General features: G+C 64.7%; 54 protein-coding genes and 1 pseudogene (2 of these 55 cut by a window edge). 18 read left to right on the top strand and 37 right to left on the bottom strand.

Annotation, left to right across the window (positions count from 1 at the left end; genetic code table 11):
• From ACNFCI_RS10805 to ACNFCI_RS10790, 4 genes are all read right to left on the bottom strand, one after another.
• On the bottom strand, window positions 1-2000 hold the 5' portion of the coding sequence (locus tag ACNFCI_RS10805) for a CHASE2 domain-containing protein (RefSeq protein WP_368828885.1). Its footprint begins 301 nt before the window's first position; 2000 of the gene's 2301 nt are visible here — the first part of the coding sequence; the start codon lies at window positions 1998-2000; its stop codon lies off the left edge, out of view.
• A gap of 18 nt (window positions 2001-2018) precedes the next feature.
• Window positions 2019-3035, bottom strand: a complete 1017-nt coding sequence (locus ACNFCI_RS10800; RefSeq protein WP_324814377.1) for a FecR family protein — start codon at window positions 3033-3035, stop codon at window positions 2019-2021.
• A gap of 162 nt (window positions 3036-3197) precedes the next feature.
• Window positions 3198-3887, bottom strand: coding sequence for an aquaporin Z (gene aqpZ, locus ACNFCI_RS10795; RefSeq protein ID WP_368828886.1), 690 nt, complete (start codon window positions 3885-3887; stop codon window positions 3198-3200).
• A gap of 338 nt (window positions 3888-4225) precedes the next feature.
• Window positions 4226-4489 carry a hypothetical protein gene (locus ACNFCI_RS10790; RefSeq protein ID WP_324814382.1) on the bottom strand — a complete coding sequence of 88 codons (264 nt, stop codon included), beginning with the start codon at window positions 4487-4489 and terminating at the stop codon, window positions 4226-4228.
• A 178-nt stretch (window positions 4490-4667) separates the two neighbouring features.
• On the opposite strand from ACNFCI_RS10790, the gene ACNFCI_RS10785 reads away from it, so the two are divergent.
• Window positions 4668-5384, top strand: a complete 717-nt coding sequence (locus ACNFCI_RS10785; RefSeq protein WP_084858052.1) for a response regulator transcription factor — start codon at window positions 4668-4670, stop codon at window positions 5382-5384.
• Window positions 5385-5387: 3 nt separating this feature from the next.
• Here the strand turns inward: ACNFCI_RS10785 and ACNFCI_RS10780 are convergent, their stop codons facing one another.
• From ACNFCI_RS10780 to ACNFCI_RS10770, 3 genes are all read right to left on the bottom strand, one after another.
• The gene (locus ACNFCI_RS10780; RefSeq protein WP_084858051.1) at window positions 5388-5618 is read right to left on the bottom strand and encodes a hypothetical protein; all 231 of its coding nucleotides are present in this window, start codon (window positions 5616-5618) and stop codon (window positions 5388-5390) included.
• Between the two features lie 323 nt (window positions 5619-5941).
• Window positions 5942-6301 carry a hypothetical protein gene (locus ACNFCI_RS10775; RefSeq protein ID WP_368828887.1) on the bottom strand — a complete coding sequence of 120 codons (360 nt, stop codon included), beginning with the start codon at window positions 6299-6301 and terminating at the stop codon, window positions 5942-5944.
• A 90-nt stretch (window positions 6302-6391) separates the two neighbouring features.
• Entirely contained in the window at window positions 6392-7306 is a 915-nt protein-coding gene (locus ACNFCI_RS10770; protein WP_368828888.1) for a LysR family transcriptional regulator, read from the bottom strand.
• Between the two features lie 206 nt (window positions 7307-7512).
• Here ACNFCI_RS10770 and ACNFCI_RS10765 point away from each other — a divergent pair, with 206 nt between their 5' ends.
• The 6 genes from ACNFCI_RS10765 (at window position 7513) to pgm (ending at window position 17539) form a co-directional block, all read left to right on the top strand.
• Window positions 7513-8529: a zinc-dependent alcohol dehydrogenase family protein gene (locus tag ACNFCI_RS10765; protein ID WP_368828889.1), complete on the top strand. Its 1017-nt coding sequence runs from the start codon at window positions 7513-7515 to the stop codon at window positions 8527-8529.
• 562 nt (window positions 8530-9091) lie between these two features.
• Window positions 9092-10468 (top strand): hypothetical protein, encoded by a 1377-nt coding sequence (locus tag ACNFCI_RS10760; protein WP_368828890.1) that lies wholly within the window; start codon window positions 9092-9094, stop codon window positions 10466-10468.
• On the top strand, window positions 10468-11829 hold the full coding sequence (locus ACNFCI_RS10755) for an aminotransferase class I/II-fold pyridoxal phosphate-dependent enzyme (protein ID WP_368828891.1): 1362 nt from the start codon (window positions 10468-10470) through the stop codon (window positions 11827-11829). Before ACNFCI_RS10760 ends, ACNFCI_RS10755 begins: the two co-directional genes overlap by 1 nt.
• A 78-nt stretch (window positions 11830-11907) precedes the next feature.
• Entirely contained in the window at window positions 11908-13557 is a 1650-nt protein-coding gene (locus ACNFCI_RS10750; protein ID WP_368828892.1) for a VRR-NUC domain-containing protein, read from the top strand.
• Entirely contained in the window at window positions 13554-15815 is a 2262-nt protein-coding gene (locus ACNFCI_RS10745) for an ATP-dependent DNA helicase (RefSeq protein ID WP_084858033.1), read from the top strand. Before ACNFCI_RS10750 ends, ACNFCI_RS10745 begins: the two co-directional genes overlap by 4 nt.
• An 86-nt stretch (window positions 15816-15901) precedes the next feature.
• Complete coding sequence (gene pgm, locus ACNFCI_RS10740) at window positions 15902-17539, top strand: phosphoglucomutase (alpha-D-glucose-1,6-bisphosphate-dependent) (RefSeq protein WP_324811937.1); 1638 nt, start codon at window positions 15902-15904, stop codon at window positions 17537-17539.
• Between the two features lie 130 nt (window positions 17540-17669).
• Here the strand turns inward: pgm and ACNFCI_RS10735 are convergent, their stop codons facing one another.
• The 10 genes from ACNFCI_RS10735 to ACNFCI_RS10690 form a co-directional block, all read right to left on the bottom strand.
• Window positions 17670-19826 carry an LTA synthase family protein gene (locus ACNFCI_RS10735; protein ID WP_368828893.1) on the bottom strand — a complete coding sequence of 719 codons (2157 nt, stop codon included), beginning with the start codon at window positions 19824-19826 and terminating at the stop codon, window positions 17670-17672.
• Between the two features lie 215 nt (window positions 19827-20041).
• The gene (locus ACNFCI_RS10730; protein ID WP_084858030.1) at window positions 20042-21334 is read right to left on the bottom strand and encodes a transporter; all 1293 of its coding nucleotides are present in this window, start codon (window positions 21332-21334) and stop codon (window positions 20042-20044) included.
• 47 nt (window positions 21335-21381) lie between these two features.
• Window positions 21382-22122: a hypothetical protein gene (locus ACNFCI_RS10725; RefSeq protein ID WP_084858029.1), complete on the bottom strand. Its 741-nt coding sequence runs from the start codon at window positions 22120-22122 to the stop codon at window positions 21382-21384.
• 36 nt (window positions 22123-22158) lie between these two features.
• Window positions 22159-22839, bottom strand: a complete 681-nt coding sequence (locus tag ACNFCI_RS10720; protein ID WP_084858028.1) for a C39 family peptidase — start codon at window positions 22837-22839, stop codon at window positions 22159-22161.
• A gap of 58 nt (window positions 22840-22897) precedes the next feature.
• Window positions 22898-23869, bottom strand: coding sequence for a heme utilization protein (locus ACNFCI_RS10715; RefSeq protein ID WP_084858027.1), 972 nt, complete (start codon window positions 23867-23869; stop codon window positions 22898-22900).
• A 54-nt stretch (window positions 23870-23923) separates the two neighbouring features.
• Window positions 23924-24502 (bottom strand): adhesin, encoded by a 579-nt coding sequence (locus ACNFCI_RS10710; RefSeq protein WP_416767981.1) that lies wholly within the window; start codon window positions 24500-24502, stop codon window positions 23924-23926.
• Window position 24503: 1 nt separating this feature from the next.
• Entirely contained in the window at window positions 24504-24953 is a 450-nt protein-coding gene (locus ACNFCI_RS10705) for a hypothetical protein (protein WP_084858025.1), read from the bottom strand.
• A 294-nt stretch (window positions 24954-25247) separates the two neighbouring features.
• Complete coding sequence (locus tag ACNFCI_RS10700) at window positions 25248-25799, bottom strand: AAA family ATPase (RefSeq protein WP_368828895.1); 552 nt, start codon at window positions 25797-25799, stop codon at window positions 25248-25250.
• Complete coding sequence (gene pnuC, locus ACNFCI_RS10695) at window positions 25796-26362, bottom strand: nicotinamide riboside transporter PnuC (RefSeq protein WP_368828896.1); 567 nt, start codon at window positions 26360-26362, stop codon at window positions 25796-25798. Before pnuC ends, ACNFCI_RS10700 begins: the two co-directional genes overlap by 4 nt.
• Window positions 26363-26531: 169 nt before the next feature.
• Complete coding sequence (locus ACNFCI_RS10690) at window positions 26532-28166, bottom strand: methyl-accepting chemotaxis protein (RefSeq protein WP_368828897.1); 1635 nt, start codon at window positions 28164-28166, stop codon at window positions 26532-26534.
• Between the two features lie 288 nt (window positions 28167-28454).
• Here ACNFCI_RS10690 and ACNFCI_RS10685 point away from each other — a divergent pair, with 288 nt between their 5' ends.
• Window positions 28455-29285, top strand: a complete 831-nt coding sequence (locus tag ACNFCI_RS10685; protein WP_084858021.1) for an undecaprenyl-diphosphate phosphatase — start codon at window positions 28455-28457, stop codon at window positions 29283-29285.
• Window position 29286: 1 nt separating this feature from the next.
• On the top strand, window positions 29287-29730 hold the full coding sequence (locus ACNFCI_RS10680; RefSeq protein WP_084858020.1) for a DUF1294 domain-containing protein: 444 nt from the start codon (window positions 29287-29289) through the stop codon (window positions 29728-29730).
• A 129-nt stretch (window positions 29731-29859) separates the two neighbouring features.
• Here ACNFCI_RS10680 and ACNFCI_RS10675 read toward each other — a convergent pair whose 3' ends face one another.
• On the bottom strand, window positions 29860-30762 hold the full coding sequence (locus ACNFCI_RS10675; RefSeq protein ID WP_084858019.1) for a LysR substrate-binding domain-containing protein: 903 nt from the start codon (window positions 30760-30762) through the stop codon (window positions 29860-29862).
• 133 nt (window positions 30763-30895) lie between these two features.
• On the opposite strand from ACNFCI_RS10675, the gene ACNFCI_RS10670 reads away from it, so the two are divergent.
• Window positions 30896-31507, top strand: coding sequence for an FMN-dependent NADH-azoreductase (locus ACNFCI_RS10670; RefSeq protein ID WP_084858018.1), 612 nt, complete (start codon window positions 30896-30898; stop codon window positions 31505-31507).
• A 55-nt stretch (window positions 31508-31562) separates the two neighbouring features.
• Here ACNFCI_RS10670 and ACNFCI_RS10665 read toward each other — a convergent pair whose 3' ends face one another.
• The 4 genes and pseudogenes from ACNFCI_RS10665 to ACNFCI_RS10650 all read right to left on the bottom strand — a co-directional run bounded on the left by ACNFCI_RS10665 (window position 31563) and on the right by ACNFCI_RS10650 (window position 35000).
• Complete coding sequence (locus tag ACNFCI_RS10665) at window positions 31563-32741, bottom strand: MFS transporter (protein WP_084858017.1); 1179 nt, start codon at window positions 32739-32741, stop codon at window positions 31563-31565.
• Window positions 32742-32854: 113 nt separating this feature from the next.
• Window positions 32855-34441: an ABC-F family ATPase gene (locus tag ACNFCI_RS10660; protein WP_324811917.1), complete on the bottom strand. Its 1587-nt coding sequence runs from the start codon at window positions 34439-34441 to the stop codon at window positions 32855-32857.
• A 20-nt stretch (window positions 34442-34461) separates the two neighbouring features.
• A pseudogene (locus ACNFCI_RS10655) lies at window positions 34462-34651 on the bottom strand (site-specific integrase); the annotation flags it as partial.
• A 91-nt stretch (window positions 34652-34742) separates the two neighbouring features.
• A complete protein-coding gene (locus tag ACNFCI_RS10650; protein WP_084857913.1) occupies window positions 34743-35000 on the bottom strand; it encodes a hypothetical protein in 258 nt (85 codons plus the stop codon).
• Between the two features lie 231 nt (window positions 35001-35231).
• On the opposite strand from ACNFCI_RS10650, the gene ACNFCI_RS10645 reads away from it, so the two are divergent.
• The 6 genes from ACNFCI_RS10645 (at window position 35232) to ACNFCI_RS10620 (ending at window position 38181) form a co-directional block, all read left to right on the top strand.
• Entirely contained in the window at window positions 35232-35726 is a 495-nt protein-coding gene (locus tag ACNFCI_RS10645; protein ID WP_368828899.1) for a hypothetical protein, read from the top strand.
• A gap of 115 nt (window positions 35727-35841) precedes the next feature.
• The gene (locus ACNFCI_RS10640; protein WP_084857914.1) at window positions 35842-36138 is read left to right on the top strand and encodes a hypothetical protein; all 297 of its coding nucleotides are present in this window, start codon (window positions 35842-35844) and stop codon (window positions 36136-36138) included.
• 137 nt (window positions 36139-36275) lie between these two features.
• Complete coding sequence (locus ACNFCI_RS10635) at window positions 36276-36791, top strand: anti-virulence regulator CigR family protein (protein ID WP_368828900.1); 516 nt, start codon at window positions 36276-36278, stop codon at window positions 36789-36791.
• 128 nt (window positions 36792-36919) lie between these two features.
• Complete coding sequence (locus ACNFCI_RS10630) at window positions 36920-37132, top strand: hypothetical protein (RefSeq protein ID WP_368828901.1); 213 nt, start codon at window positions 36920-36922, stop codon at window positions 37130-37132.
• A gap of 129 nt (window positions 37133-37261) precedes the next feature.
• On the top strand, window positions 37262-37588 hold the full coding sequence (locus ACNFCI_RS10625; protein WP_084857721.1) for a hypothetical protein: 327 nt from the start codon (window positions 37262-37264) through the stop codon (window positions 37586-37588).
• A gap of 92 nt (window positions 37589-37680) precedes the next feature.
• Window positions 37681-38181 carry a methylated-DNA--[protein]-cysteine S-methyltransferase gene (locus ACNFCI_RS10620; protein WP_324811910.1) on the top strand — a complete coding sequence of 167 codons (501 nt, stop codon included), beginning with the start codon at window positions 37681-37683 and terminating at the stop codon, window positions 38179-38181.
• 11 nt (window positions 38182-38192) lie between these two features.
• Here the strand turns inward: ACNFCI_RS10620 and ACNFCI_RS10615 are convergent, their stop codons facing one another.
• Window positions 38193-38435, bottom strand: coding sequence for a hypothetical protein (locus ACNFCI_RS10615; protein WP_084857725.1), 243 nt, complete (start codon window positions 38433-38435; stop codon window positions 38193-38195).
• A gap of 251 nt (window positions 38436-38686) precedes the next feature.
• On the opposite strand from ACNFCI_RS10615, the gene ACNFCI_RS10610 reads away from it, so the two are divergent.
• The gene (locus tag ACNFCI_RS10610) at window positions 38687-39382 is read left to right on the top strand and encodes a metallophosphoesterase (protein ID WP_084857726.1); all 696 of its coding nucleotides are present in this window, start codon (window positions 38687-38689) and stop codon (window positions 39380-39382) included.
• Here ACNFCI_RS10610 and ACNFCI_RS10605 read toward each other — a convergent pair.
• Both ACNFCI_RS10605 and ACNFCI_RS10600 read right to left on the bottom strand, forming a co-directional pair.
• Complete coding sequence (locus ACNFCI_RS10605) at window positions 39360-39980, bottom strand: LysE family translocator (protein WP_324811908.1); 621 nt, start codon at window positions 39978-39980, stop codon at window positions 39360-39362. The two genes, ACNFCI_RS10610 and ACNFCI_RS10605, sit on opposite strands and share 23 nt — an antisense overlap.
• 212 nt (window positions 39981-40192) lie before the next feature.
• Complete coding sequence (locus tag ACNFCI_RS10600; RefSeq protein WP_368828902.1) at window positions 40193-41014, bottom strand: helix-turn-helix domain-containing protein; 822 nt, start codon at window positions 41012-41014, stop codon at window positions 40193-40195.
• Between the two features lie 134 nt (window positions 41015-41148).
• Between ACNFCI_RS10600 and ACNFCI_RS10595 the strand changes: the two genes are divergently transcribed.
• On the top strand, window positions 41149-41772 hold the full coding sequence (locus ACNFCI_RS10595) for a LysE family translocator (RefSeq protein WP_084857733.1): 624 nt from the start codon (window positions 41149-41151) through the stop codon (window positions 41770-41772).
• A 3-nt stretch (window positions 41773-41775) separates the two neighbouring features.
• Here the strand turns inward: ACNFCI_RS10595 and ACNFCI_RS10590 are convergent, their stop codons facing one another.
• From ACNFCI_RS10590 to ACNFCI_RS10535, 12 genes are all read right to left on the bottom strand, one after another.
• Window positions 41776-42051 carry a peptidylprolyl isomerase gene (locus ACNFCI_RS10590; protein WP_084857735.1) on the bottom strand — a complete coding sequence of 92 codons (276 nt, stop codon included), beginning with the start codon at window positions 42049-42051 and terminating at the stop codon, window positions 41776-41778.
• A 35-nt stretch (window positions 42052-42086) separates the two neighbouring features.
• Complete coding sequence (locus ACNFCI_RS10585; protein ID WP_368828903.1) at window positions 42087-44045, bottom strand: acetoacetate--CoA ligase; 1959 nt, start codon at window positions 44043-44045, stop codon at window positions 42087-42089.
• Window positions 44046-44190: 145 nt separating this feature from the next.
• Window positions 44191-44670: a serine protease inhibitor ecotin gene (eco, locus tag ACNFCI_RS10580; RefSeq protein ID WP_324811896.1), complete on the bottom strand. Its 480-nt coding sequence runs from the start codon at window positions 44668-44670 to the stop codon at window positions 44191-44193.
• A gap of 57 nt (window positions 44671-44727) precedes the next feature.
• On the bottom strand, window positions 44728-45498 hold the full coding sequence (gene hbdH / locus ACNFCI_RS10575; protein ID WP_368828904.1) for a 3-hydroxybutyrate dehydrogenase: 771 nt from the start codon (window positions 45496-45498) through the stop codon (window positions 44728-44730).
• Window positions 45499-45508: 10 nt separating this feature from the next.
• Complete coding sequence (locus ACNFCI_RS10570) at window positions 45509-46900, bottom strand: GntP family permease (protein ID WP_368828905.1); 1392 nt, start codon at window positions 46898-46900, stop codon at window positions 45509-45511.
• Between the two features lie 211 nt (window positions 46901-47111).
• Entirely contained in the window at window positions 47112-48506 is a 1395-nt protein-coding gene (locus tag ACNFCI_RS10565; protein ID WP_368828906.1) for a sigma-54 interaction domain-containing protein, read from the bottom strand.
• Window positions 48507-48569: 63 nt separating this feature from the next.
• Window positions 48570-49586, bottom strand: coding sequence for an ABC transporter permease (locus ACNFCI_RS10560; RefSeq protein ID WP_324811887.1), 1017 nt, complete (start codon window positions 49584-49586; stop codon window positions 48570-48572).
• Window positions 49586-50644 (bottom strand): microcin C ABC transporter permease YejB, encoded by a 1059-nt coding sequence (locus ACNFCI_RS10555; RefSeq protein WP_084857748.1) that lies wholly within the window; start codon window positions 50642-50644, stop codon window positions 49586-49588. The genes ACNFCI_RS10560 and ACNFCI_RS10555 overlap by 1 nt, the downstream gene beginning before the upstream one ends.
• The gene (locus tag ACNFCI_RS10550) at window positions 50641-52482 is read right to left on the bottom strand and encodes an extracellular solute-binding protein (RefSeq protein WP_368828907.1); all 1842 of its coding nucleotides are present in this window, start codon (window positions 52480-52482) and stop codon (window positions 50641-50643) included. Before ACNFCI_RS10550 ends, ACNFCI_RS10555 begins: the two co-directional genes overlap by 4 nt.
• Before the next feature lie 127 nt (window positions 52483-52609).
• Entirely contained in the window at window positions 52610-52891 is a 282-nt protein-coding gene (locus ACNFCI_RS10545; protein WP_084857752.1) for a peptidylprolyl isomerase, read from the bottom strand.
• Window positions 52892-52968: 77 nt separating this feature from the next.
• Window positions 52969-54030, bottom strand: coding sequence for a 3-deoxy-7-phosphoheptulonate synthase (locus ACNFCI_RS10540; protein WP_084857754.1), 1062 nt, complete (start codon window positions 54028-54030; stop codon window positions 52969-52971).
• A gap of 593 nt (window positions 54031-54623) precedes the next feature.
• A protein-coding gene (locus tag ACNFCI_RS10535) for an acyl-CoA dehydrogenase family protein (RefSeq protein ID WP_084857757.1) crosses the window boundary here: on the bottom strand, window positions 54624-55733 show its 3' portion. 42 nt of this gene lie beyond the right edge of the window; only the last 1110 of its 1152 coding nucleotides appear in the window; its start codon lies beyond the right edge, outside the window — the gene reads right to left on this strand; the stop codon is at window positions 54624-54626.

Genomic DNA, 55733 nt, shown 5'->3' with positions numbered 1-55733 from the left:
TCCAGCAGGTTGAACAGTGCCCGGGTGAGCAGGCCGGGGTCGGCCCAGACCATCGGCTCCTGTGTATCGTCCCAGTCGCGCTGCAGGTCGATGTGTTTGTGCTGCGCCAGCGGCCAGAGCTGGTCGGTGGCATCCATCGCCAGCATGGTGAACATGCACGGTTCGAAGTGGTAGGCGTCGGACTCGGCCTTGGACAGTTGCACGAAGGCGTCGGTCAAGCCCAAGGCACGCTGGACCTGCTGCGCGATCTGCCGGTAGACCTGCAGCTCGTTCTGGTCCCTGGCGGGATGGACATCGAGCAGGGCGAGGATCGCCGAGTGGGGTGCGCGCAGGTCATGGGAGAGAAAACGCAGCAGGGCGGCGCGCTGGCGTTCGGCGTCACGTTCAGCGCTCAGGTCGATCAGGCTGACCAACCAACCAATGGCGGTTTCGCTGTGCACCGGCAGCAGGCGTGCCAGGTGGACCTGCAGGTCGCGCTCGCGGTGGTCATGGAATTCGACCGCTTCCAGGGTTTCCAGGGCCGGGCGCGCACCGCCCGCGAGGCTCGGGTGGCCGAGATCGGCCAGGCGTTCGCGCAGTTCATCGCCGCGCAGTGGCTGCCCGAACAGCTCGCGCGCCTTGCGGTTGGCCAGCAGGATCTGGCCTTCTGGGTCGCAGATCAGCGTCGCCACCGGCAGGCCTTCCAGGCCGTCGGCCATGAACCGGCGGGCGTCGCGGGTGCGGCTGATCGCCTGTTCCAAGGCGGCGATGCGGTTTTGCAGCGGGTCGTTGCCCGGCATCGGCGGGGCGGCCCGCTCGGGAAGTACCTTGGGCTCTTGGTCCAGGCGCGCCAGCTCCCAGCCGAAATAGGCGACCACTGCGTTCAGCCGGCGCCAGCTCCAGACCAGGTAGGCCAGCAGCAGGCCGACCAAGGTGGCCAGCGGCGACCACCACCACCCATTGAGCAGCAAGGCCCAAGAGCCCCCCAGGGCGAGCGCCGCGCAGGCCAAGGCCAGGGCCAGCGCATGGCGCGAGCGGAACAGCATCAGGCCCAGGAGCAGGGCGACGCCAGCGGCGCTGAGCAGGGCGCCCAGCCAGGGTGGCAGGTCGATGCTGGTGCGCTGTTGCAGGAGGCCGTTGAGGATGTTCGCCTGGATCTCCACGCCTGGCGTGGTGCCCAGGCTGGCTGAGAGCGGGGTGACGTAGCGGTCGCCGAGCCCCGGCGCGGAGGCACCGATCAGCACCAGGCGGTCGCGCAGCAGTTCGTTGGGCACCTCGCCGCGCAACACACTGACGTACGACACGCTGGGGAAGCCCGCGCCGGCGTCGATGAAGGGAATACGGATGGCGTGGTCGCGCTGCCAGCCGGGCAGGTTGCGCATGGTGTCCAGCCCCGGCATGCCGGCTTCGTGGTTGCCGGCGAAGGCCTGCCAGGCGAGCAGGGGGCGCGGCGCCCCAAGCGGCCCTTCGCGCAGGTAGACGCTGCGCAGGGTGCCATCGCTGTCGGCTTCGACATTGATATGACCGATACCCGCCGCGCACTGCGTCAGTGTCTGGGTGGGCGGTATTTCCCGCGGCGGCTCGCCATGACGCGGGATGCTTTCGCGCAGCAGCGGCAGCAGCACGTTGCCTGCCCGGCACAGCGATTGCGCCAGTTGACGGTCCTCGTCCGGGTTGCTGGAAGGTTCGCTGAAGATCACATCGAACAGCACGCTGCGCGCACCAGCGGTGGTCAGGCGGTCCAGCAGTTCGGCGTGCACGCTGCGTGGCCAGGGCCAGCGGCCGAGGCTCTGCAGGCTGCGGTCGTCGATGTTGACGATGAGGATGCGGGGGTCGACCGCCAACGGTGTGAGGCTGCGCAGGCGATCATAGAGCAGGTTGTTCAGCGACAGGTGGGTGGCGAGCGAGAGCAGTGCGGTGAGCGGCACCAGCAACAGGCTGACCAGCAACCATTCGCGCACCAGGCTGTGGAACAGGCGCTGCGCCTGGCTGGGCTCGTCCTGGCGGGCGAACGGTTTCATCGGCGCAGCTCCGATCCTTTATTGCGCATCGCTGCGCCGGGGGTAGTAGAGAATATCGTAGACGCTGGTTTGGCCTTCCAGGCCCTCGCTGTCGAAGGCCGAAAGGCGCACATGGTAGAACGCAGCCTCGAGGTCGCTGAAGCTGACCTGCGGCGTGCTCGAGAAGCGCTCCTGCTGGATATGCAGGAAGTCCGGGTCGCTGGCCACCTGGGCGCGGTAGCGCTTGGCGCCCTGGACCGGTGCCAGGTACAGCGTCCACTGGCGCGACTGGCCGTGTTCGCCGCCTTGGCCGCGCAACTGCGGGGCGGGCAGCAGGTCGACCGGGGTCAGCTTGCCTTGTGCCTTGATCTTCAAGCCACGGCGGGCGTCGAGCAGCACGTCGTCGGGCTCTGCGCGGGCCTGTGGCAGCTTGCGGGGCGGGCGCTTGCCGGCGACCGGCAGGTCGTCGTTGGTCAAGTCGCGGTTGACCGCGACGCGCCCGTCGAGGACTTCGGCCAAGGCCTGTCGGTCTTCGATGCGTGCGCGGAAATGGGTACCGCGCACGCCCAGCACGCCGACCGGCGTCAGCACTTGGAAGCGGTCGTGGTCGCTGATTCTTTTCAGGACATAGGATTCGACCTGACCCGCGCGCAGGGCGACTTGCGCGATTCCTTTCTGTTCATCGAGGTGCAGGGTGACGTGCGAGCTCGATGGCAGGACGATGCGGCTGCCATCGCCGAGCAGCAGGCTGACGAAGGCGGTAGGGGAGGTTTTCACGCCCTCCTGCTCGTCGATGGCCATGCCTTCTTCGAGCGGGGTCTGGTTACCTTTGGCGTCGACCTTCCAGGCATCGCCTGCAAGGTACAGCACGCTCGCGGGCAGCGGCTGGGGCAGGCACGCCTGGCCCAGTTCGATGTACGGCGGCCGTTCGGTCTTGGCCGGGGTGGCCGGTGCAGGGCCGGCGAGCAGCGCCAGCAGGCCGCCGAACGCCAGGGCGAGGCAGGCAGGGCGCAGCGGCAGGGAAACAAGGTTCGAAGCAAAGAGGAGGGCAGTCATGGGCTTCACTGGGCAGCGGGTCAGGTATCGCTGGCGATCCGGTCAGGTTGCAATCTGCCTGATCGAGCGCCGGTTTCGCAATCCTTGCAGCACCATCGGGCGCACGAAGCGCCCTCAGCCTTCTCTGGCAATTGCGCCTGGCGCAGTGCCAGGCGCATCGGCTCAATCGTTCTTGTCGCCGACCAGGCGGTAGGCCAGGGCACCGAGCACGGCCCCCAGGATCGGCGCGACCCAGAACAGCCACAGCTGGGCGATGGCCCAGTCACCGACGTACAGCGCCACCGCGGTGCTGCGTGCCGGGTTCACCGAGGTGTTGGTGACCGGGATGCTGATCAGGTGGATCAGGGTCAGGGTCAGGCCGATGGCGATCGGTGCAAAGCCCTGGGGCGCACGCTTGGAGGTGGCGCCAAGGATGATCAGCAGGAACAGTGCAGTCAGTACTACCTCGCTGATCAGCGCCGCCTGCAGCGCATAACCACCTGGGGAGTGCTCGCCGTAGCCGTTGGAGGCGAAGCCGGCAGCCAGGTCGAAGCCGGCCTTGCCGCTGGCGATCAGGTACAGCACGCCCCCGGCGGCGAGGCCGCCGAGCACCTGGGCGACGATGTAGGGCAGCAGTTGGCTGGCGGGGAAGCGTCCGCCGACCCACAGGCCAATGGACACGGCCGGGTTCAGGTGCGCGCCGGAGATCGAGCCGATGGCATAGGCCATGGTCAGTACGCTGAGGCCGAAGGCCAGGGCGACGCCGAGGTAGCCGATACCCAGTTCCGGTACACCGGCGGCGAGGACGGCGCTGCCGCAACCGCCCAGTACCAGCCAGAAAGTGCCGAAGAACTCGGCTCCGTATGCTTTCATGATGAGGTCCTTGTCAGATCCAGAGGTGAAACGCGCAACGCGTCATCAGTGGTTGGAATGGCTCGGGAGGGGAAGAGGAGATGACACGTCCTTGTGTCGGAGCCGGCCCAGGGAGGAAGCGGCTCGGTTGCCTGGGGCGATCATCCTTTATCGGCCCTGACCCGGGTTCGAGTTGCCTCGTCCCGTTGGTGAAGTAGGTTTACACATCCGTGTGTCGGGGCCGTCCATTTGCCCCTCGTCCTGCTCAACGGTTGGCAATCTACCAAGCGGGCTTCAACTGCTGCGGGATTTGCCATATTTCTTCAGATTCTTTCGCTGATATTTCAGATTCGGCCGATTCAAAATACCCAGCGCGGGTCATCCTGCACGCTGACAGCGCCGCTGACTTCCCATAGGTCGCCACGCACATGGGGGCGGGTGTCGAGACCCAGCGGGGCGGCGAAGGCGGGGCTGGCAGTGCCTTGGCCGACCACCGACGCCAAGGCGGGCGCCTGCGTATGGCTGCTCGAGCCGATGCCCAGGAGCAAGGCCATGCAGGAAACCGCGGCGAGGGCTCGCAGGTTGATGTCACGCATACGTTGACGAATTGGCCGAGAACCCATGGCTGTTGCTCCTTGAACGGTCAGGCCGGTGCTGTATCTGGCCCGATGGCGATTTGAGATCAGGCTATCAAGGGCTGGTTGCGACCCGCCTGATCCGCCACAATTCTTCAGATTCGTGATCCACCGTTCATGGAGCGAAAACAGGGCGCTGGCCCATTGGAACAGGACAAGTTTTTTCATGCGTATCGCGATACTGGACGATGAGCCGGCCGAACTGGATCGGGTCGAGCACACCCTGCAGCAGATACCCGCGCACGGCGAACAAGCCTGGGTCGTGCATCGCTTCATGCGTGGCGAGGACCTGCTCAGGCAACTGAAGCGGGAAACCTTCGACCTCTTGGTGCTCGACTGGCAGTTGCCAGATGTGAGCGGCCTGCAAGTACTGCGCTGGAGCCGCGAGCACCTCGACGCACCGCCGCCGGTGATCATGCTGACCAGCCGTGACACCGAGCAGGACATCGTGCAGGCGCTGAACTGCGGGGCCGACGACTACGTCAGCAAGCCGTTCCGGCCCAACGAACTGAAAGCACGGGTGGGGGCCGTGCTGCGCCGCCATGCGCCGACACGTCCGGCGCAAAATGAAGTACAGACCTTCAACGATCTGCGTTTCGATGATGCCGAGCTGACCGTGACCCGCGCCGGCGCACCGATCAACCTGACCGAACGGGAGTACCGCCTGGCCCGCTGCCTGTTCGCCAATCTGGGCCGCCCATTGTCGCGTGAGTACCTCTACGAGCGTTTCTGGCCCCACGAAGAAGTGCTCTCCTCACGGCCACTGGATACGCATATCTATCGCCTGCGCAACAAGCTCGGGTTGAGTGCCGAGCGCGGTTGGCAATTGCTGACCATCTACGGATACGGCTATCGGCTGGAGCGCGTGGCGGCGGGCGAGTGAGCGTCAGGCACGAAGCGTCAGGAAGATCGTCGAGGGCTCCTGCCCATCGTCTGGTGGCCGGCCACCGGCATTGGCTTTCTGCGCCCGCTGTAGCGTGATGGCGTTGGCGATTTCCGTGCGAGATTCGATGCCCCGTGCCACGGCGCCTACCGAACGATCTCCGCAGCCCAGCAGCGAGCAGCCGTTGTTGATGAACACGAAGAACGCAATCACCCAGAATGACCCGGCGCTCACGATGCCAGCCCCTGGGTATTGGCGGCCAACGCGACGAGGACGAGCAGGGTGTAGCCTAGGATCGCCAGGTAGGCGCCTTGCTTGAGTGAGTGGAGAAGGGTCGTGCCCATGGTGGTGGCTCCGGGTTTCGCTTGTGGAGCCAAGGGTGATGCAAAGGCAGGTTGAGAAAAAACAATCTGGAGCGATTCAAACTATCGACTTGCTTGATTATTGAGCGGGATTATCGGGGCGATAGATATCGGTGCGCAGGGATGGTCATCGAAGGGCTGGCCAAAGAAGCATTGCTGACCTCGATGAAGAACAAATGGCTGGCCGATTGATCCTCAGGGCCCACTTGGCTTCTTCTCGAATGCAGCCTCCAGAGCCTGTTCGATCTCGGCGAGCATGCATGCGGTGCCGGCCCCCACTACCGCCGTACGCCTGGCGCAGTCGACAACAACCTCCAGCGCAGCAGGACGATGGTCGCCTGGAAACTTGCGAAGCACGAGATGCACGACCGCATCGCTGTGCCAAGTGACGTGGTCCATGGACCAACGAGGGTCGGCGAACGCGAAGATGACAACCTGAGTATGCGCTTCGAGGAGCGTTGGCACATACACCCATTGGGTATTGCGCGCTTCCCAGGCTTCGACCCTGACCGCGAACATGCCGCCCGGAGCGGTGATCGTTTCTATTTCTTCCATGCCGACTCTTTCCATTCAATAGGCACCTTCAACCCGTTGCATCGAGCGGCTTCAATCGATCAGGTCGTAGATCCGCTGGGCCGATGAGTCTCAGAGGCTGTCAGGATCGCCAAAGAACATCTGTATCCGCGACCGCAACCACCGCTCCGCCGGGTCATTGTCCTGGGCGCCGCGCCAGGCCATGTGCAGCTCGAAGCTGCGTACCTCCAGGGGCAATTCCTCGGCGCGCAAGCCGCCGGCGGCGGTCAGGGCGTCGGCGGTGTAGTCGGGGACGGTGGCGACGATGTCGGTGCCGGCCAGCAGGCTGCCCAGGCCGTTGAACTGCGGTACGGCCAGGACCACGTGGCGCTTGCGGCCGATTTCGTCCAGGGCTTCGTCGATGAAGCCGGAAAGGTCGCCCGCGAACGACACCAACGCATGGGGGCGGGCGCAGAAGTCATCCAGGCTGATGGCGCCGGGCATGCTGTCGGCGCGCAGCAGTTTGGGCTTGCTGCGGCGCAGCACCTTGCGCTTGGCGTTGGCTGGCAACTCATTGGTGTAGCTGACGCCGACCGAAATCTCGCCCGAGGCCAGCAGCGTGGGCATCAGCAGGTAATTGACCCGGCGCACCACCAGCACGATGCCCGGCGCCTCGGCGCGGATGCGCTTGAGCAACTGTGGCAGCAGGGCGAATTCGGCATCGTCGGACAAACCGATGCGAAACACCGAGGTACTGGTGGCAGGGTCGAACTCGGCGGCGCGGCTGACGGCGGTGGAGATCGAGTCCAGCGCCGGGGAGAGCAGAGCGAAGATCTCGTGGGCGCGGGCCGAGGGTTCCATGCTGCGCCCGGTGCGCACGAACAGCGGGTCGTCGAACAGGTTGCGCAGGCGCGACAAGGCAGCGCTGATGGCCGGCTGGCCAAGGAACAGCTTCTCGGCTGCACGGGTCACGCTGCGCTCGTGCATGAGCGTCTCGAACACGATCAGCAGGTTCAGGTCTACGCGACGCAGGTCGTTACGGTTCATCGATACGCTTCGCCTTGAAGGGGGCAGGGGTGAATCTTAAGGCCAAAGGCTGTTACCCTGCACCGATTTCCGGGTGCCAATGCAGGGAAATGCCAGGGGCCCAATCGATGACAGGCATGTCGACTATTAACAGCCACTGATGGTCTAACGGCAAAAGCCCGGATAAAGTCCGTGGTAATACGAGATTCACACAGGCGAGGTATGCGATGTCCCGCATGATCCGTTTCCACAAGTTCGGCGCGGCCGATGTGCTCCGTTGCGAGGAGCAGGCCGAGCCGTCCCCAGCGGCGGGCGAGGTGCAGATCCGCGTCGAGGCGATCGGCGTCAGTTGGTACGACGTGCTGTGGCGGCAGAACCTGGCGCCGTCCCAAGCGCGCCTGCCGGCGGGTATCGGCCATGAGATGGCCGGTGTGGTGATGGCGGTCGGCGAAGGTGTCGAAGACATTGCGGTCGGTGACCGTGTGGCCAGTTTCCCGGCTACCAGCCCCAACGACCACCCCGTCTACGGCGATGTCATCGTCCTGCCGCGCACGGCCATCACCCGCTATCCTGACGTGCTCACGCCCATCGAGGCCAGCGTCCATTACACCCCGCTGCTGATCGCCTATTTCGCCTATGTCGACCTGGCCCGGGCCAAGGCCGGGCAGACGGCCTTGGTGACCGATGCCAGCCACTGCGCGGGCCCTGCGTTCGTGCAATTGGGCAAGGCGCTGGGCCTTAGGGTATTCGCCGCCACCAAGGACCCGGAGCAGCGCGAGTACCTGCTGGGCCTGGGCGCCGAAAAGGTGATCGTCACCGAGGAGCAGGACCTGCTCATGCAGGTCGGCAAATACACCGATGGCCGGGGTGTGGATATGGTCCTCGACGGTATGGGCGGGCCGCAGATGTCGCTGCTGGGCGACGTCCTGGCCCCGCGCGGCAGCCTGGTGCTGTATGGCCTGCAAGGCGGCAACCAGACGCCGTTCCCGGCGTGTGCTGCGTTCCAGAAGAACATCCAGTTCTACGTGCATTGCATCAGCAACTTCACCGGCAAGCCGGAGCTGGGAATCTGCCAGGACCAGGTGGCGCTGCAGCGCGCGCTGCGCGATATAAACCAGTTCACGGCCGACCAACTGCTGACGCCACAGATCGTCAAGGTGTATCCGTTCGATCAGGTGGTCGAGGCCCATCGCTACATGGACGATTGCCCTTGTGGTGGGCGGATCGTACTGACGATGGTGTGATCCGTCCGTAGCGCCGTGTCTATCCAAGGCCATTGGCGTCACCTCCCGACTGCCTATGAAGCCGCTCCGCAGTGCGACGACACTGCGGGAGCGGCTTTTTAGCTGATACATGATGTACTTCTCGTGAATATCAGAATATTCCTACGCAACTAAAGCTAATATCTGACAACTTTTTTTAAGTTGAAATTTATGGCGTGAAGTTTTGCCAGGCAGCGAGGGGGTATTTCGATGAGATTCGCGCTGGTCGTTATTAAAGTCCGACGTCGCTGAATGGTTTTTTTACCAGGATCTGTATCTTTTATTCGTACCGCAACTTTCGATAATGAAGCCGTGTCAGTGATTGCAAGGAGCAGAGCATGTGCTTGGGACGGCTTGTGTACAGGGGCGGGAAGGTTCGGGGCTGGTCGGTGTGGCCAACAGGGCCCAATGGAATGGTGTTTTTCGATAGGTCTTGCGTTATTTCCCAAGTGTCTGTGGGAAAAGTCTGCAAAGTAAAAAGTGTACGCGCTTGCAGTCAATACTTGTCGTGGATGCGACGCACTGAAGGACAAGGAGTTATTCAATGAGCAGCCTACATGACCAAGCCATGCACTCAATCTACCAACAGGTGTTGGAGCGCGTTAACGCGCATATGCCACGGGCGCAGCAAGCCTCGTTGCAACTGTTGGTCCACCGGCTGGAAATGGCCGCCGGCGGGCGGGAATACCTCGACCGGTTCCGGTTGTTGATGGTGCTGGGTGGCGACCGGTGTAGTGCCCAACTGCTGGCCTGCGTGCGTGCGGCCCAGTTGAACCTGGCCTTGCGCTACGGCATCACGTTCCGCCTGCGCGTAGTGGTGGCGTGCCTGCCGGGCATGGACGCCAAGACGCTGCAGCGGCACGATCAGCGCTTCAGTGCACTGGTCATGCAGGACGATCCGCGGGTGGAACTGCTCATGGTCGAGGACGACCAGTTGGTGCCGTTCAGTTACCGTCAACCGGAGATCGCGGCGCAGTGGTCGGGAGCGCGTGAAGCCATGCTGCTGTTCGGCCACCTTGCCGAGGCGGCGCCTGCCGCGCTGTTGGGCGCCCGCCTGCACCTGCAGTTGGCCGATGCCCTGCGCCTGGCGCTCGCCTGCACCGATGGCGTCGACACCCTGGTGACGGCGTGGTCGGGCCGCCAGCGTCGCCGATTCCTGGCGTGGGGGCGTCGGATCCTGCGTCTTGCGAAGCAGCCGGGCCTGGACACCGTCGATCGCTGCGCGGCCGCGCTGCTGGAGGGGCTGGGGCGGTTGCAGATGGTGCTCGGGACGCCCACCGGGCGCTTCGTCAGCGCCCCGGCGCTGGCGCGTGAACATAGCGTCAACGTCCTGACCGTCGACGACCTGCTGCCCCGCTCGGCCGGCATGGGTGGCCTGGATGGCATGCTGGGCCTTGCGGACGGTCCGGGCACTGCCAAGGAGAACACGCTCGAACCTTACCTTGTGCGGAACTTGTGCACGCTCAAGGCCCGGCTGCGCGCGGATGAAGGCCAGGATGCACGCTTGTCGCTCAAGGGCACGCGACTGGCCTGGTGGCTGCGGGCGCAGCAGCAGGTACGGGCGCCGTTTCTGCAGGCCCATGGGTTGAACGAGGCTCAACTGGCTTGCCTGCTGTTTGCGCCTTTTGCCGATCATGGCCGGGACCTTGCGTATTTCTTGCAGCGTTGTCATCCCTGCATGCAGGTTGCCTTGCCGTATCTGCACAAAGCACTGCAGGGCAAGGCATGCCCCGAGGCAGTCAAGCGCTGGCTGGTGGATACCAGCGGCCTCAGCCTGACGCAGCTCCAGGCGATCTACGCCGGGCGGCTTGGCGCTCCTGTCCGGCGGGTATTGGCCAACCTGGCGCGGCGCGACATCGACCTGCGACTGGTGCCACGCGCTTCACCCCCCGCTGCGACGGTGCGCCAGGCGGCGCTCTGATGGGGCGCTGCGGGCGAGGCGAGTTCGCCTACCAGGCCGTGTGTCGCTACATTGAAGCGCTCATCAACCAGGCCGACCCCACCGAGGAGGGTCGCTTGCCCTCGTTGCGAGACCTGGCGGCACGTCTGAAGGTATCGCTGGCCACCGTGCAGAATGCCTACAGCCTGCTGGAGCATCAGGGGCGGGTACGGTCGGTTCCCAAGTCTGGCTATTTCGTGGCGTTCGACGCCAGGGAGCGCGAACAATCGGCCTGGCCACGGTCGCGGCCGGCGTTCGCGTTACCGATGGCAACCCCCATGGCGCTCGAGCGAGCCTTGTTCGCCCAGGAACGGCGGCTATCCCGTCAATCAGGGCCCTCGAGCTGGCGTTCAGGCAAGGGCGCATTGCTGCGTCACGTGCTCGCTGCCCGTTACACGCGTTCCTCCGGGCACAGCTGGAATGCCGAGCATGTTCATCTGGCAACGGATGTGCAGGCGTTGCTGGTGACGTTGCTGCGGGCCTTGCGCTTGCAGGGGGCGACCGCCGTGGTGACCACGCCGTGCTGCCGGCGCCTGCTCGAGGCGCTGCGCTGGGCCGGGATGCGGGTCCTTGAAGTGCCGACGGGCGATGACGGCGCGTTGGACCTGGACCGTCTGGCGCAGTTGCTCGCCTGTGAGCTCGTGCGCCTGGTGGTGCTGCCGTCCTGCCTTGCCGTGCCCTTGGGGCGCAGGGTCTCGCTTTCCGAGCAGCAGGCTGTCGCCCAGCTGCTCGCCGACCACCCGGCCTGGTTGCTCGAAAACGACCTGGACAGCGAGCATTGTTTTGGCGAGCCGCCAGCCATGCATCTTCGCGATGGGGTCGACATCGGCCGGCTGTTGGTGCTGGGGTCGTTGGAAGCCACGGTAGGTGCTGAAGGGCCTTACGCCTACCTACTCTGCCGTCAGAGGGATGTGGAGGAGGCCATCGACCGTCGTGGCTTCCTGATTCCGCCATTGCGCCAGCAAGCTATCGCCCAAATCTATGCCAAAGGGGAGGTGGAGGCGTGGTTGCCGCGCATGCGTAGCGAGCTGCAGGCATCCATGGACCATTTGTTTCTACAGGTCGAGTCATGCCTGGGGGGCAGGTTGGTGGTTGCCAGGCCCGAGGGTGGCCGGGTGCTATGGGGCCGCTTGAGGCAACCGGTGAATCATGGCCATGCGCAGGTGGCCGTGGCCGGCACGGGATTGACGATCACACCCGGGGAACGGTTCAGCCTGCAGGGAAACCATATGGGGTATGTAGCCCTGACGTGGCAGGGCGCTCCCTGGGAGGGATTGGAGCAGGCGCTGCACCGGCTGGACCGGGCCTTGGCGCGACCGCCGGCTGATGACGTAGCTGGGTGACCGCCGATCCGGGGCACTTGTCAGCGGGGTGGGTCTGTATGTATAACCAGTGCCTGTCCCGCTATTTGCCCATTCACCGTGATTGCCCATTCTGTCGATGACCCCTTCTATTACCTGTGCAACTTCAGGCAGGTCTTGGCATGGGTCCAGCAGCGCTATGCCGATGTGCTCGATGAGGCCGAGCAGGGTTTCCTGCGCGCTTTCGCCGGGCTGCCCGAGCCTGCCCAGGCCATGCTGGTGCGCATGGTCATGCGCAAAGGGGAGCTGTTTCGCAGTGACCGGCTCGACTATGCCGAAATCGGCCCATGGCAGGTCGCGCTCGAGCCGCTGCTGCAGCTTGGGTGGGTGTGTGACCGTTCGATGCTGGCCTTGGAGCAACTGTTCGGTGTGCTGCGCAAGGAAGAACTCGTTCAATGTTTCGCCGCGCAACTGAGTCGGCCCCGGGCGGCAAAGGCGGAATTGCTGGCGCAATTATTGCCACTGGCGCTTGCGCCCCGGCCATTGGCGCAATGGTTCCCGGCGTGCCCTGTGCGTATTTTTCATTGGCGCCTGCAACCGTTGTGCGATCGCTTGCGTCTGTTGTTCTTTGGCAACTTGTACCAGGACTGGTCGGAGTTCGTGCTTGCCGACCTGGGTGTGCTGCGCTATGAACAGGTACCGTTCAGCGCCGACTCCCGCGCATTGCGCCAACGCGCCGAGGTCGACCTGGCCATGGCTTTGCACCGGTGCGCCGAACGTCTGGAGCAGGGCGAGGCGCCAGGCGTCGTGTTGGCTGCTTTGGAAGGGCTGCACAGCGACAACCCCTGGCTTGCCCGGCGCCATTCCCGGGTCTTGTATGGCATAGGCCAACGGTGCGAGCGGCTAGGCGACTGGGACCAAGCCTTCGAAGTGTACGGCCAGAGCAACCACCCCGAGGCGCGCATCCGTCAGGTACGCACCCTGGAGCGTAGCGAGCGCTGGGCGCAGGCCCATGCACTGGCGTCGGAAATGGCCGCCGCTCCAGCCAATGCCCTTGAGTCCCAGGCAGTGGCCCGCATGCTGCCGCGCCTTGGGCGCAAACTGGGCGGGCCGCCGCGGGCGCGCCGCCGTGCGGCGGACCTCGAGCTGATCGAGCTGCAGCTGCCCGCGGCGCTCGCGCACCTCGGCGTCGAGGAGGCGGTTCGCCTGCACCTGGAGCAGGGCGGGGGTACTTGTCATTACGTGGAGAACACGCTGTTCAACAGCCTGTTCGGCCTGTTGTGCTGGGAGGCGATCTTCGCCCCGGTACCCGGCGCTTTCTTCCACCCGTTCCAGGCCGGCCCCCAGGACCTGCATGACGACGATTTCCGGCAACGCCGTGCCACCCTGTTCGACGCCTGCCTCGGTCGGCTCGACGATGGCAGCTATAGGCAGGCCATCGGCCAGTGCTTTGTGGCCAAGCAAGGCTTGCAATCGCCTTTCGTGTTCTGGTCGATGCTCACGCCCGAGCTGCTCGACCAAGCCTTGGCCTGCGTGCCGGCGATCCATCTGAAGCAGTGTTTCCTGCGCCTGTTGCAGGATATCCGCAACAACCGCGCCGGCATGCCTGACCTGGTCCAGTTCTGGCCCGAGGAAGGCCGATACCGCATGGTCGAGGTCAAGGGGCCCGGAGACCGCCTGCAGGACAACCAGCTGCGCTGGCTGGAGTTCTGCCGTGAGCACGGCTTGCCGGTCGTGGTCTGCCATGTCCGCTGGAGCGACACGGCATGACCTACACCGTGGCGGTGCGCGCGCTGTGCGAGTTCAGCGCCAAGGTCGCAGACCTGGACCTGCGCTTCACGCCTTCGCCCACGGCCCAGGAAGGTATTGCCGGCCACCGCCGGGTGGTGGCAAGGCGCGGGGCTGGGTACGAGTCCGAGGTGGCGCTGCAAGGCCGATACCAAGGGCTCGAAGTGCGAGGCCGGGCCGATGGCTATGACCCGGCGGCCAACCGCCTGGAGGAAATCAAGACGCACCGTGGCGACCTGTCACGTCAGCCGGCCAACCATCGACAGCTGCATTGGGCCCAGGCCAAGGTCTACGGCTGGTTGCTGTGCCAGGCACGCCAATTGGACTCGATCGAGGTCGCGCTGGTGTACCTGGACGTGGACAGCGATCGCCAGACTGTATTCAGCGAGCAGCATGCCGCGACCGACCTGCAACGTTTCTTCGAACGCCAATGCCGCTGCTTCCTGGCCTGGGCCCAGGCCCAGGAGCGGCGCCTGGCCGAGCGCGACCGCGACCTCGAGGCACTGGGCTTTCCCTACCCACAGTTTCGCCAGGGCCAGCGCCAGTTGGCCGAGACTTTGTACAAAGCGGTCAGCACCGGCCGCTGCCTGATGGCCCAGGCCAGTACGGGGATCGGCAAGACCCTCGGCACCTTGTTCCCGTTGCTCAAGGCCATGGTGCCGCAGCGACTGGACAAACTGTTCTTCCTCACCGCCAAGACCCCAGGCCGGGCCCTGGCCCTCGACGCCCTGCGCCAGATCACCGAAGCCACGCCGCAACCGGCCCTGCGTACCCTGGAACTGATCGCCCGGGACAAAGCCTGCGAGCATCCGGGAAGCGCCTGCCATGGCGAGTCCTGCCCGCTGGCACGCGGCTTCTATGATCGCTTGCCTGCTGCGCGTGAGGCTGCGGCGCAACGGCCACTGCTCGACCGTGCCGGCCTGCGCGAAGTGGCCCTGGCGCACCAGGTCTGTCCGTACTACCTGGGGCAGGAGATGGCGCGTTGGGTCGATGTGCTGGTCGCCGACTACAACTACTACTTCGATGCCCACGCCCTGCTGCATGCCCTGACCCAGGCCAATCAGTGGCGGGTCGCGGTATTGGTGGACGAGGCCCACAACCTGGTGGAGCGGGGCCGGGGGATGTACAGCGCAAGCCTCGACCAGGGCCAGCTGCAGGCCTTGCGCCAAGGCAAGCCGGCGGGGCTTGGCAGCGCCCTGGAGCGGCTCAACCGCCAGTGGAACGCGTTGTACAAGACGCAACGAGCGCCCTACGAGGCCAGCGATCAGTTGCCCGGGGCATTTCTTGGCGCCTTGCAGCACTGCACCGGCCAGATCCAGGCGCGTCTTGAACAGGCCCCGGGCGAGGTGGAACCGGCCGTCTTGCAGTTCTACTTCCAGGCCTTGCAGTTCAGCCGGGTCGCGGAGTTGTTCGACGAGCATTTCATCTTCGATGTAAGCGTGCGCAACGGCCCGCGCAAGCGTCGGCTGGCCACCCTGTGCCTGCGCAACGTGGTTCCGGCGCGCCTGTTGGGCCCGCGCATGAGCGCGGCACGTAGCGTCACGTTGTTCTCCGCCACCCTCAATCCCCGGCATTTCTATACCGACCTGCTGGGCATGCCGGCTGACACCGCCTGGCTGGAGGTGGCGGCGCCGTTTCGGGCCGAGCAACTGCAGGTGCGCGTCGTCAGCCAGATTTGCACCCGTTACCGCGAGCGGCACGCCTCCTTGGCCCCGATCGTGGAACTGATCGCCGAGCAGTACCGGCGTGCACCAGGCAACTACCTGGCTTTCTTCAGCAGCTTCGAGTACCTCGGGCAGGTGGCCACGCTGCTGGCCGAGCGTTACCCGGCCATCCCGCGTTGGCAACAGGCCCCAGGCATGGACGAAGGGGCGCGGGAGGCGTTTCTTGCTCGCTTCGTGCCCGATGGCGAGGGTGTCGGGTTCGCGGTTTTGGGCGGCGCCTTCGGCGAAGGCGTCGACCTGCCCGGCAGCCGGCTGATCGGTGCCTTCGTCGCCACCTTGGGGCTGCCCCAGGTCAACCCGGTCAACGAGCAGTTCAAGCAGCGCCTGGGGCGACAGTTCGGTGCGGGCTTCGATTACGCCTACCTGTACCCGGGCGTGCGCAAGGTCATCCAGGCCGCTGGCCGGGTGATCCGTGGCGACCAGGACCAGGGCGTGCTGCTGCTGATCGACGAACGCTTCGCCGAGCCGCGGGTGCGACAGATGTTCCCCGGTTGGTGGCAGGTGGTGGGCGAATAATCGCCACGGGCCCCATCGCACGGCGTTGCAACTCCCAGTACACTGCGCGTTCCAACACCTACATCCGTTGAACTCGAGGTTCTTGCATGACGCTCAGTCCTTTGGCAGGCAAGCCGGCTCCGGCCAGCGTGCTGGTCGATATTCCCCGCCTGCTCACCGCTTACTACACCGGCCGCCCCGACGCCGCCGTGGCGGCCCAGCGCGTGGCCTTCGGCACCTCCGGGCACCGGGGCACCTCGCTCGAGCTGAGCTTCAACGAAGACCATGTGCTGGCGATCACCCAGGCCATCTGCCTGTACCGCCAGGAAAAAGGCATCGATGGCCCGCTGTTCGTCGGTGCCGACACCCATGCGCTGTCCGCGCCGGCTGCCGCCAGCGCGTTGGAGGTGCTGGCCGCCAATGGCGTGCAGGTGATGTTGTCCAAGGACGATGAATACACCCCGACCCCGGCGGTGTCCCATGCCATCCTCTGCCACAACCGTGGCCGTCAGCAGGGCGTTGCCGATGGCGTGGTCATCACGCCGTCGCACAACCCGCCCCAGAGCGGTGGTTTCAAGTACAACCCGCCCAACGGCGGACCGGCCGACAGCGATGTCACCAAGTGGATCGAAGCCAAAGCCAACGAGCTGCTGGCCGCCGGCCTTGCCGGCGTCAAGCGTATGGACCATGCCCAGGCCCTGCAGGCGGCGACCACCCAGCGTTACGACTATGTGGGCCGCTACGTGGCGGACCTGGAGAATGTCATCGACTTCGACGTCATCCGCAACGCCAAGCTGCGCCTGGGCGTCGACCCCCTGGGCGGTGCCGGGGTAAGTTACTGGCAGGCCATTGCCGAGCGCTACCGTCTGGACCTGGAAGTGGTCAATACCGAAGTGGACCCCACGTTCCGCTTCATGACCGTCGATTGGGACGGGCAGATCCGCATGGACCCATCCTCGCCCCATGCCATGCAGGGCCTGATCGGCCTGCGCGAACGCTTCGACGTGGCGTTTGCCTGCGACCCGGACCACGACCGCCACGGCATCGTCACCCCGGACGGCCTGCTGCAGCCGAACAATTACCTGGCCGTGGCCATCGACTACCTGTTCCGCCATCGTCCGCAGTGGCGCAGCGACGCCGCCGTGGGCAAGACGGTGGTCAGCAGCGCACTGATCGACCGCGTCACCGCGCGCCTGGGCCGTGAGCTGTACGAAGTGCCGGTGGGCTTCAAGTTCTTCGCCCAAGGCCTGTTCGACGGCTCGCTGGGCTTCGGTGGCGAGGAGAGTGCCGGGGCGTCGTTCCTGCGCAAGGACGGCAGCGTCTGGGCCACTGACAAGGACGGATTGATCCCTGCGCTGCTGGCCGCGGAAATGACTGCCCGCACCGGGCGCAACCCGAGCCAGGCCTACGCAGACCTGACCGCCGAGCTGGGCAAGCCATTCGCCACCCGTGTCGAGGCCAAGGCCAATGCACGGCAGAAGGCACTGTTGAGCAAGCTGGCTGCCGAGCAGGTGACGTCCACGGAGCTGGCCGGCGAGCCGATCGAGCAAATCCTCAGCCATGCGCCGGGCAACGGCCAGGCCATCGGTGGTTTGAAGGTGATGACCGCCAACGGCTGGTTCGCCGCGCGCCCGTCAGGCACCGAGGACATCTACAAGATCTACGCCGAGAGCTTCGTCAGCGAAGAGCACCTGCAGCGCCTGGTGCGCGAGGCCCAGGTACTGGTGGACGCGGCGATCGCTTGATCGCCGGTGGTGTAGGACCGGTCTGTGGGAGCGGGTTTACCGCGAAGCGTTCGACGCGGTGCTTGGCACCGGTTCTGCCGGTGATCGCGGGACAAGCCCGCTCCTACAGGGGCCGTGCGACGGGGGCGTATCAGCCGCCCCCGGCAACACCGGTGATCACGCTGAAATCACTGACCTGCACTTCACCGCCGCCATACCCCAGCAGGTGGAAGGAAAACGCCTTTCGGGCCGAGGGGTTGTCGAAGCCGAACTCAAGCTCCAGCGGCCGGTCGGCCGTTACGATGATTTCTTCCGGTAGTCCCAACGGTACATCCTGTTCGTACTCCTTGGCCTTGAGCTGGATATAGGCATCATGCTTGGGGTCCAGGGAGCGTACGATCACCCGTACGCGGGTATGGGAACCTTCGGGCATTTCCAGGTATTGCGCACCGATCAGGTTGTCGGCCCACTCGTCACGGATGTGCTTGCGCAGCTGGATCGCCGCCGGCCCGCCAAACTGGTAGCGCAGGTTCAACGGTGTGTGCAGCAATGACTGGTCCAGGGTACTGGCCAGGGCGGTGAGCTGTTGGCCGGTGGTGTCCGTGGCACGGTCCATGTACTCGGCCTGGTCGGCGATGAAACCGTTGCTGGCGTAGCGCCGGCAACGTTGCTGGAAGTCACATTCGGTGAAGGTGCCGTGGCCATCGTGGTAGCGCAGCATGCCGTTGGTGTAGGCAATCATCTCGCGACCGGTGTCGTAGTCACGGAACAGCGAGCGCCCGCTCAAGGCGGCCGGGATCGGCAGTGCATAGTAGTCGAGCAGCGACGCGGCCAGGTCCACATGGCCGTAAGTTCCGCGCTTGAGTCGTGGCAACTGGGCCTGTTCGGGGGCCAGGACCAGGCTGAACCCCCAGGAGGAGGCCAGGCGAACCCCGTCGATACCGTGGGACTCATCCGACGTGATGACCACCAGGGTGTCCTTGAGCACACCCTGGCGTTCCAGGTTCACCAGGAAGGCATCGAGGGCATCGTCCAGGTAGGCCACCGCTGCCTGCTTGGTCGTGTCGTAGCGCTGCAGGTAGCGCTGCGGTGCGGAATACGGTTGGTGGGTGCCGACGGTCAGCAGGGTCAGCATCCAGGGCTGTTTCTGCTTGCGCAACTGCTTCACGTACTTCTGTGCGCCTTCGAAGAAGGCCCGATCGTCCTTGCCCCAACGAAAAGGCAGGTAGTTCTTGTTGCTGAACCACTCCTGGCCGTGCACCGCGTCGAAGCCGATGTGCGGCATGATCCGATCCTTGGCCATGAAGCGCAGGCCCGCACCCTGCAGGTAATGGGTACTGAACCCCGCCTGGCGCAGCTGTGCCGGCAGGCAGGCCTGGTTGCGCACCTCCTGGGTCAGCATCTCCATGCCTTTTGGCGTGCCGTTGGCCAGCTTGTCGTAGTCACCGCACAGCAGCGCGTACAGGCCGCGGATGGTTTGGTGGGTGTGCAGCACGTAGTCGGGCGTGTTCATGCCGCGCTCGGCCCAGCGGCTGAGCTTGGGCATCAGGTCTTCGTCGAAGCTGCTGTTCAAGGCCTGGCGGTTGGCGCGGATATAGGCACCGGGGATGCCTTCCAGGACGATCACCAGGACGTTATGCGCCTGTCCAGGCGCTTTTAGCAGCTTTTGACCGTTGAGGTCGGACTGGGTCAGGCCCGTGGAGGGCAGGGGGGCGAAGGTGGGTTTTTCGCCGAAACGCTCAACGGCTTGGCGTTGGAGGTCACCCACCCCGGCCGAGAGCAACTGGTGCGAGAGGTTGTACTGACGCCATTGGTCGGCATCGGACGGCGCCAGGTGCTGGCTGCCCCAATGCACGCCGAACAATAGCAGGGGGATCGCCCAGGCCTTGCGTGGCAGGGTGCCACTGGGGGTGCCACGGCTGTACCAGACGCTGCCCAGCCAGGCCACCACGCCGACACCGAGCGCCCAGGGCAGCCAGGGGTGGGCGAGGCCGCCGCCGGTGGAGTTTTCCATGAACTGCGCATCGAACAGGTAGTTCAGGTCGGCACTGGTGGGCAGACGGCCCACGGCACTGACCAGTTCGGCGCTGGCGACGATCAGGCTGGCCCAGGCCAGCAGCAAGGGCAACGCCAGCCACCAGGCGCGGCGCTGCAGCAAGAGCACCAATACGCTGCCGATGGCCAGGTCGGAGACATAGCCCAGGGGGTTGGACCAGCCGAGCGCGGCCCGGATGCCCAGTGGGATCGCCAACACCAGCGTGGCCAACGCCACGAGCCGGGTGCTGGAGCGACCGAGCAGTTTTTTCACAAAGACTTCCTTCTTGTCATGAAACAGTCACTCAAGTGTGCTTCATGATAACAGGCGCTTGGCGGGGGGCGAGGGTTGCAGACGGGATGCAGGAGCGATCAGGGGCCGCTGCACGCCCCGCTCGCACAGGCCCTGCACCAGCCGAGGGCCTGTAGGAGCTGCCTTGCGCCGCGAAAGGGCTGCGAAGCAGCCCCTGGAAGTGGCAGTGTGGTCACTCAGAAGTAGTACGGGAATTTCAGGCTGAAGGTGAAGTCCGGCGCATCGTCTGTCAGGCCAATCGACAGGTTGGGCACGATGGTCAGGTTGTCGGTCGCAGCCAGGGTCATGCCGATGTTGAAGTAGCCCGCGTTGGCGTCGCTGCTCTTCACGTCGGCCCACTCGTCGCCGGTCTCGGCGGACTTGATCCGCGAACGGCGGGCGATCAGTTCGGACACCGAGAACGACATCGACATCTTCTCGTTCAAGGCAAAGGCCACCCCTGCACCGATCTGGAAGCTGTCGCCGATCTTCACCTTGCCCGGGATCTTCTGGTTGACCGTGGAACTGACGTCGCTGAACTTCTCCTCGAAGGTATGGGTGTAAGACAGGCTGCCGAACAGCACCGCCGGGTCGTAGGTCTTGACCAGCGAGATACCCGGGGTGATCGACCAGACGCCGTTGCCGGTAGGCAGGTCTTCGGGGTAAGTGAGGTTGTCGTTGAGCGGGTCGCGGATCAGCTTGATGCCGAAGGGGTCCTTGCCGGTGGGGGCCTTGACCCTCACGCTGAACACCGCATCGGGGGTGTTCTCCGACTCGTCGAGGAACTTGTAGGCCACACCGAAGTTGACGTCGCCCAGCGCAGGGTCGCGGGTGACGGTATGTTCGGAGACATCGTTGGAGGCACCACCGACGCCGCCGGACTGGTAAGTAGACTCGCGGTAGACGATTGGCACGTTGACGTCAAACTGCCAGCGCTGGTCGTAGTTGTAGCGGGCGGTCAGGTCCAGGGTCCAGTTGTCGGCCTTGATCCGGTCGAGGTTGATATTGCCCAGGAAGATCGAGTCCAGCGCCAGGAAACCGTTGAGGATCAACTGGCGGGTGTCGTAGCGGGCGTAGGTGATGCCGGTCTCGAGGCTGAACTTGCCACCGCCGAAGAAGCCGCTGGCCTCGTCATACAGGTTGGACACGCTCTGGGCCGGCTCCGAGTCGTCCTTGAGCGATTCACCGTAGGAGGAACCCGTTGCCCCTGCAGCCCCGCCGGAGGCGGCGATGGCCTGGTTGTTGCGTGGCTGAGAGGCAGGGGAGCGGGTCAGGCGCTTGGGTGGGGGGGCGACAGGTTGTTCTTCGACCTGGCGGACCCGTTGCTCCAGCACCATCAGGGCTTGCTGCTGGGCTTCGTAACGCTCCTTCAATGCTGCCAGTTCGGCCTTCAGGGCCTCGACCTGCGGATCGGCGGCGGCGTAGAGCAGGGTGGAAGGCACCAAGGTGCCCAGACAGACAACTGCTTTCAACGACATGAATCGATGCATAAGTTAGCCGTCCCTACGAATACTACGATGGTGAGACGAAGCGTAGATCAATAGCCGGTGATTCGAAGGCCCTTGAGTTGATCGAGATTGCAGTTCAGTGCGCCGGCTGACGGTAGGTTGTCGCGCAGCACCACATTGAGCTGGGTCATGTTGCTGACCGCGTTGTTGCCGCCAAGCAGCGTCGTGGCTTGCAGCAGGCCGCCATCGGACAGGCGCTGCAGGCTCGAGCCTTGGTTGTTGTTGGCCTGGATGGCCATCTGGATGCCTTTGCCGGTGTTCGACACGCTCATGGTGCCGGCATTGTTGCTGCTGGTCAGGGTCTTGCCCGATGCCAGTATCTGGCCTTGTGGTGTGGTAGCTGGCCCCTTGCCGCCTTCACTGACATTGATCGCAACATCGTTGTAGGCGCTGTTGTTGTCGCCGGCCGCGCGGACCGATTGGGTCACGCCCTGGGTATTGCCCAGGCCGCTGCCACCTGTGACCACGCCATGGCCTTGGCCTGGGGCGACGCCGCCACCGTTCTTGCCGGTCATGGAGACGTAGAACTGCGGCTTGAAGCTGTTGTGCTGCACCTGCATCGTCGTGGTTGCGCCAATGCGGTCGCCGGCAGCGTTCTGCCAGGTGCTGCTCATGACCACGCCGAAGCTGATGATCCGCCCCGGCATCACATAGCGCCCACGCAACTGGGCCAGCTCCTGGTCCTTGACTTCGATGGGCTTGAACGTCTGCGCCTGGGTCGGGAGGCTGGCAGCCAGGCATGCCGCTACCAGCCAGTTGATTGTCTTCATCGCTGCTCCCCGGAGCTCCGTGCCCCTTTGTAATCACTAGAAGAAGTCGCTCTGGATGAACCCGAATTCCATCAATTGGGCATCGTCCACCGGGTAGAACCCATTGATGCGGTTCCTGGCGGTGACCGGAGCCGGTGGGTCGAGCAGGGCGTTGGCCTTGTCGTAGCCGGGGCCGATGACGGCGAAGATGATGCCGTTCCAGCCTTTGACGAAATCGTCGAATTTGTAGCGTTTGTGGCCCAGCACCGGGTCGCCGATGTACACCCAGCCCCGGTTGATGCGTTGGAGCACGACGAAGTGCTTGTAGCCACGAATGTCCATCAGCACCACCACCGGAATGCTCACCCGGTGCAGGCTGTCGGCCTCGACCCGGTAGCCCCGGGCGCGCATGCCGATGCTTTCCACGTAGCGCTTCATATCCAGCATGGAAAAGCCCTGGACCTTGACCAGGTCCGGGTCGGCGTGGGCGAGCATGCCTTCGATGACCTGGCTTTCATCGACATCGAGCCAATAGGCTTGCTTGAGGATGGTGGCCAGGGCGGCGGCACCGCAGCTGAAATCGGTCTTCTGTTGCACCAGGTCGGCGAAGCGACGCTCGCGGATGCTCTGTACCGGCTTGTACACCAAGGTCCCGCCTGGCATCGCCGCGATCGGCATCTGCGTGGCCTCGACCAGGCCGGCCAGGAACATGAGTGCGGCAAGCAGAACTGCGCGCATGGCCTTCTCCCCCGACGCGAAACAGGAAAGGGGCCCCGAAGGGCCCCGATTGGCTGTGTTACAGGCCGGTGCAGGCTTTGCAACCTGCGGCGATGGACAGCGAGTTGCTCTGCTGGTTGCCCGAACCTGCCGAGACGTTGGCGCCCACGTTGCCCGACACGCCGTTGAGCGAGTTGCTCATGGTGGCGGTGTTGGTCACAGGGTTTTTCCAGCCGTTGGGGGTCAGCACCTGGTAGGTGGCGACACCGGCCAGGCCGAAGGTGCCTTCTTCGTGGAACTTCAGAGGGTCCTTGTCGGTTTTGCCCTTGTCATGGCCATGGCCGTGGCCCCAGCCTTTTTCGTCTTCAACATAGCCCCAGCCGTCACCCTTGTACTGGCCATAGGCTTTGAAGCTGGCCTGCAGGGTTTCCTTGTCCATCTTGCGGTCAGCGTTGTTTTCGACGTTCAAGCCCGTAGTGGCCTGGGTGGCGGTGGAGGCGGCCATCGCTACACGGCCACCGGACACGGCGATCGCCAGGTTGTTTTTCTGCTGGTTGAAGTCGCCGGCGGTGACGTTCACGCCGATATTGCCCGAGCTGCCATTGGCCGAGTCGACCAGGTTGGCGGTGTTGCTGGTGGAGAAGTTCTTGACGTTGTTGCCGGCGTTGACCTGGGTGGCGGTGGAGATAGCCATGGCGCTGCCGAAGATGAAACGCTCATCGGCAGTGGCGATGGCGGCCACGTTGTCCTGCTGGTTGCCGTCACCGGCAGCCACGTTGGCGCCCAGGTTGCCGTTGGAGCGGTTGGCGGAGTCTTCCATCGCCGCGTCGTTCTCGGTCGCCTCGTTACGCACGGTGTTGCCGGTGTTGACCTGGGTATCGGTCACCGTGGCGGCCGCTCCCGCGCTGACCAACAGCTGCAGAAGGACATTGTCATGGTTGTTGTGATGGCCATGGTGGCCGTTGTTATGCCGGTTATCAGCTTGTGCAGCAACTGCCATGACCGCTGCGAGGGCGAATACCAGAGGCTTGAGTGCCATTTTAGGTTTCATGGTGTTTCTCCACTTGTTTCTCGTTGTTAAGTGTTGTGTTGAAGCCACTTTGGGTCAGTCAGCGACCCGTACGCTCAGGGTGTTGCCCATTCGGTTGCCCACCCCGGCGCTCTGATTCAACTGGATCACGCCACGGCTGCCGGTGAAGGCCTGGTCACTGGTAGTGACCTGGCGACTGCCGGGAGTGCGATCCGTTGCCTCGGAGCCATTGGCCAGCGAGACGTTCTGCTGGCTGAGAATGCTGTCGTCGATGCTTTGCGGGACGGCACTGATGCCGATCCGTACTGCGTTGGCCTGCTGCGTGGCGGCGCCGGCGGACTGGTTGATACCGAGCAGGCCGTTGCCGTTGCTGAAGGCGTTGCCGTGGATGCTGGCGCGGCTGTCCCGGGCCGGGTCGGCAAGAAAGTCAGTGCGCTGGCGAACCTCGGTGGTGGCCTTGGCATGGGTGCCGATAGCCATGGCCCGGACGTTGGCCTGCTGCTGGGCATCGCCCGCCGCCTGGTTGATGCCGAGGTTGCCCTGGTAGGTGCGGCCGCTGGCACCAAGGGTGGCGTTGTCCACCACTGGCGAGCCGGCCAGCGCCAGGCTGGGGCCCAGCGCCAGGCACAGCAGGGAGAGCTTGAGTGCGCGCATGTCATTGGCCCCGGGTGAGGATCTGCAGCGGCGCCAGGCCGCGCTGGACGTTCTGGTTGACCGTGTTGGAGATGGTGTTGCCACCGCCGGCCCCGGCACCCGATCCGCCGGCCATGCCAGGTAGCCGGGACTGGACGGTGTCCAGGCCGCGCAAGCTGCCCGAGTGGTCGGTGGCGAGCAGGCGATTGACTGTCGAGCCGCTGGCGATGCGCGCGAAGTCACCGTCGGTCAATTCGTTGGTCTGGGCTTTCACCCGGGCCGATTCGTTGGTGTTGACGGTAGTGGGGTAGGGGTCGGGGGTACCGGTCTTCCGAGCGGCTTGGCGAGCCTGGACATCACGGGTCAGAACGATGATCCCGTTGCCCTCGGCGCTGGCGGGAAGGGGGAAGGCCGCGGCGGTCAGGCAACCCAGGACGAGCAGTGCAGGCAGTGTCTTGTTCTTGGTCCCCACGGCGATGCTCCCTTCTCTGTGCGCTGGCCCTTGAGCGTTGACAGAGGTAGAGCGAAAGTCGTGCCGCTTTTATTTTTTATAGTTAAATCAAGTTGTTGGGTGTTTCATGGGGCCGTTCGGTGTTTTTCTGTTTCACGGCTGATACAGAAAAACCGTCCATCGCCCTACAGGCCTTGAAAACCCACGCGGCCCGGGATGACGGCAGTAGCTGTATCACGTTTGAAACAGTTTCCCCAGGTCTGTGGCGAAGCCCCCAACAATGGGGGGCCTAGCTGACTGTACAGTTACAAAAAATTAACACTCGGTGGCGCAGGCTGGCGCCTGACCGTCAAGCAGACGCGCCACCGCTGCCAGGGCCTGGGCCTGGCGGGTGGGCCAGTCGCCTTCGAGTACTTGAAAGGGTTTCTGGTGAGTGTGCAGCCAGTGCAGGCTATCCTCGAAGAACCTTTGCCGCTCTTCCAGGCGGGGTTGGCAGCGCTGGCCGTCGCCGACCCAATCGACACCTTGCGGGCTGAGCAGCAGGTGCAGGTCATAGTGGCGTTCGAGCAGGGCCTGCTCGAGCCAGGCGGGGCAGTCTGCGAACAGTACCCGGCTCCAAAGGATGTTGCTGAGCAGGTGGGTGTCGAGGATCAACAGGTCGGGCGCCTGCCGGCGGCTCTGGTCCTCCCAGGCAAGCTGGCCGCGGGCGATGGCGGGAATATCGGCATAGCAGGTGTCGCGCTGTTCCCGCTCGATGAAATGGCGGACGTATTCACCGACCACCACACCGCCGAAATGCGCCTGGATTTCGCCACTCAGCCAGCTCTTGCCGCTGGACTCCGGCCCGCATAGCACCAGGACCTTCATGCGGGGGCCAATGCCGGGTCGCGGCGCCATTGCACCCAGCCGTGCACGGCGATCAAGGTGAACAGTGCGTAGAGCGCTGCGGTGAGGTAGAGGCCCTTGTAGAGGAACAGCCCCACGAAGACCACATCCAGTACCATCCACAGCGCCCAGCATTGCACACGCTTCTGCGCCATCCACACCTGCGCCACCAGGCTGAAGCCGGTCAGGGCCGCATCGAGCCAGGGCTGTGCCGCGTCGGTCCAGTGCGCCATGGCAGCGCCCAGACCCAGGCTCGCCAGCAAGCCTACGCCCAGGCCGGTGAACACCTGCCCTGCCCCCAGGCTGGAAACCTGGCGTGCGTCTTCCACACGGTCAGGCCGGGTCCATTGCCACCAGCCGTACAGTTGCAGCACGGCGTAGACCAGTTGCAGGAGCATGTCGGAATACAGCTTCACTTCATAGAAGATCCAGCTATAGAGCAGCACCATCACCAGGCCGATCGGCCAGCACCACGGGTTTTGCTTGACTGTGAGCCACACGGCGATGACGCCGAGCACGGCGGCGAAGAGTTCGAGGCCGGACATCGGCGATCCTTGGGCAGGGGTAGAGGGCGCGATTGTAGCCTGTAGGGCGGGGAAGCTGTAGGGGCGCGCCGCGATGGCGTCAGGCTGGGCAGCGGCAGTGCCTGGGCTGATGCCATCGCGGGGCAAGCCCGCTCCTACAGGGGGCGCGTGGGTTTGACGAAGGGCAGTATCAAACTCGGAACTGGCGCAGCAACTGTTCAAGCTCCTCGCTCAACCGCGCCAAGGCTGCGCCGGCATCACTGGATTGGCGCGCCGCGTCGGCGGTTTGTTGGGACAGCCCGGCGGTATCCAGCACATTGCGGTTGATTTCTTCCACCACGTGGGCCTGCTGCAGCGTAGCGCTGGCGATCGAGGCGTTGAGGGCGGTGAGGTTGTGCAGCGCCTGGCTGATGGCATCCAGGCTGGTGCCCGCCTCACGGGCCTGCTCGACGGTCTGGCGCGAGGCTTCGCTGCTGGTGCCGATCGCCCTGACAGCCGCTTCCGACTGGCCTTGCAGGTGCTCGATCATGGTCTGGATCTCGGCGGTCGACTGGGCGGTGCGCTGGGCCAGCAGCCGGACCTCGTCGGCAACCACGGCAAACCCCCGGCCCTGCTCGCCGGCGCGGGCCGCCTCGATGGCGGCGTTGAGCGCGAGCAAATTGGTCTGCTCGGCAATCGAGCGGATCACTTCCAGTACACCGCCGATCCGCGTGCTGTGCCCGGCCAGCTCGCCGATCACCTGCACGGCCTGGTCAATGGTGCTGGAGAGTCGGTCGATCTGCTGCAGGCTGCCATGGATCGCCTGTTGGCCATGGTCCACCTGGCGCTGCGCCGCCTGCATCTCGCTGGCGGCCTGCTCGGCGGTCTTGGCCACGTCCTGCACGGCATAGGTGACTTCATTGACCGCCGTGGCCACCTGGTCCATCTGCAGCGATTGCTGGGCACTGTGCGCCTGGGCCTGGCCTGCGTTGTCGCCCACGTGTTCGGCCGATTGGGCCAGGGCATGGGCGGCGCCCTGCAGTTGGCCGACCACATTTTGCAGCTTGCCGTTGAAGCGGTTGAAATGCTCACCGAGGCGGGTGACCTCGTCGCGCCCATGGGTATCCAGGCGACGGGTGAGATCGCTTTCGCCGCTGGCAATATTCCCCATGGCCTGCACCGCCTCCTGCAACGGGCGGGCGATGCTGCGGGCGATCAGCATGACCAACAGCGCCATCAACACGGCGATGCCCAGGCCCGCCAGGGAGGCGTCCCGTACTTGGCGGGCGAACTCGGCCTGCACGTCATCGACATACACGCCCGACCCGATGATCCAGCCCCAGGGTTTGAACAGCTGGATATATGACGTCTTGGCCACCGGCTCACTGGCACCGGGCTTGGGCCAGCGGTAGTCCACCGGGCCTGCGCCCTGGCTGCGTGCCAGGCTGGCCATCTCGTTGAACACGGCGAAACCGTCGGGGTCACGGATGCCGGAAAGGTCCTGGCCGTCGAGCTTGGGGTTGGTCGGGTGCATGACCATCCTGGGCGCCAGGTCATTGATCCAGAAATAGTCGTCCTTGTCGTAGCGCAGGCTGCGCACGGCCTGCAGGGCCTGCTGCTGGGCCGCTTCGCGGGTGAGCGTGCCGGCAGCCTCCAGCCCCTGGTAGTAGGCCAGCACGCCGGCGGCAGTCTGCACCACGTGCCGGGTCTTCTCGGCCTTGGCCTGGTACAGGTCGCCATGCAGCTGGCGCAGCATCAGCAGGGCGAAGGCCACCAGCATGCCCACCGCGACCAGCAGGATCAGCGACAGGCGCCGGCTGATCGACATCGACCTTAAGGTCTTCATCAAAGGTACTCCCGTTGTTCTTGTTATCAGGTGTATCCAAGCATGCCGGGGCCGGTGCGGCACACTCGACCAAGGGCTAGGCCAGGTGTTTGCTGTCGCATGCCGCGCGAGCCATCGACAGGCTGCTCTGATAGGATCTCGGCCGCGCAAGATGAAACCTTTAGGTATCTAGGCCTTTTCCGCTGGCATCGGCTCCGTAGGGGCTGTAAAACGGCCGGGCCTTCGCGGCAACCAAATGCAAATCAAGAACAAGGGGCCTGCACGCAGCAGCGCCTCATCGGGGGAACAATGGATTTTTGGAGTGCCTTTCAGGCAATCATCTTAGGGATCGTCGAAGGTTTGACGGAGTTTCTGCCCATCTCCAGCACCGGGCACCAGATCATCGTCGCCGACCTGATCGACTTCGGTGGCGAGCGGGCCATGGCCTTCAACATCATCATTCAGCTCGGCGCGATCCTCGCCGTGGTCTGGGAGTTCCGGCGCAAGATCTTCGACGTGGTGCTGGGGCTGTCCAGCCAGCCGACGGCGCGTCGCTTCACGGCCAACCTGCTGATCGCGTTCTTTCCGGCGGTGATCCTGGGCGTGCTGTTCGCCGATCTGATCCACGAATACCTGTTCAACCCGGTCACCGTGGCGGCGGCGCTGGTGGTGGGCGGGGTGATCATGCTGTGGGCCGAGCGTCGCGACCACCGCATCGAGGTCGATCACGTCGATGACATGCGCTGGAGCCATGCCCTGAAGATCGGCTTCGTGCAGTGCCTGGCAATGATCCCCGGCACCTCGCGCTCCGGCTCGACCATCATCGGTGGCCTGCTGTTCGGCCTGTCGCGCAAGGCAGCGACCGAATTTTCGTTCTTCCTGGCCATGCCGACCATGGTGGGGGCGGCGGTGTACTCGGGCTACAAGTACCGCGACCTGTTCCAGCCGGGCGACCTGCCAGTGTTCGCCATCGGGTTCGTGGTCTCGTTCATCTTCGCCATGATCGCCGTGCGCGGCCTGCTCAAGTTCATCGCCAACCACAGCTATGCAGCCTTTGCCTGGTACCGCATCGTCTTCGGCCTGCTGATCCTGGCGACCTGGCAGTTCGGCTGGGTCAACTGGGCCACGGCGCACGGTTGATATGGCACGCACCCAGAGCGCGCCACGCCGTGGCGTCGAACGCACCCAGGATGCCGTTCACAACCTGCGCCTGAAACTGCTGGTGCTCATGGGGCTGTGCCTGCTGCCGCTGGTGGGCGCTGCGCAGATGGCCTGGAGCGAGCAGTCCTGGCTGCCCCTGGCGTTGTACCCGGCGGTGAGCCTGGTCAGCCTGATGCTGTACTGGCAAGACAAGCATCAAGCGCGTACCGGGGCCTGGCGCACACCCGAAAAGGTCCTGCATGCCAGTGAGCTGTGTGGCGGCTGGCCAGGGGCATTGCTCGCCCAGCAGCTGTTCCGGCACAAGACGCGCAAGGTGTCCTACCAAGTGACGTTCTGGGGCATCGTGGCGGTGCACCAGGTGTTCTGGGTCGACCACTTGCTGTTGGGCGGGCGCTGGTTGGGTGGGGTACTAGGCGCCGTCTGAGTGGTAGCAGGGCGGGCCCGATCGTGGGGCTGGTCGGACCCGTACCCTGTGGGAGCGGGCTTGTCCCGCGATCGGCTTCGCTCGGTCTGCCAGTCATTACACGTGCAAGCGCCTGGGTCACTCAGATGCTCACACATAGCGCTCCCCACAGGCCTCGAACGAAGCCGCCAGATGGTCGATCCACACACGCACGGCCGGCAGCAGGCCACGTCGGTGCGGGTATACCGCCTGCAGCCAACCGCCAGGCAGGGACCAGTCCGGCAGCAGGCGCACCAGTTCGCCGCGCGCCAATTCCTCTTCGCAGTACATGCTCGGCAGGGCAGTGAAGCCGAGCCCCGCACCTACGGCAGCCTTTCGCACCACGAAGTCGTCAATGGCCAGGCGCGGTTCCAGGGCGACTTCCTGCTGTTCGCCCCCCGGCCCGATCAGGCGAAAATGCACCAGGCGATCCGCCTCAGTAGCACCCAGCACCGGCAGGCCGGCGAGCTGTGATGGGTGATGCAGGTGGTCGGCAAAGCCCGGTGCCGCCACCAGTTGCATCTGCGCCTGGCGCAGACGGCGGGTGACCAGGGCCGGGTCCTCGTCGCCCAAGTCGCGCACGCGCAAAGCCACGTCGATGCCCTCGGAAATCAGGTCGACCCGCCGGTTGAGCAGCACCATATCCAGTTGTACCAGCGGATACTGCTCCAGAAAGCGGCTGACCACTTGTGGCAGGAAGGCGTGGGCCAAGGCGACGGGGCAGGACACTCGCAAACGCCCCCGCGGCTCGCTGCTCATGCTGGCCACCGCTTCGTCGGCCGCCTCTGCCTCCAGTAGCATGGCCTGGCAATGGTGCAGGTAGCGTTCCCCCACGGCGGTGAGCTTCAGTTGCCGGGTGGTGCGCTGCAGCAGGCGTGTGCCCAGGCGCTCCTCCAGCTCGGCGATGCGCCGGGAAAGCCGTGACTTGGGAATGCCCAACTGGCGGCCAGCGGCGGCGAAACCACCGGCCTCGACCACGCGGGCGAAGTAGAAGAGGTCGTTGAGGTCTTGCATCGGGTTGTTCCATTGTCCTACTGGTAGGACAAACTAACGCATTTTTACGGGCTTATCAGCTATTCGTTGGCCCTATAGGATTCTCTCCATCGTGATCGCCCACCGTCGCGGTCTTCATTAACAGGAGAATCCCATGAAACTGTTGCATATCGATTCGAGCATCCTGGGCGACAATTCCGCCTCCCGCCAGCTGAGCCGCGAAGTCGTCGAAGCCTGGAAAGCCGCCGACCCGAGCATCGAAGTGGTCTACCGTGACCTGGCGGCCGACGCCATCAGCCACTTCTCCGCCGCCACCCTGGTTGCCGCAGGTACCCCGGAAGAGGTGCGCGATGCCGCCCAGGCCCACGAAGCCAAGCTCAGTGCCGAGACCCTGGAAGAATTCCTCGCCGCCGACGCCGTGGTGATCGGTGCGCCGATGTACAACTTCAGCGTGCCGACCCAGCTCAAGGCCTGGATCGACCGCGTCGCCGTCGCCGGCAAGACCTTCCGCTACACCGAGGCTGGCCCGGAAGGCCTGTGCGGTGACAAGAAAGTGATCCTGGTGTCCACCGCCGGTGGCCTGCACCATGGCCAGCCGACCGGAGTGGGCCACGAGGACTTCCTCAAGGTCTTCCTTGGCTTCATCGGTGTCACCGACCTTGAGATCGTCCGCGCCCACGGCTTGGCCTATGGCCCGGAACACCGCAGCCAGGCCATCGACGCCGCCCAGGCACAGATTGCCAACGAGCTGTTCGCTGCCGCCTGATCGCGTTGAATGAAAAACCGGCTGTGGCCCTGGGCTGCAGCCGGTTTTTTCGTTTTCAACGGCCTTGGCCGCGACGGGCCAGCAGCAACACCAGGCCCACGCCGGCCAAGGCAAGCAGGGCCGCCACGGAAAAGATCGAGGTATACCCCAGGCGTACCGCTACCGCGCCCATCACCGGGCCGGCGATGGCCAAGGCCAGGTCGAAGAACACCGCGTAGGCGCCCAGCCCGGCCCCCCGGCTGCTGCTGGGGACCTGCTTGATGGCCTCGACGCCGAGGGCCGGATATACCAGTGACAACCCGAACCCCGTCAGACCTGCGCCCACCAGGGCCACGGCCGGAGAGGGCGCCAGCCACAGCAGGGTCAGCCCCACGACTTCGGTAGCCATGCAGGCCATGGCGACGCTGTAGCCGCCGAAGCGGTTGACGGCATTGACGAACAGCAGCCGCGAGACGATGAAGCACAGGCCGAATGCGCTCAGGCACCAGGCCGCACCGACCCAGCCGCGCTCCAGGTAATAGAGGGTGACGAAGGTGGTCAGGGTGCCGTAGCCGATCGATGCCAGGGTGAGCCCCAGGCCAAAGGGCGCCACCCGGCTGAAGGCCGACCAGAACGGCAACCGTTCGCCGCGCAGCACCACCGCGTCCGGACGCGTGCGCAGCACCAGCAGGGTCATCACGGCCAATACCACCAGGGCGACGCCGAGCACGCTGAAGCCCAACTCGTCCACCAGCAGCACGCCGGCCGGTGCGCCGATGGCGATGGCGCCGTAGGAGGCGATACCGTTCCAGGAAATCACCCGTGCCGTGTGTTCGCTGCCCACCTGGCCGATACCCCAGCTCAAGGTGGCGACACCGATCAAGCCCTGGGCGATGCCAAGGCACAGGCGCCCGGCCAGCAACAGCAGCAGGCTCAGCCAGGGCAGGGCGACCGTCCAGGCCGACAGCAGGGTCAGCCCGCCACAGCCTGCGATGCCGTATAGCCCGTAGCGAATCGCCCGCTTGCCACCCAGGCCATCGGCTACCCGCCCGGCAAAGGGGCGGCTGAGCAACGTGGCGAGGTACTGCAGGCCGATTGTCAACCCCGCGACCACCGCGCCGAAGCCAAGCTGGTCGTGAACATAGCTGGGCAGCACCGCGATCGGCAGGCCGATGCACAGGAAGGCGATGAAGGTATAGAAAACGATCGAGAGGATCTGCGGGGTGATGCCGGAGGCAGGTGGTTGCGCGGTCATGGGGGCGTTCGCGGGTAGGCGGTAGGGCGGGGTCCAATGCCAGTCGGTCAAGCTTTATCGGCTGCACTTGGGGCTGCGTAGCAGCCCCGCGTAGGAGCGGCGAAAGGCAGGGGTTAGACCACTACGCCCTGGCTGCGCAGGTAATCGTCGTAGGTGCCGCTGAAGTCCACCACACCGTCGGGCGTCAGCTCGATGATGCGGGTGGCCAGCGACGACACGAACTCGCGGTCATGGCTGACGAAAACCAGGGTCCCGGGGTAGTTCTCCAGCGCCAGGTTCAGCGCCTCGATCGATTCCATGTCCAGGTGGTTGGTCGGCTCGTCCATGACCAGCACGTTGGGCTTTTGCAGGATCAGCTTGCCGAACAGCATGCGGCCCTGCTCGCCACCGGAGATCACCTTCACCGACTTGAGAATTTCGTCGTTGGAGAACAGCATGCGGCCCAGGGTGCCACGAATCAGCTGCTCGCCCTGGGTCCACTGGCCCATCCAGTCGAACAGGCTCACGTCCTCTTCGAAGTCGTGGGCGTGGTCCTGGGCGTAGTAGCCCACTTCTGCGCTGTCGGTCCACTTCACCGCGCCGGCATCGGGTTTCATCTCACCGACCAGGGTACGCAGCAGGGTGGTCTTGCCGATACCGTTGGGGCCGATGATCGCCACACGCTCGCCGGCTTCGACGGTGAAGCTGAAGTCCTTGAACAGGACCTTGCCCTCGAAGCCCTTGGAAACCTTCTCCACGGTGACCGCCTGGCGATGCAGCTTCTTGGTCTGCTCGAACCGGATGAACGGGCTGACCCGGCTCGACGGCTTGACCTCGGCCAGCTGGATCTTGTCGATCTGCTTGGCGCGCGAGGTAGCCTGCTTGGCCTTGGAGGCGTTGGCCGAGAAGCGGCTGACGAAGGTCTGCAGCTCGGCGATCTGGGCTTTCTTCTTGGCGTTGTCGGCCAGCAGCTGCTCGCGCGCCTGGGTGGCGGCGGTCATGTACTCGTCGTAGTTGCCCGGGAACAGGCGCAGCTCGCCGTAGTCCAGGTCCGCCATGTGGGTGCAGACACTGTTGAGGAAGTGCCGGTCGTGGGAAATGATCACCATGGTGCTGTTACGCGCCGTGAGGATGCTTTCCAGCCAGCGGATGGTGTTGATGTCCAGGTGGTTGGTCGGTTCGTCCAGTAGCAGCACGTCCGGGTCCGAGAACAACGCCTGGGCCAGCAGCACACGCAGCTTCCAGCCTGGCGCCACTTCGCTCATCGGGCCGAAGTGCTGCTCCAGCGGAATGCCCAGGCCCAGCAGCAGTTCACCGGCACGGGACTCGGCGGTATAGCCGTCCATTTCGGCGAACTCAGTCTCGAGCTCGGCGACGGCCATACCATCTTCCTCGGTCATTTCCGGCAGGGAATAGATACGGTCACGCTCGGCCTTGACCTTCCACAGTTGCTCGTGGCCCATGATCACCGTGTCGATGACGGTGAATTCCTCATAGGCGAACTGGTCCTGGCGCAGTTTACCCAGGCGGGTGTTCTGCTCGAGCATCACCTGGCCGGCGGACGGCTCTAGGTCACCGCCGAGGATCTTCATGAAGGTCGACTTGCCGCAGCCGTTGGCGCCGATCAGGCCGTAGCGGTTGCCGTTGTTGAATTTGACCGAGACGTTTTCGAAGAGCGGCTTGGCGCCGAATTGCATGGTGATGTTAGCGGTGGAGATCAAAGCGCTTACCTATCAGTAACTTACGCGGCTGGAGGGTCAGCGATCCTGAGCGTTTCCAGCGCGCTCCAGTCGGAGCTTGAGTTGAGCCAACAGGCGTGCGTCGACAGCAGCATGTGCATGCTGTGACCCAGCTGTTGGGCGATGAATGCGGGGGTTGAGGCCGGACATTGCGCGTATTGTCGCATAGGTGCGACGGCAGTTGTACGGGGGCGCTAAATCCGATGCCAAGGTCCCTGATGAGCGGGGGCGGCATCCAGCACCGCGAGTCGCCACGGTGCTGGGTTCGGGCTGGCGGGCGGTTCTAGCCGCGAAGGTGCTCCAGCCGAGCACGTCCAGCCTCTGTGATCGAATGTTCTCCCTGGTCGCTGATCCGATAACGCCCGGATGCCATTTGCGTTATCGAGAACCTTACCAGGCCACTTTGAGCCAGGGCCTGGCCCACTTCGAAGCTCATTGCGCGCTCCAGGTCGAACACTTTTATCTCGCCGATCTTGAAGCGGTAGAACGCAATCAAAGCCAGATCCAGAGCTTCCTGACTTGTTGCTTGAACACGTTGCATTTGACCTCCCAGGTCGTGAATGGCCGGGTCCGTGGGCTTGCAGGCAAGGCACCAGGCAGTACGTTCGAGGCGCACCGTACTATGGCCTGCCGCGGATCGGTACTGGCTTTGCATCCAAGCTGGATAGACGGACAGGAATCATGGCCAAGGTGCACACACAAACACGTTGACAGGGCATTAGCCAGCGCTACGTCCTGTGGTAGATTCCGCCCATCAACGAGGAGGACAGGCATGAAGCGTTTTGCAGTGTTGGCCCTGGCGATGGCGATGATCTACGGCTGCTCCGACGAAGGCCCGTGGGAAGGCCCCGCAGGCACGAAGATGGGCCTCAAGCGCGAGCAGATCGAGCGGCATGCCATCTTGCAGAAGGTCGGTACCAACAATGTAGGGGCCTTGATCTATACGTCCAAACAGGCGCCGAAGCTCGACGCCCAGGCCGATGGCTACAACTACGTGTTCAGCAAGGATGACGAGCTGTGCCTGGTACAGATGCGCTTCGACCGGTCGAAGCGTGCCAGTGGGGCGCTGCTGGACGAATTGAAGACCAGGTATGGCATGCCGGACCAGGATGACCGGGTCGCCCGAGGTGTGGTCTGGTCGTCCAGTGCGTTCAAGTTGAGCGACGACATTGCCGAGATCAGCAGCGAATTCACCGGACGAGAGCCGCGTGCCGCCTTGGTCAGTTTCTCGTTCGCCAACTTCGACACCTGCAAGGCCACCGAGTGACGCCTCGCCCATGCCGATGATGCCAGGGTAGTCAGTACCCTGGCGGGCCATGGATAATCGTGGCCTTCATCGACAAGGTATTGCAATTGTGGAAACGAAAAGCGTGATGGCTGAGGTGTTCTTCAGCCTACCCCTGCACATCTGGGTATTACCGTTGGCGGCGGTGATCGCCTTCTTTGGCTTGAAGATGGCGGACGCGTCGCTCGAACGGCAAAACATGCTGCGAATGGCCACCTATGGCGCACTGCTGGTGTTGGCGCTGGTGCCCAACGGCGTCTATGCGATCTTCCCGCCAAGCCCTGATCCGGTCGCGCCCGGACAGGCACTGCCCAACTACCAAGGCCTGTTCTACCTCGATGCCTTTTTCGTATTCGCAGGTTGGGCGATCAGTGCAGTGATCCGTAGTCGGTAATGGGCGCTTTCTGAGAACTCGCTCCAACTTTTACAACGGATCTTTTCAAGCTGCAGATAACCAGGCCAAGCCAGGGAACTTTTCCCATGGCCATCGTCTACAGTGCAGGGGATCCACCCTCACGGAAGGAAGCAGTTATGGCCAAGTCTCGCGCTATCGTGATTGCAGTGACTTCGTTTGCTTTGGCTGTCAGCCCATGCCTGAGCTTTGCCGATCCGGGCAACGGGAAGGGGCAAGGCCAAGGGCATGGCAAGAACCAGGCCCAGCACGCCCCGGGCAACAGCCACTCCGGCGGTGGCAACAAGGGGGGCGGCAACCCGGGCGGCGGTCACAAAGGAGGGGGCGGCTACGACAATGATTACCGCGGCGATCATTACCGTGGCCCCTCCATCGACCGTGGCGATGTGTTGGGCATATTGAGCGGCTACCGGAACTACTGGAGTCCTGGACCAGCCCTGCCGCCGGGCATCCAGAAGAACCTGGCACGTGGCAAGCCGCTCCCTCCGGGCATCGCCAAGAAGCTCGACGGCAGGTTGCTCGGCCATCTCCCTCACTACGACGGCTACGAATGGATGCAGGCCGGCGCGGACCTGCTCCTGGTCGCGGTAGCGACCGGCATCATCTACGAGGTGCTCGACGGCGCGTTCCACTAAGCCAAGACGCAGTCTCCAGAGGCGATGGACCTTTTGCAGCTATCGCAGGTCCAGAAGCAGGAAGCCCAGAACAGTGAACCCAAAAGGCTTCCTGCTGCCCTTGTTGTGCAACATTGGAAGACAAGCCAATGCCTGAAAGAGAAAAGCGTTACCGTGCCTACCACCTGTTGAGGGAGCTCGACGCGTTGACCTCCTCGACCATGAACCAGATCGCCTACGGCCGCGTTGGCGGCCCCGAATGGAAAGGGATGTGCCAGGCCCATCGCAAGGCATTCGAAGAGTGGATGACCTTCGCCGAATCGCTACTTGAGCCAGGCTGCGAGAAAAACCCCGATACCTGATTCCCCATAGCTGGGTCACGCCGGCTGTCCGATTATGCCCGCCATTGCGCGCAATGCGGTTGCGTGCCCGTGTGCTTCCGCTATGGTGCCTCTACCAACACATATAAGACTAAAGTCGTAGGAGGCGGCATGAAAATCCGTGGAGACGTGTTCTGGTCATGGGCAGACCCCACCCTTCATCATCGCGGGCACGACGAGACCCTCGATTGTGGTACCTGCATCGACGTGCAGGTGAGGTTGTCCCGTACCGGTGCCACGCAGATGTTCATTGGTGTCTACGCACCCTCGGGCATGGCGTTGCATGAAGAAGCATTCGACTCCCGCCCTGGCGAGTCGATGACCCGGGCACTGGCCTGGGGCGTCGGGCGCGCCAGGAAGGTGGCTGGCGAGCCGGCCCTGCAATCGTGCCGCCGTACTGCCAGGCCCAGCGTCGTGGCGGCTTGCGCGGGTCGTTGAGCGTCGACGGCTGCACGGGCAAGAAAGCGGATGCGCAGAAGGGCTACCGGGCGTAGAGTGCCGGCATCCGTTTTCTCGTTCGAGGCCCATCGATGTCCAGTGCCTTCACCCTCATGCAATCACCTGTAGGCACCTTGACGCTGGTCGCGCGCGGCGACTGCCTGGCGGCGGTGCTGTGGGAGCAGGAGCGGGAGAACCGCGTGCGCCTGGGTGAGCTGCACCGCAGCGACACCCACCCGACCTTGACGGAAACGGCTCGCCAACTGAGTGAGTACTTCGCCGGCCAACGCCAGCGTTTCGAATTGCCATTGGATTTTCTCGGCACCGATTTCCAGCGCCAAGTCTGGGCGGCGCTGCTGACCATTCCCTTCGGTGAAACCCGCACCTACAGCGAAATCGCCCGGCAGATCGGCAAGCCCAGCGCCGTACGGGCAGTAGGGGCCGCCAATGGACGCAACCCGATATCGATCATCGCCCCTTGTCACAGGGTGATCGGTGCTTCGGGCAGCTTGACCGGCTTTGCCGGTGGTCTGCAGGCCAAGCAATACCTGCTCGCCCTCGAGGGCCGCCAGAGCTTGGCGCTCGGTTTTTGACGCCAGGCTTCTCAGCCCAGCCAATACAGCAACAGGCAACCCACCGCCGCCAGCACCGAGCCCACCGCAAGGCTGTATTGGCGGCGTGAGCGCCGGGCGTATCGCTCTACCTTGCGCAGGTATTCCGCCGGCCTCGGGGCATCGGGCCGGTGCCGCAGGCCTTCGGCGATATCCGCCAGGCGGCCCTGGATCAACAGGCCGGTGAGGTAATAGGTGCAGGCGTAGCTGACCAGGGCCGCGAGCAAGTACTTCATTGCCTCAGGCCTCGCAGTTGCGGGGGGAAGGGGTCATGTCGTCCATCCATGGGAATAGAAAGCCCGAGCATACCCCGCGGGAGCGGCGTTGTGTCGCGAATGTTCGAAGCGTACCGCGACCTGCATGGTCAGGGCGGCGTGTGCCATGCTGTCGAGTACCCGCATCATCGTGACGGCACAGGCGAGGGCGGTACGCATGACGCACTTCCATTCCAAGCCTGCCGTCGGCGCTGCAGCAGAGGATCGATGCAATGAGCCGTTTTCGGCGGGTAGCCGCCAATACCCGGGGACGCGACCTGGCCGTGGGCGATATCCATGGGCATTTCGCGCGTCTACAGCAATGCCTGGACACCGTGGGTTTCGATCCGTCGGTCGACCGGCTGTTCAGTGTCGGCGATCTGGTCGACCGAGGCCCGGACAGCACCCAGGCGCTGGAATGGCTGGCACAGCCTTGGTTTCACGCTGTGCAGGGCAACCATGAGGCGCTGGCCATCGCCCACCTGCGCGGTGGGCGGGTCGAGCTGGACATGTACCGTGCCGCGGGCGGGGCCTGGTTTCTCGACCTGCCCGAGGCCGACCAGCAGCGCTACGTGGAAGGATTCGCCCGGATGCCGCTGGGCATGGAAGTACAGACCCCCGCTGGTTTGGTGGGGTTGCTGCATGCCGACAGCCCGTTTCCTGACTGGCCGACCTTGCGGGAGAGACTGGAGGCAGCGGACGACCCGGATGTACGGGAGGTTTGCCAATGGTCGCGGCGTCGCCTGCGCGAAGGCGATACGGCGCCGGTCGCCGGCCTGCGTGCCTTGCTGGTGGGGCATACACCGGTGGTGCAGGCCAAGTGCTTGGGCAACGTCTGGCACTTGGATACCGGCGGCTGGGCCAGGGGCTTCTTCAGCGTCATGGACCTGCATACCCTGGCATTGGTCAGCCCCATGCCAGGTGCATGAGCACAACGCTGGCCAGGAGTATCAGCATGGCGCCCGAGGCACGCTCCAGCCAGGGCAACACGCGGGCGAACCGGCGCAGCACACGGCGGTTGCCGATGGCCATGGCCACCAGCAAGTCCCAGACTGCCACGACGGTGAACATCCACGCGGCATAGGCGATCTTCCAGACAACGCTGGTCGTGGCGACCATGCTCGCCAGGCTGGCATAGAACAGGGCGTTCTTCGGGTTGAGCATGCCTGAGAGGAAACCTTGAGCAAGGCTGTGCAGCCAGCCGCGCGAGGGTTGGACGAGGCCGTTGTCGCTGGCCGCCAGGCTGCTGTGCCCGGCGTGACGCAGGAACAGAGCGCCGATGTACAACAGATAGGCACAGCCGGCCAGTTGCAGGGCGACGAACAGCGTGCTGCCCTCGCGCAGGATCGAGACGCCAGCGAACGCGGTAACGATGAACAGTCCGTTGGCCAGGGCGATACCCAGGCAGGCGCCGCTGGCCACCCGCCAACCGGCGTTGACCGAGGTGCGGGCTACCAGGAAGAAATCGGGGCCTGGGGAGAGCAGGGCGAGGAAGTGGGCGGCGGCGACCATCAAGAATTGCTCCATGGGGCTGGGCTTCTGCAGTGGGGGAAGCCGCAGTCTGTTCGTCGGGTGCTCCTATGTATTGAAAAAAATTGCAGGCTGCACGGCCCAATCGCGGGACGAGCCCTACAGAGCACCCCATAACCACTTGATTTTGCGGCCCATTGTGGGAGCGGGCTTGTCCCGCGATTGGGCCCGACGTGATATCGCCTTCGCCCGGGCCAGTGCACCACCCGTTAGGCGGCCCCGCTGCGATAACGCCCTGGCGTCACGCCTGCATGGGCCTTGAACACCCGCTGGAAATGGGCCTGGTCGGCGAACCCCAGCTCATAGGCGACCTCCGCCAGCGCCTTGCCTTGGCTGAGCAGGTGACGAGCGCGATTGACGCGGGCGTTGAGCAGGTAGGCATGAGGCGTGAGCCCGGTGGCGGCGCGCAATGTCCGGATCAGCTGGTAACGGCCGAGGCCCGCCTGGGCGGCCAGCTGGCTCAGGCTCATCTCGGCCGAACCCTGCGCCTCGATCATCTCAAGCAGCTCACGCAACGCCGGTACCCCCAGGGTCGGTACCGGCGCCGCATCGAGGGTGTCATGGGCGGCGAGATCAAGGTCGCCGATGAATGCCACCAGTGCCGCTTCCTTCTCCGCCGCCCCTGCTTCGGAAAACAACAGTTCATTGAGGTGGCAGAACCGGCGGTACACCGAAGCTGACCGGCTGATTCGCGCCGGTGCCCCGGGTTCACTGGCCGCTACCCCAGCCTCCAACCGCAGCTGCTGCAGCCATTGAGCATCCAGGTGCAGCATCTGGTAGCTCCAGGCCTGCCCCGGCAATGGGTTACAGGCATGTACACGCTGCGCCGGAACCAGCACCAGGGTGCCAGGCGTCAGCCGTTCATGGCCTTCGCCGGCGCCGGTGAAATCGCTCAGGCCGGTATCTACCGCCCCGATGGAAAACGTTGGGTGACTGTGGGCTTTGTAGCAGGCCCGGCTATGGCAGGCGCGGCGGCTTTCCGCGAACGGCAGCGCCGGGTCACGCCAGATTTCGCTGTATGGACGGGTCATGCAAAGCCTGCCTTGCCGGATACCAAGGTCCGCATTCTAAACGCTGGGCACTGTTACGGCCATTTCCCTTGTGACTGTGCTTGACGCCACCCGCTCGGCGGCGCGAGGCTTTCGCGTCCTGATGGAGAAGAATAATGGACCTGTCGAGCCTGCTGCTGTTCATCCCCGCCTGCTTCGCCCTGAACATGGCGCCGGGCCCCAACAACCTGTTGTCGCTGCACAACGCCAGCCGCTATGGCCTGCGCACTGCCTGCGTGGCCGGTGGCGGGCGCATCCTGGCCTTCAGCGGCATGATCGCCTTGGCCGCCATGGGCCTGGCGGTGGTGCTGCACACCAGCGAATACCTGTTCCTGGCGATCAAGGTGGTGGGCGCCGCGTACTTGTTCTACATCGCCTGGCAGTTGTGGCGTGCGCCGGTGGGCGAAGCCGTGGTGAGCGCCGATCACCCGCGGGGTACCTGGCGGTTGGCGCGACAAGAGTTCTGGGTGGCCGCGGGCAACCCTAAAGCGATTCTCATCTTCACAGCCTTCCTGCCGCAGTTCGTCTCGGTGGGCAGCCCTACGCCCGTGGCCGAGCAGTTCCTCTGGCTGGGCGTGCTGTTCCTGCTCCTGGAGTGGGCGGCGATCGCCATCTATGCGGGCCTTGGCGCCTATCTGCAGCGCTGGTTCAGCCGCCCTGGGCCGCGCCGGTTGTTCAACCGCGTCAGTGCCTCGCTGCTCGGTTGCGCCGGGCTGGGTCTGCTGGCGGCTCGGCGCTGAGGGTCAGTCGCGGTAGAACGTCTGGACCAGGTGGTAACCGAACTTGGTCTTGATCGGCCCATGCACCACGCGCAAGGCCTTCTTGAAGATCACCTGATCGATGGCGCCCACCAGTTGGCCGGGGCGCACTTCGCCCAGGTCTCCGCCGCGCTTGCCCGAGGGGCAGGTTGAGAATTTCTTTGCCAGTACATCGAAGGCTTCGCCCTTGGCGAGGCGTTGCTTGAGCTGTTCGGCTTCGGCAGCGGTCTTGACCAGGATGTGACGGGCTTGGGCTTTCATGGGACCACCTGTGCTTCGGGCAAAAAAGGGCGCCATTATGCCTGATCGCGCAGCTCCGCGCGGTCCCGGAATTGCGCCAGGGCCTCCGGGTTGGCCAGGGCATCGGTGTTCTTCACCGGCAGGCCGTGCACCACGTTGCGGATGGCCAGTTCAACCAGCTTGCCGCTGATGGTGCGCGGAATGTCCGTGACCTGGGCGATGACGGCGGGTACGTGGCGCGGTGTGGTGTACTGGCGGATCACCTGGCGGATACGCTGGCGCAAGGCATCGTCCAGCTGCAGGCCATCGCGCAGGCGCACGAACAGCACCACCCGCACGTCGTTGTGCCAGTCCTGGCCGATGGCGACGCTTTCCACGACCTCCTCGACCTTTTCCACCTGTCGGTAAATCTCCGCCGTACCGATGCGTACCCCTCCGGGGTTGAGCACCGCATCGGAACGGCCGTGGATGACCAGGCCGCCTTCGGCGTGCTCCTCGGCGTAGTCGCCTTGGGCCCAGACGCCGGGGTACTGGCTGAAATAGGCGTCGTGGTAGCGGCTGCCGTCATCGTCGCCCCAGAAGCCCACCGGCATGCAGGGAAAGTTGCGAGTACATACCAGCTCGCCTTTTTCGCCGATCACCGGCCGGCCGGCCTCGTTCCAGACCTCCACAGCCATGCCCAGGCCCTTGCACTGGATCTGGCCGCGGCGCACCGGCAATACCGGGTTGCCGAGCACGAAGCAGGAGACGATATCGGTGCCGCCGGACATCGAGGCCAGGCACAGGTCCGGTTTGATCTTGCGATAGACGTAGTCATAGCTGTGGGGCGAGAGCGGCGAGCCGGTGGACATGATCAGGCGCAGGTGGTCGAGGCGATGGCTGTCGGCGGGCACGATGCCTTCCTGCTCAAGGGCTGCCAGGTACTTGGCGCTGGTCCCGAAGGCGTGGATACCTTCGGCGTCGATCAGATCGAGCAGGCGCTCGGGCCCGGGGTAGAACGGTGAGCCATCGTACAACACCAAGGTGGCGCCGACGGCCAGGCCGCTGGCGAGCCAGTTCCACATCATCCAGCCGCAGGTGGTGTAGTAGAACAGGACGTCGTTGGCCTTCAGGTCGTTGTGCAGGCCATGTTCCTTCATATGCTGCAGCAGGACACCACCGGCGCGATGAACGATGCACTTGGGCACCCCCGTGGTGCCGCTGGAGTAGAGGATGTACAGCGGGTGGTCGAAGGGCAGCCCTGCGAAGTGCGGCTCACCCCCCGGCTGATAGAAGTCGTCCCACAGGCTGACCCGTTGCGCGGCGAATTCGTCGGCGCGTGTATGCGGGCGGGTGTAGGGTACGATCAACAGGTGCTCCAAGTTGGGTAGCTGGGCCGTGACCTGGTTGATCTTCTCCACTTGGTCGATGGCCTTGCCGGCGTACTGGTAGCCTGCGCAGGCGATCAGCAGCTTGGGCGTGATCTGGCCGAAACGGTCGATGATGCCGTGCAGGCCGAATTCGGGCGACGAGCTGGACCAGATCGCGCCGAGGCTGGCGCAAGCCAGCATGGTCACCAGGGTTTCCCAGGTGTTGGGCATGACCGAGGCGACCCGGTCACCTGCCTGGATACCGAGACCTTGCAGAGCCTTCTGCATGCCAGCGACATGGGCCGCCAGTTGCGCATGGGTCAAGGCCTGGCGCTGGCCATCCTCGCGCACGGCGATCACGGCCGGACGGTCGTCGCGGCGCTGCAGCAGGTGTTCGGCGTAGTTCAGGGTGGCCCCGGGGAACCAGTGCGCATCGGGCATGCGCGGACCCTCCTCGAGTACCTGGGAGGGCGGGGTGTGCCATTGGACTTGGAAATATTCGGCAAGGGCCTGCCAGAAGGCCGGGCGTTGTTCGACGCTCCAGCGGTGCAGGGCAGCGTAGTCGTCGAGCTGGAGGTTGAACCGCAGGTTGACCCGGCGGCGGAAGGCGTCCATGCGGCTGGCCTGGACCTGCGCCGTGGAGGGGCGCCAGAGCACATCGTTCATGCCGAAACCTCCCATTCCCGTTCAAGGGTACCGTGTGGGAGCGGGCTTGCCCCGCGATTGTGCCTGCCAGGCAGCAATGGCACTGACAGGTCCGGCTCGATCGCGGCTCAAGCCCGCTCCCACAGGGGTGTCGCTAAATCACTGTTTACTCCACTTTAGCCTTTTGTACGTCGTCGGATGCCGACCAGACGCGATAGCGCACCTCGATGCCTTCCGGCACGTACACCACCACTGGCAGCTTGCTGTTGTAGCGCAGCATGAAGCCTTCGCCGACCACCGGCACGAAGGCCTCGGTTTTCTTGCCATCCGGGCAGGCCATCAGGGTGCTCATGGGCCCGGCGACCTTCTCCAGGCGGTAGTAACTGTAGCCCCAGCCTTCGAGGTTGTGTTCTTCGAGCTTGCCGCCCAGGCGCTGCTTGTTGCAGTCGACCGTGAGGGTCTTGCCGGCGAGGATCTCCAGTTGGTGGGCCGACTCGTCGGTTTGTGCCGGCAGGTGGATGACCTGCCGGGTGAAGCCTTTTTCCGCCTCGGGGTAGGGCGCGACATCCTTGAGCCCGGCGGCCATCGCAGGTGCTGCGCAGGCCATGGTCAGGGAAAGGATCGCGGTCAATGGGAATGGGCGCATGAGGCCTCCTTGCTGATTAAAGACAAACGCAAAGCCGCGCCAGATCCCGGCGGGCCCTCACTGGGCCAGCCAACCGCCATCGACGTTCCAGGCGGCACCACGGACCTGGCTACCGGCTTCGCTGCACAGGAACAATACCAGCTCTCCGAGGTGCTGAGGTGTTACAAATGCCACGGAAGGCTGCTTTTCAGCCAACAGATCGTGTTGCGCCTGCTGTGGGTCAATGCCTGAGGCGGCGCGGTCGTCGATCTGTTTCTGCACCAGCGGCGTGAGCACCCACCCTGGGCAGATGGCGTTGCAGGTGATGTTGCTGGTGGCGGTTTCCAGGCCCACAACCTTGGTCAACCCCACCACGCCATGCTTGGCTGCCACATAGGCGGCCTTGCCGGTGGAGCCCACCAGGCCATGTACCGATGCGATGTTGACGATTCGCCCCCAACTGCGCGCGCGCATGCCGGGCAGCGCCAGGCGGGTGCCGTGGAACACGGCGCTGAGGTTAAGGGCGATGATCTTGTCCCAGGTCTCGATGGGGAACTGCTCCACCGGCGCCACGTGCTGGATGCCCGCGTTATTGACCAGGATGTCGACACCACCGAATTCGCGCTCGGCCAAGGCGAACAGCGCCTCGATCTGGGCCACATCGGAGAGGTCGGCCGGGTGATGAATGACCGGCACGCCCAGCCGGGCGATCTCGGCCAGTGCCGGTGCCGGGTCGCCGAAGCCGTTCAACACGATATTCGCGCCTGCGCCGGCCAGCACCCGGGCTATCCCCAGGCCGATGCCGCTGGTGGAACCTGTGACCAGTGCGGTCTTGCCGTTGAGTGTCATGCCAGTCTCCTTAGACGATGCCGGTGGCGTAGAACGTGGCGATGACCACGAAAACCGCCAGGGTCTTGATCAGGGTAATACCGAAAATGTCCTTGTAGGCTTCGCGATGGGTCAGCCCGGTGACGGCCAACAAGGTGATCACCGCACCGTTGTGCGGCAGGGTATCCATGCCGCCGCTGGCCATGGCGGCGACCCGGTGCAGCACATCGAGGGGAATGTCGGCGGCGTGGGCGGCGGCGATGAAGCTCTCGCTCATGGCTGCAAGCGCAATGCTCATGCCGCCGGACGCCGAGCCGGTGATGCCTGCCAGCAGCGTGACGGTGATCGCTTCGTTGACCAGCGGGTTGGGGATGGCGCGCAGGGCGTCAGCCAGTACCAGAAAGCCTGGCAGCGAGGCGATCACCGCGCCGAAGCCATACTCCGAGGCGGTGTTCATGGCCGCCAGCAGGGCGCCGCCGACCGCGCTCTTGGTGCCCTCGGCCAGGCGCTGGCGGATGGCGCCGAAGGCGCACACCAGCACCATCAGGATGCCCACCAACAAGGCGGCCTGCACTGCCCAGATGGCGGTCAGCTTGGCTACGTCGCTTTGCACCGGCGCGCTCATGCCCGGCAGTTGCAGGGTATGGGTCGCGCCGTACCACTGGGGGATCCAGTGGGTGAACAGCAGGTTCATCACGCCCACCAGCACCAGCGGCGAAAGGGCCAGCCATGGGTTGGGCAAAGCCAGGTCGTCTGCGGTTTCCGGCTCGTTGCGCAGGTCATTGCCGTAGCCTTCGCCCGCGCGCTGGGCCTTGTTGCGCTGGCGACGCAGGTAGAGCATGCCGGCGCTGAACACGAACAGGGTGCCGATCAGCCCGAGCCAGGGCGCGGCCCAGGCGGTGGTGTTGAAGAAGGTGCTGGGGATGATGTTCTGGATCTGCGGGGTACCGGGCAGGGCGTCCATGGTGAAGGAGAACGCGCCCAGGGCGATGGTCGCCGGAATCAGCCGCTTGGGGATGTCGCTCTGGCGGAACATTTCGGCTGCGAAGGGGTACACCGCGAACACCACGACGAACAACGACACGCCGCCGTAGGTGAGCAACGCGCACACCAGAACGATCACCAACATGGCCTGGCGCGTGCCCAGCAAGCGAATGGCGGCTGCGACGATCGAGCGCGAGAAGCCGGAGAGCTCGATCAGCTTGCCGAACACGGCGCCGAGCAAGAACACCGGGAAGTACAGCTTGATGAAGCCGACCATCTTCTCCATGAACACGCCCGTGAAGGTCGGGGCCACGGCCCCAGGGTCGGTGAGCAGGACGGCGCCGAGGGCGGCGATGGGGGCGAAGAGGATGACGCTGTAGCCGCGATAGGCGGCCAACATCAATAGGGCCAAGGCAGCGAGGGCGATGAGCACAGTCATCGAGGGAGTCTCCAGATCGTTGTTTTTATGGTTGAACGAGGAGATAGCGGGATCCGTGCCAGATTTGTAACCTATTGATTTATATGGGGTTTAAATAACATTTGCGTGCATGCGTCTCGCTTTTGAGACTGCTGGGGCTGCTGCGCAGCCCATCGCAGGCTTCGCCAGCTCCCACTCAAAAGGCCGTCTCCAGTTCGAGAGCAAAGTCTCATTATTGAGACTGAATCCCTAAAGCGATCATCTTCTTGTACAGCGTCGACCGCCCCAACCCCAGCGCCTTCGCGGCTTGCGGCACATTCCCAGCGCAACTGGCCAGGGCATCGGCGATCAATCTGCGCTCGAATGCCTCGCACGCCTGACGGTACCCCTGAGGTACTGCACCCACCGGCGCGAGAGGGGTCAACGGCCCAAGCGCCGAGCGTACATCGTCCACCCCCAGGCGCGGCTGATCCGCCAGCAGCGTCGCACGCTCCAGCACATTGCGCAGTTCACGGATATTGCCAGGCCAGGCGTGGCGTGCCAGCAACGCCTGGGCGTCGGGTTCGAGCTCGTACTGGCTGCCCAGCTCGGCCAGGATTGCCTCGCACAGCGCCGGCAGATCGCCCAGGCGTTCGCGCAGGGGCGGTACTTCGATGGGCAGCACGTTGAGCCGGTAATACAGGTCGGCGCGAAACGCGCCGCTGGCCATGGCCGCCTGCAGGTCGATCGACGTGGCCGCAATGACGCGTACATCGCTGCGCAGCATCTGGTTGGAGCCGACCGGCTCGTACTCCTTCTCCTGCAGTACCCGCAGCAACTTGCTTTGCAGGGCCAGCGGCATATCGCCGATTTCATCGAGGAACAGGGTGCCGCCTTCGGCCAGTTGCAGCTTGCCGCTGCGCCCCTTGCGATCGGCTCCGGTGAATGCGCCTGGCGCCGTGCCGAAGAACTCGGCTTCCAGCAAGGTCTCCGGAATGGCTGCGCTGTTGATGCTAACGAATGCCTTGTGCGCCCGTGGCGAGGCGGCATGGATCGCGTGGGCCAGCAGTTCCTTGCCGGTGCCGGTCTCGCCCAGCAGCAAGACCGGGGAGTCGCTGCCCGCGCCTCGGCGTGCCCGGCGCTTGGCCTCCAGGCTTGCGGCACTGGTGCCGACGAACTGGGCGAAGCTGTACTTGGCCTGGCGTGCCTTCAGTTGCGAACGTGTCGAAGCCAGTTCCTGCTGCATGCTTGAATAGCGTTTGAGCAACGGCGAGAGACTGCGCAGTTCGTCGAACAGGGCGAAGCCGATGGCGCCGATCAGCTCGCCGCGCTCATCGTGGATCGGCAGGCGCATCACCACCAACGGCTCGTTGGGCGTGTCGAGCATGTCCAGCAGGATCGGTCGCCCGTTGCTGACCACCTCGCGCATCAGGCTACCGGGAATCACCGCCTCACAGGGCTGGCCGATGGCGCTGGCCGCATCCACCAGACCAAAGCGCCGGGCGTAGCGCTCGTTCATCCAGACGATGCGTGCCTGGCGATCGACGATCACCGTGCCCTCGCTGGATTGCTCGATGATCTCGAACAACGAGCGGATCGCCAGTTGGCGAACCTTGGGATAGTCCTTGAGGCTGTCGCTTTGTTGCATGGGGCCGGGCCTTTGGAATGCGGTGGCAAGGATTATGGCTATAAGTGCCACTCTTGTGAGCGGCTATGCCCGTGGGTCGAATGCCTCGCGCAGGGCATCGCCGATGAACACCAGCAGCGAGAGAATCAGCGCCAAGGCAAAGAACGCCGTGAAGCCCAGCCAGGGAGCCTCCAGGTGCTGCTTGCCCTGGGTCACCAGCTCGCCCAGCGAGGCACTGCCCGCCGGCATGCCGAAGCCGAGGAAGTCCAGGGCTGTCAGGGTGGTGATGGCCCCGGTGAGCATGAACGGTACGTAGGTCAGGGTGGCGTTCATGGCGTTGGGCAGGATGTGCCGCAGCATCACCTGCCCATCCGGCAAGCCCAGGGCCCGTGCAGCTTTCACGTACTCCAGGTTGCGCCCACGGAGGAACTCGGCGCGCACCACGTCCACCAGGGTCAGCCAGGAGAACAACGCCATGATTCCCAGCAACCACCAGAAATCCGGTTCGACGAAACCGCTGAGGATGATCAGTAGATAGAGCACCGGCAACCCTGACCAGACCTCCAGCAAACGCTGGCCGAGCAGGTCCACCCAGCCGCCGTGGTAGCCCTGCAGCGCCCCCGCGGTGACGCCGATCAGCACGCTGACCAGCGTCAAGGCGAAGGCGAACAGCAGCGACACACGCGTGCCGTACAACACCCGCGCCAGCACATCACGGCCCTGGTCATCGGTGCCCAGCCAATTGCTGGCACTCGGCGGGCTGGGCGTGGGCACTTGCAGGTCGTAGTTGGGGGTATCGGCGCTGAACGGAATCGGTGCGAACAGCATCCAGCCACCCTGGCCTTCGATCAGCTGGCGCACATAGGTGCTACGGTAGTCCGGCTGGAAGGGCAGTTGGCCACCAAACTGCTGCTCGGTGTAGCGCTTGAGTGCCGGGGTGTAGAGCTCGCCCTTGTAGGAGAGCAGCAGCGGCTTGTCGTTGGCCACCAGCTCCGCACCCAGGCTCAGCAGCAGGATGCCGGTGAACAGCCACAACGAGACCCAACCCAGACGGTTGCGCCGGAAACACCGCAAGCGCCGACGGGCGACCGGGGAGAGCATCAGTGCGCCCTCGTGTCGAAATCGATGCGTGGGTCGAGCAGGGTATAGCCGAGGTCGCCCGCCAGGCGGATCAACAGCCCGGCCAAGGTGAAGATGAACAGGGTGCCGAACACCACCGGGTAGTCTCGCGACACGGCGGCTTCATAGCTCATGCGGCCCAGGCCGTCGAGGGAGAAGATCACCTCGATCAGCAGCGAGCCTGCGAAGAACACCGTGATCAGCGCCTGGGGCAGCCCGGCCAGGACCAGCAGCATGGCGTTGCGCAGCACATGGCCATAGAGTACCCGCCTCTCGCTCAGGCCCTTGGCCCGGGCGGTGACCACATACTGGCGGGAGATCTCGTCGAGGAAGGCGTTCTTGGTCAGCAGCGTCAGGGTGGCGAAGCCGCCGATCACCAGGGCCCCGACCGGCAGCACCAAGTGCCAGAAATAGTCGGCGACCTTGCCCAGCACACTGAGCTGGTCGAAGTCCTCCGAGACCAGCCCGCGTACCGGGAACCAGTTCAGTGACGTGCCCCCGGCGAACAGCACGATCAACAGCAGGGCGAACAGGAACGAGGGCAGGGCATAGCCGACGATGATCAAGGCGCTGCTCCAGGCATCGAAGCGGCTGCCATGGCGTACGGCCTTGCGGATGCCCAGGGGGATCGACACCAGGTAAGTGATCAGCGTGGCCCAGAAGCCCAGCGACAGGGTTACCGGGAGCTTTTCCAAAATCAGGTCGGTGACTTTCGCCCCTCGGAAGAAACTCTGGCCGAAGTCCAGGCGGGCATATTGGCCAAGCATCAACCACAGGCGCTCGGGGGCGGACTTGTCGAAGCCATACTGACGTTTGATCGCCTCGATCAGCTTGGGGTCCAACCCACGGCTCGCGCGGGACTCGCCCTGCACCGTCTCGGCCCGCGCACCCGGTGCGCCACCGCCGATACCCTGCAGGCGCGCCACCGCCTGCTCCACCGGCCCGCCGGGGGCCGCCTGGACGATGGCGAAGTTGACCAGCAGGATCGCCAGCAACGTGGGGATGATCAGCAGCAGGCGGCGCAGGATGTAGGCCGTCATGGGGTGGCCTTCAAGCGTTCGGCCATCTGGGCGTCGGTCAGCGGTGTCGGGCTGATTTCCCACCAGGTATCCAGGCCCTCGTCATAGGCGGCCTGCACCTTGGGCAGGCCGAAGCGGTTCCACCAGACCGTGGAGCTGCCCGGCGGGTAGTAATTGGGGATCCAGTAGTAGTTCCACTGCAGCACCCGGTCCAGGGCGCGGGCATGGTGCAGCATGTCGGCCTGGGTGTCGGCGCGCACCAGGCCATCGAGCAGCGTGTCCACGGCCGGGTCGCGCAGCACCATGAGGTTGTTCGAGCCAGGGTCCTTGGCAGCGGCCGAGCCGAAATAGTTGTACAGCTCGGCACCGGGTGAGAGGGTGACCGGGTAGCCGGTGACGATCATGTCGTAGTCGCGCGCCATCAGGCGGTTGACGTACTGGGCCGAGTCGACGTTGCGAATATTCAGGGCGATGCCGATCTGCGCCAGGTTACGCTTCCACGGCAACAACAGACGCTCCAGGCCTGACTGGCCATTGAGGAAGGTAAAGCTCAGGGGCTCGCCCATGGCATTCACCAGGCGGTCCTCGTGTGGCCGCCAGCCGGCCGCTTGCAGCAAGGCCAGGGCCTGCAACTGCTGGGGGCGGATGATGCCCGAGCCATCGGTCACCGGCGCCTGGAAGACCTGGGTGAAGACTTCGTCCGGCACCCGGTCGCGCAGCGGCTCGAGCAGCTTCAGCTCGGCGGCATCAGGCAATTGGCGTGCGGCCAGCGGGGTATTGGAGAACACGCTCTGCTGGCGGATGTACAGGTTGCGCATCATCTGCCGGTTGCTCCATTCGAAGTCCCAGAGCATGGCCAGGGCCTGGCGCACGCGGCGGTCCTGGAACACCGGTCGTTCCAGGTTGAACACGAAACCCTGGGCAGTCTGCGGCTTGGCCGGGCCCAGATGCGCCCGCTGCAGGCGCCCGTCATCCAGGGCGTCGCCGTTGTAGCCGAGGGTGAACGCGGTGGCGGAGAATTCACGGTTGTAGTCGTAGCCACCGCCACGCAGGACCTGGCGGGCGACCTCGGTATCGCCGAAGTACTCGATGCGGATGCGTTCGAAATTGTAGCGCCCGCGGCTGGTGGGCAGGTCCCGGGCCCACCAGGTCGGGTCGCGCTCGAAGGTGATGCTGCGGCCGTTGTCGATCCGCCCGATGCGATAGGGGCCACTGCCCACCGGTTTGTCGAAGCCTGCGCCATTGGCGAAGTCGCGCTGCTGCCAGTCATGTTCGGGCAGCACTGGCAGACTGGCCAAGTCCAGGGGCAGGGTGCGGCCGTGGGGTTGCCTGAAGTCGAAACGCACCGTGCGTGGGCCTTCGACCACCACGGCGGCGACATCGGCGAACTGGGTGCGGTAGCGCAGGCTGCCCTTGCTCATCAACAGCTCGAAGGTAAAGCGCACGTCTTCGGCGCGTACCGGCTTGCCATCGGCGAAGCGCGCGCGCGGGTCGATCTCCAGACGCAGCCAGGCATCGTCGGGGCCGCGCTCCATGCGTTGGGCGATCAAGCCATAGACGGTATAGGGCTCGTCGAACGAGCGCACCGCCAGCGGAGCATAGAGCCAACCATCGACTTCGCTGACGCCGATGCCCTTGTCGATGTACGGCAGGATATGGTCGAACTGGCCAATTTCCAGCGCCGAGCGACGTAGGATGCCGCCCTTGGGGGCGTCGGGGTTGACGTAATCGAAGTGGCCGAAGGAGGCGGAATAGCGCGGGGTTTGGCCGTAGACGGTGAGGGCGTGGCTGGGTGTGGCGTGGCCCGTCGAGGGCAGGCCGAGGAGCCAGACGATGCACCACGCTATCGAGCGACGCATGCCCCTGCGGGAGCGGACTTGCCCCGCGGTTGCGCCAGCGGCGGCAACGGTGTCGCCCCTGCTGGCGCAATCGCCGGGCAAGCCCGCTCCCACAGAGGGGAGGCGGGCAGGCAGGGCCAAGTCTGGCTCAGTCCTGGCGGCTGGTCACTTCCAACAGGTGGTAGCCGAACTGGGTCTTGACCGGGCCTTGCACGGTGTTGACTGGGGCGCTGAACACCACGGTGTCGAATTCCTTGACCATCTGGCCCGGGCCGAACGAGCCCAGGTCGCCGCCCTGGCGGCTGGATGGGCAAGTGGAGTTGGCCTTGGCGACTTCGGCGAAGTCGGCGCCGGCTTCGATCTGCGCCTTGAGTTCGTTGCACTTCTCTTCGGTGCTGACCAGGATGTGGCGGGCAGTGGCACGTGCCATGGGAAGGTACTCCTTGGGTGAAAAAGGCAAGCCTAGCGCACTTGTCCGGGGTATGTCTCGCCAGGCTTGCCCTTGCTTCACAAACGCTCGGCCGCGCGTCGCAGCAATGCCTCGGTGGCGTCCCAGCCCAGGCAGCCGTCGGTGATCGACACGCCGTATTGCAACGGGCCCTTGCCCAGCGTCTGGCAGCCGTCGAACAAATGGCCCTCGAGCATCATGCCGATGATCGAGCGGTCACCTTGCACACGCTGCTCCAGCACATCCTCGAACACCGCTGGCTGGCGGGCCGGGTCCTTGCCGCTGTTGGCGTGGCTGCAATCGACCATGATGCGGGCGGTCAAGCCGGCCTTGGCCAGCCCCTGGCGGGCCTGGGCGATGCTGGCGGCATCGTAGTTGGGGCCCTGGTGCCCGCCCCGCAGGACCAGGTGGGTATCGGCGTTGCCCAGGGTCTCGATGATCGCCGGGTGGCCTTGGGCATCCATGCCGAAATGGCGGTGCGGGTGGGCGGCGCTGCGCATGGCGTCGCAGGCGATGCCGACGCCACCGTCGGTGCCGTTCTTGAAACCCACCGGGAGCTCCAGGCCACTGACCATCTCGCGGTGGATCTGCGACTCGGTGGTACGTGCGCCAATGGCGGCCCAGCCCAGCAGGTCGTCGAAGTAGCCGGCGGCCATCGGTTGCAGCAACTCGGTGGCGACCGGCAGGCCGCGCTCGATCATGCCCAGCATCAGCCCGCGGGACAGGGCGATACCGCCGTGCATGTCATCGCTGCCGTCCAGGTGCGGGTCGTAGGCCAGGCCTTTCCAGCCCACCGTGGTGCGCGGCTTCTCGACGTAGGCACGCATCACCAGCAGCAGCTTGTCGTCCACTTCGCGGCTGAGGGCCGCCAGGCGGTCGGCGTATTCGAGTGCCGAGCGTGGATCGTGCAGCGAGCATGGGCCGACCACCACCAGCAGGCGTGGGTCGAGGCCTTCGAGAATGGCGCGTATGGCCTGGCGATGTTGTTGGACTTGCTGGGCGAGGGCGCTGCCCAGTGGCATCTGCTGCTTGAGCAGGTGCGGGCTTGGCAGGCGTTGGCTGACGGCGGTGTTGGCAGCCTGGGGCTGGGTCAGGGGCAGTGCGAGGTTCGACGAGTGCATGGCGTGTTTCCCTGGGCGGATGGCGGGTTCAGGCCCGCGCGGTCGGCCCTATCGAGGTGTTCGACAGATATTCGGTGTGGTACTGCGTACGGCGTTGCCACCCAGGAGCGACCGAACGGAGGCGGCAGGCTGGCCCGAACGGGATTGGCTAAATCGCCAGGCGTAGGTGTCTGCGTAGTAATAAGCGATGTCGTTCATGAATCTGTCCTCAATGTGGATCGGTGTTTTTCAAAAGCCTGGAAAAGCAAAACCCCCGGGGCGGGGAGCCGACCGGGGGTTTGAGTATTCTCGTGTTCGGCGGCCCCTCGAAGGTGGGCGCCGTGTGGGTATCAGCGGCGCCTAGTGGCTAAACCAATACCCAAAATAGAAGCTGGCAACGGCCTGGCAGCGAGCAACGGCCAGCACTGGGCGCGCGGTGCGACCGGTGTGGTTGGCGTGGTTGCGGATGCTGTGGGTCATGTTGCTCTCCAAGTGAATGAGCCCGAGCTTACTGCACCTTCGGCGGTGTGTTCAATGGATAAATGCTATGGCGCCGATCATCGTTGTACCGTGCACGCCGCATTTCCCCAGGAGGGGCGTGCATCGCCTGTCGCTCAGAGGGCGTATTGCTTGAGCTCCCGCGCGATCAACATGCGCTGGATTTCGCTGGAACCCTCGTAGATCTGCGTGATGCGCGCATCGCGGTAGTAGCGCTCCACCGGGTAGTCCTCCAGGTAGCCGTAGCCACCATGCACCTGGATCGCCATCGAGCACACCCGCTCGGCCATCTCCGAGGCGAACAGCTTGGCCTGTGACGCTTCGGACAGGCAGGGCTTGCCGGCGCTGCGCAGGCGCGCGGCGTGGAGGATCAACAGGCGTGCGGCATTGACCTGCACCTGCATGTCGGCCAGCAGGTTGGCGATGCTCTGGTGTTCATTGATCGGCTTGCCGAACTGCACGCGATCGCGGGAATAGGCCAATGCCGCCTCGAACGCGGCGCGGGCGATACCCAGGGCCTGCGCGGCGATGCCGATACGCCCGCCCTCGAGATTGGACAGGGCGATGGCCAGGCCCTTGCCACGCTCGCCCAGCAGGTTGGCGGCCGGGATGCGGCAGTTGTCCAGGGTCACCGCGCAGGTGTCGGAGGCACGGATACCCATCTTGTGCTCGCTGCGGTCGACCTTGAAACCGGGGTTATCGGTGGGCACCAGAAACGCCGAGAGGCCTTTCTTGCCAAGCTCAGGGTCGGTCACCGCGAAGACGATGGCCAGCCCTGCGCGGCGGGCGTTGCTGACGAACTGCTTGGCGCCGTTGATCACCCAGTGGCCGTCCACCAGCTCGGCGCGGGTGCGCAGGTTGTGGGCTTCGGAGCCGGCCTGGGGTTCGGTCAGGCAGAAGCAGCCGATCACCTCGCCGCTGGCCAGGCGCGGCAGCCAGGCCTGTTGCTGCTCAGGCGTGCCATAGGCCAGCAGCGGGCCGCAGCCAACCGAGTTGTGGATGCTCATCAAGGCACCGGTGGCGCCGTCGCCGGCGGCGATTTCCTCGACCGCCAGGGCATAGGCCACGTAGTCGGTGTAGCTGCCGCCGAAGTCTTCCGGCACCACCATGCCGAGCAGGCCCAGCTCGCCCATCTTGCGGACCACGCCGTCGTCGATCCAGGCGGCTTTTTCCCACGCCTGGGCGTTGGGTGCGATCTCGCCACGGGCGAAGTCCCGGGCCATGTC

It is taken from the genome of Pseudomonas sp. NY15356 (assembly GCF_048068175.1).
Lineage (GTDB): Bacteria > Pseudomonadota > Gammaproteobacteria > Pseudomonadales > Pseudomonadaceae > Aquipseudomonas > Aquipseudomonas putida_K.
The sequence above is the reverse complement of the archived record's forward strand: the minus strand, read 5'-3'. Positions and strand labels throughout refer to the sequence as shown.

Coding starts and splice junctions, on each gene's coding strand:
- pgm (WP_324811937.1), top strand. CDS start 15,902: ATGACGCTCAGTCCTTTGGCAGGCAAGCCGGCTCCGGCCAGCGTGCTG.
- ACNFCI_RS10710 (WP_416767981.1), bottom strand. CDS start 24,502: ATGCGCGCACTCAAGCTCTCCCTGCTGTGCCTGGCGCTGGGCCCCAGC.
- ACNFCI_RS10745 (WP_084858033.1), top strand. CDS start 13,554: ATGACCTACACCGTGGCGGTGCGCGCGCTGTGCGAGTTCAGCGCCAAG.
- ACNFCI_RS10765 (WP_368828889.1), top strand. CDS start 7,513: ATGTCCCGCATGATCCGTTTCCACAAGTTCGGCGCGGCCGATGTGCTC.
- ACNFCI_RS10685 (WP_084858021.1), top strand. CDS start 28,455: ATGGATTTTTGGAGTGCCTTTCAGGCAATCATCTTAGGGATCGTCGAA.
- ACNFCI_RS10570 (WP_368828905.1), bottom strand. CDS start 46,900: ATGACTGTGCTCATCGCCCTCGCTGCCTTGGCCCTATTGATGTTGGCC.
- ACNFCI_RS10610 (WP_084857726.1), top strand. CDS start 38,687: ATGAGCCGTTTTCGGCGGGTAGCCGCCAATACCCGGGGACGCGACCTG.
- ACNFCI_RS10690 (WP_368828897.1), bottom strand. CDS start 28,166: ATGAAGACCTTAAGGTCGATGTCGATCAGCCGGCGCCTGTCGCTGATC.
- aqpZ (WP_368828886.1), bottom strand. CDS start 3,887: ATGAAAGCATACGGAGCCGAGTTCTTCGGCACTTTCTGGCTGGTACTG.
- ACNFCI_RS10650 (WP_084857913.1), bottom strand. CDS start 35,000: ATGCAACGTGTTCAAGCAACAAGTCAGGAAGCTCTGGATCTGGCTTTG.
- ACNFCI_RS10700 (WP_368828895.1), bottom strand. CDS start 25,799: ATGAAGGTCCTGGTGCTATGCGGGCCGGAGTCCAGCGGCAAGAGCTGG.
- ACNFCI_RS10680 (WP_084858020.1), top strand. CDS start 29,287: ATGGCACGCACCCAGAGCGCGCCACGCCGTGGCGTCGAACGCACCCAG.
- ACNFCI_RS10615 (WP_084857725.1), bottom strand. CDS start 38,435: ATGAAGTACTTGCTCGCGGCCCTGGTCAGCTACGCCTGCACCTATTAC.
- ACNFCI_RS10550 (WP_368828907.1), bottom strand. CDS start 52,482: ATGCGTCGCTCGATAGCGTGGTGCATCGTCTGGCTCCTCGGCCTGCCC.
- ACNFCI_RS10720 (WP_084858028.1), bottom strand. CDS start 22,839: ATGCGCGCAGTTCTGCTTGCCGCACTCATGTTCCTGGCCGGCCTGGTC.
- ACNFCI_RS10630 (WP_368828901.1), top strand. CDS start 36,920: ATGCCTGAAAGAGAAAAGCGTTACCGTGCCTACCACCTGTTGAGGGAG.
- ACNFCI_RS10790 (WP_324814382.1), bottom strand. CDS start 4,489: ATGGGTTCTCGGCCAATTCGTCAACGTATGCGTGACATCAACCTGCGA.
- ACNFCI_RS10800 (WP_324814377.1), bottom strand. CDS start 3,035: ATGACTGCCCTCCTCTTTGCTTCGAACCTTGTTTCCCTGCCGCTGCGC.
- hbdH (WP_368828904.1), bottom strand. CDS start 45,498: ATGACACTCAACGGCAAGACCGCACTGGTCACAGGTTCCACCAGCGGC.
- ACNFCI_RS10555 (WP_084857748.1), bottom strand. CDS start 50,644: ATGACGGCCTACATCCTGCGCCGCCTGCTGCTGATCATCCCCACGTTG.
- ACNFCI_RS10565 (WP_368828906.1), bottom strand. CDS start 48,506: ATGCAACAAAGCGACAGCCTCAAGGACTATCCCAAGGTTCGCCAACTG.
- ACNFCI_RS10675 (WP_084858019.1), bottom strand. CDS start 30,762: ATGCAAGACCTCAACGACCTCTTCTACTTCGCCCGCGTGGTCGAGGCC.
- ACNFCI_RS10590 (WP_084857735.1), bottom strand. CDS start 42,051: ATGAAAGCCCAAGCCCGTCACATCCTGGTCAAGACCGCTGCCGAAGCC.
- ACNFCI_RS10725 (WP_084858029.1), bottom strand. CDS start 22,122: ATGAAGACAATCAACTGGCTGGTAGCGGCATGCCTGGCTGCCAGCCTC.
- ACNFCI_RS10785 (WP_084858052.1), top strand. CDS start 4,668: ATGCGTATCGCGATACTGGACGATGAGCCGGCCGAACTGGATCGGGTC.
- ACNFCI_RS10600 (WP_368828902.1), bottom strand. CDS start 41,014: ATGACCCGTCCATACAGCGAAATCTGGCGTGACCCGGCGCTGCCGTTC.
- ACNFCI_RS10770 (WP_368828888.1), bottom strand. CDS start 7,306: ATGAACCGTAACGACCTGCGTCGCGTAGACCTGAACCTGCTGATCGTG.
- ACNFCI_RS10715 (WP_084858027.1), bottom strand. CDS start 23,869: ATGAAACCTAAAATGGCACTCAAGCCTCTGGTATTCGCCCTCGCAGCG.
- ACNFCI_RS10620 (WP_324811910.1), top strand. CDS start 37,681: ATGTCCAGTGCCTTCACCCTCATGCAATCACCTGTAGGCACCTTGACG.
- ACNFCI_RS10605 (WP_324811908.1), bottom strand. CDS start 39,980: ATGGAGCAATTCTTGATGGTCGCCGCCGCCCACTTCCTCGCCCTGCTC.
- ACNFCI_RS10635 (WP_368828900.1), top strand. CDS start 36,276: ATGGCCAAGTCTCGCGCTATCGTGATTGCAGTGACTTCGTTTGCTTTG.
- ACNFCI_RS10585 (WP_368828903.1), bottom strand. CDS start 44,045: ATGAACGATGTGCTCTGGCGCCCCTCCACGGCGCAGGTCCAGGCCAGC.
- ACNFCI_RS10625 (WP_084857721.1), top strand. CDS start 37,262: ATGAAAATCCGTGGAGACGTGTTCTGGTCATGGGCAGACCCCACCCTT.
- ACNFCI_RS10560 (WP_324811887.1), bottom strand. CDS start 49,586: ATGCTCTCCCCGGTCGCCCGTCGGCGCTTGCGGTGTTTCCGGCGCAAC.
- ACNFCI_RS10595 (WP_084857733.1), top strand. CDS start 41,149: ATGGACCTGTCGAGCCTGCTGCTGTTCATCCCCGCCTGCTTCGCCCTG.
- pnuC (WP_368828896.1), bottom strand. CDS start 26,362: ATGTCCGGCCTCGAACTCTTCGCCGCCGTGCTCGGCGTCATCGCCGTG.
- ACNFCI_RS10775 (WP_368828887.1), bottom strand. CDS start 6,301: ATGGAAGAAATAGAAACGATCACCGCTCCGGGCGGCATGTTCGCGGTC.
- ACNFCI_RS10755 (WP_368828891.1), top strand. CDS start 10,468: ATGGGGCGCTGCGGGCGAGGCGAGTTCGCCTACCAGGCCGTGTGTCGC.
- ACNFCI_RS10540 (WP_084857754.1), bottom strand. CDS start 54,030: ATGCACTCGTCGAACCTCGCACTGCCCCTGACCCAGCCCCAGGCTGCC.
- ACNFCI_RS10545 (WP_084857752.1), bottom strand. CDS start 52,891: ATGGCACGTGCCACTGCCCGCCACATCCTGGTCAGCACCGAAGAGAAG.
- ACNFCI_RS10760 (WP_368828890.1), top strand. CDS start 9,092: ATGAGCAGCCTACATGACCAAGCCATGCACTCAATCTACCAACAGGTG.
- ACNFCI_RS10670 (WP_084858018.1), top strand. CDS start 30,896: ATGAAACTGTTGCATATCGATTCGAGCATCCTGGGCGACAATTCCGCC.
- ACNFCI_RS10645 (WP_368828899.1), top strand. CDS start 35,232: ATGAAGCGTTTTGCAGTGTTGGCCCTGGCGATGGCGATGATCTACGGC.
- ACNFCI_RS10665 (WP_084858017.1), bottom strand. CDS start 32,741: ATGACCGCGCAACCACCTGCCTCCGGCATCACCCCGCAGATCCTCTCG.
- eco (WP_324811896.1), bottom strand. CDS start 44,670: ATGCGCCCATTCCCATTGACCGCGATCCTTTCCCTGACCATGGCCTGC.
- ACNFCI_RS10730 (WP_084858030.1), bottom strand. CDS start 21,334: ATGCATCGATTCATGTCGTTGAAAGCAGTTGTCTGTCTGGGCACCTTG.